This is a genomic window from Pseudomonas sp. KBN12P06040 (assembly GCF_037574965.1).
Classification (GTDB): domain Bacteria; phylum Pseudomonadota; class Gammaproteobacteria; order Pseudomonadales; family Pseudomonadaceae; genus Pseudomonas; species Pseudomonas aeruginosa.
On sequence record NZ_JBBELS010000002.1, the window covers coordinates 374737 to 431456 of the forward strand.

General features: G+C 59.6%; 55 protein-coding genes (2 of these 55 only partly in view). 26 read left to right on the forward strand and 29 right to left on the reverse strand.

Annotated elements, in window-relative coordinates:
* The 3 genes from merA to merT all read right to left on the reverse strand — a co-directional run.
* On the reverse strand, positions 1–1616 hold the 5' portion of the coding sequence (gene merA, locus VQ067_RS32700) for a mercury(II) reductase (RefSeq protein WP_003156770.1). It extends 70 nt beyond the left edge of the window; only the first 1616 of its 1686 coding nucleotides appear in the window; its start codon is at positions 1614–1616; the stop codon falls past the left edge of the window.
* A 71-nt stretch (positions 1617–1687) separates the two neighbouring features.
* Positions 1688–1963: a mercury resistance system periplasmic binding protein MerP gene (merP, locus tag VQ067_RS32705; protein WP_003131987.1), complete on the reverse strand. Its 276-nt coding sequence runs from the start codon at positions 1961–1963 to the stop codon at positions 1688–1690.
* A 12-nt stretch (positions 1964–1975) separates the two neighbouring features.
* The gene (merT, locus tag VQ067_RS32710; protein WP_003131974.1) at positions 1976–2326 is read right to left on the reverse strand and encodes a mercuric ion transporter MerT; all 351 of its coding nucleotides are present in this window, start codon (positions 2324–2326) and stop codon (positions 1976–1978) included.
* Between the two features lie 71 nt (positions 2327–2397).
* On the opposite strand from merT, the gene VQ067_RS32715 reads away from it, so the two are divergent.
* From VQ067_RS32715 to VQ067_RS32720, 3 genes are all read left to right on the forward strand, one after another.
* Positions 2398–2832, forward strand: a complete 435-nt coding sequence (locus tag VQ067_RS32715; RefSeq protein WP_003131969.1) for a mercury resistance transcriptional regulator MerR — start codon at positions 2398–2400, stop codon at positions 2830–2832.
* Positions 2833–2994: 162 nt separating this feature from the next.
* Positions 2995–3213 (forward strand): MbcA/ParS/Xre antitoxin family protein, encoded by a 219-nt coding sequence (locus tag VQ067_RS33570; RefSeq protein WP_169311285.1) that lies wholly within the window; start codon positions 2995–2997, stop codon positions 3211–3213.
* Between the two features lie 44 nt (positions 3214–3257).
* Complete coding sequence (locus VQ067_RS32720; protein WP_003124104.1) at positions 3258–3578, forward strand: hypothetical protein; 321 nt, start codon at positions 3258–3260, stop codon at positions 3576–3578.
* A 185-nt stretch (positions 3579–3763) separates the two neighbouring features.
* Here the strand turns inward: VQ067_RS32720 and VQ067_RS32725 are convergent, their stop codons facing one another.
* Genes VQ067_RS32725 through VQ067_RS32735 form a run of 3 tightly spaced genes read right to left on the reverse strand, consistent with a single transcriptional unit; the run spans position 3764 to position 5905 of the window.
* Positions 3764–4243 (reverse strand): hypothetical protein, encoded by a 480-nt coding sequence (locus VQ067_RS32725; protein ID WP_003124105.1) that lies wholly within the window; start codon positions 4241–4243, stop codon positions 3764–3766.
* Entirely contained in the window at positions 4224–4868 is a 645-nt protein-coding gene (locus tag VQ067_RS32730; protein WP_003131939.1) for a DUF6036 family nucleotidyltransferase, read from the reverse strand. The genes VQ067_RS32725 and VQ067_RS32730 overlap by 20 nt, the downstream gene beginning before the upstream one ends.
* A 38-nt stretch (positions 4869–4906) precedes the next feature.
* The gene (locus VQ067_RS32735) at positions 4907–5905 is read right to left on the reverse strand and encodes a DNA-binding protein (protein WP_023911060.1); all 999 of its coding nucleotides are present in this window, start codon (positions 5903–5905) and stop codon (positions 4907–4909) included.
* Positions 5906–6084: 179 nt separating this feature from the next.
* On the opposite strand from VQ067_RS32735, the gene VQ067_RS32740 reads away from it, so the two are divergent.
* The 3 genes from VQ067_RS32740 to VQ067_RS32750 are packed head-to-tail and all read left to right on the forward strand — an operon-like array spanning position 6085 to position 9171.
* Positions 6085–7056, forward strand: coding sequence for a site-specific integrase (locus VQ067_RS32740; RefSeq protein ID WP_003131935.1), 972 nt, complete (start codon positions 6085–6087; stop codon positions 7054–7056).
* 29 nt (positions 7057–7085) lie between these two features.
* Positions 7086–7829 (forward strand): phage Gp37/Gp68 family protein, encoded by a 744-nt coding sequence (locus tag VQ067_RS32745; protein WP_003131934.1) that lies wholly within the window; start codon positions 7086–7088, stop codon positions 7827–7829.
* Positions 7830–7851: 22 nt separating this feature from the next.
* A complete protein-coding gene (locus VQ067_RS32750; RefSeq protein WP_003131931.1) occupies positions 7852–9171 on the forward strand; it encodes a three-Cys-motif partner protein TcmP in 1320 nt (439 codons plus the stop codon).
* Positions 9172–9360: 189 nt separating this feature from the next.
* On the opposite strand, the gene VQ067_RS32755 is transcribed toward VQ067_RS32750, so the two are convergent.
* Complete coding sequence (locus tag VQ067_RS32755) at positions 9361–9579, reverse strand: GDCCVxC domain-containing (seleno)protein (protein ID WP_021702875.1); 219 nt, start codon at positions 9577–9579, stop codon at positions 9361–9363.
* Between the two features lie 504 nt (positions 9580–10083).
* Between VQ067_RS32755 and VQ067_RS32760 the strand changes: the two genes are divergently transcribed.
* The 5 genes from VQ067_RS32760 (at position 10084) to VQ067_RS32780 (ending at position 12311) form a co-directional block, all read left to right on the forward strand.
* Positions 10084–10413, forward strand: coding sequence for a hypothetical protein (locus tag VQ067_RS32760; protein ID WP_125896094.1), 330 nt, complete (start codon positions 10084–10086; stop codon positions 10411–10413).
* A gap of 161 nt (positions 10414–10574) precedes the next feature.
* Positions 10575–10904 carry a DUF2790 domain-containing protein gene (locus VQ067_RS32765; RefSeq protein WP_071543060.1) on the forward strand — a complete coding sequence of 110 codons (330 nt, stop codon included), beginning with the start codon at positions 10575–10577 and terminating at the stop codon, positions 10902–10904.
* Between the two features lie 35 nt (positions 10905–10939).
* A complete protein-coding gene (locus tag VQ067_RS32770) occupies positions 10940–11224 on the forward strand; it encodes a hypothetical protein (protein ID WP_003131929.1) in 285 nt (94 codons plus the stop codon).
* The gene (locus VQ067_RS32775) at positions 11217–11492 is read left to right on the forward strand and encodes a hypothetical protein (protein ID WP_021702871.1); all 276 of its coding nucleotides are present in this window, start codon (positions 11217–11219) and stop codon (positions 11490–11492) included. Before VQ067_RS32770 ends, VQ067_RS32775 begins: the two co-directional genes overlap by 8 nt.
* 156 nt (positions 11493–11648) lie before the next feature.
* A complete protein-coding gene (locus tag VQ067_RS32780) occupies positions 11649–12311 on the forward strand; it encodes a methyltransferase family protein (RefSeq protein WP_058198918.1) in 663 nt (220 codons plus the stop codon).
* A gap of 94 nt (positions 12312–12405) precedes the next feature.
* Here VQ067_RS32780 and VQ067_RS32785 read toward each other — a convergent pair whose 3' ends face one another.
* The 13 genes from VQ067_RS32785 to VQ067_RS32845 form a co-directional block, all read right to left on the reverse strand.
* Positions 12406–13311 carry a F510_1955 family glycosylhydrolase gene (locus VQ067_RS32785; RefSeq protein WP_031275450.1) on the reverse strand — a complete coding sequence of 302 codons (906 nt, stop codon included), beginning with the start codon at positions 13309–13311 and terminating at the stop codon, positions 12406–12408.
* 206 nt (positions 13312–13517) lie between these two features.
* Positions 13518–13874 (reverse strand): copper-binding protein, encoded by a 357-nt coding sequence (locus VQ067_RS32790; RefSeq protein ID WP_003131925.1) that lies wholly within the window; start codon positions 13872–13874, stop codon positions 13518–13520.
* Positions 13871–17032 carry an efflux RND transporter permease subunit gene (locus VQ067_RS32795; protein WP_340081034.1) on the reverse strand — a complete coding sequence of 1054 codons (3162 nt, stop codon included), beginning with the start codon at positions 17030–17032 and terminating at the stop codon, positions 13871–13873. Before VQ067_RS32795 ends, VQ067_RS32790 begins: the two co-directional genes overlap by 4 nt.
* Entirely contained in the window at positions 17029–18510 is a 1482-nt protein-coding gene (locus tag VQ067_RS32800) for an efflux RND transporter periplasmic adaptor subunit (RefSeq protein ID WP_058198919.1), read from the reverse strand. Before VQ067_RS32800 ends, VQ067_RS32795 begins: the two co-directional genes overlap by 4 nt.
* Positions 18507–19763 (reverse strand): TolC family protein, encoded by a 1257-nt coding sequence (locus VQ067_RS32805; RefSeq protein WP_023911051.1) that lies wholly within the window; start codon positions 19761–19763, stop codon positions 18507–18509. Before VQ067_RS32805 ends, VQ067_RS32800 begins: the two co-directional genes overlap by 4 nt.
* Before the next feature lie 101 nt (positions 19764–19864).
* Positions 19865–20203 (reverse strand): hypothetical protein, encoded by a 339-nt coding sequence (locus tag VQ067_RS32810; protein ID WP_033869463.1) that lies wholly within the window; start codon positions 20201–20203, stop codon positions 19865–19867.
* Between the two features lie 64 nt (positions 20204–20267).
* Positions 20268–20510, reverse strand: a complete 243-nt coding sequence (locus VQ067_RS32815; RefSeq protein WP_003131921.1) for a DUF2933 domain-containing protein — start codon at positions 20508–20510, stop codon at positions 20268–20270.
* Positions 20511–20526: 16 nt separating this feature from the next.
* Positions 20527–20922, reverse strand: a complete 396-nt coding sequence (locus VQ067_RS32820) for a MerR family DNA-binding protein (RefSeq protein WP_023911048.1) — start codon at positions 20920–20922, stop codon at positions 20527–20529.
* Positions 20919–23375, reverse strand: a complete 2457-nt coding sequence (locus VQ067_RS32825; RefSeq protein WP_003131918.1) for a heavy metal translocating P-type ATPase — start codon at positions 23373–23375, stop codon at positions 20919–20921. Before VQ067_RS32825 ends, VQ067_RS32820 begins: the two co-directional genes overlap by 4 nt.
* Before the next feature lie 326 nt (positions 23376–23701).
* Positions 23702–24064 carry a Tn3 family transposase post-transcriptional regulator TnpC gene (gene tnpC, locus VQ067_RS32830; RefSeq protein ID WP_023911045.1) on the reverse strand — a complete coding sequence of 121 codons (363 nt, stop codon included), beginning with the start codon at positions 24062–24064 and terminating at the stop codon, positions 23702–23704.
* Positions 24061–27075, reverse strand: coding sequence for a Tn3 family transposase (locus VQ067_RS32835; RefSeq protein ID WP_042933573.1), 3015 nt, complete (start codon positions 27073–27075; stop codon positions 24061–24063). The genes tnpC and VQ067_RS32835 overlap by 4 nt, the downstream gene beginning before the upstream one ends.
* A 1016-nt stretch (positions 27076–28091) precedes the next feature.
* A complete protein-coding gene (locus VQ067_RS32840; RefSeq protein ID WP_034000447.1) occupies positions 28092–28451 on the reverse strand; it encodes a DUF805 domain-containing protein in 360 nt (119 codons plus the stop codon).
* A gap of 291 nt (positions 28452–28742) precedes the next feature.
* On the reverse strand, positions 28743–30125 hold the full coding sequence (locus VQ067_RS32845; RefSeq protein WP_058199473.1) for a hypothetical protein: 1383 nt from the start codon (positions 30123–30125) through the stop codon (positions 28743–28745).
* Between the two features lie 141 nt (positions 30126–30266).
* Between VQ067_RS32845 and VQ067_RS32850 the strand changes: the two genes are divergently transcribed.
* On the forward strand, positions 30267–30743 hold the full coding sequence (locus VQ067_RS32850) for a hypothetical protein (RefSeq protein WP_019437242.1): 477 nt from the start codon (positions 30267–30269) through the stop codon (positions 30741–30743).
* A 133-nt stretch (positions 30744–30876) separates the two neighbouring features.
* On the opposite strand, the gene VQ067_RS32855 is transcribed toward VQ067_RS32850, so the two are convergent.
* Positions 30877–31494, reverse strand: a complete 618-nt coding sequence (locus tag VQ067_RS32855) for a hypothetical protein (RefSeq protein WP_058199474.1) — start codon at positions 31492–31494, stop codon at positions 30877–30879.
* A gap of 95 nt (positions 31495–31589) precedes the next feature.
* Between VQ067_RS32855 and VQ067_RS32860 the strand changes: the two genes are divergently transcribed.
* Both VQ067_RS32860 and VQ067_RS32865 read left to right on the forward strand, forming a co-directional pair.
* On the forward strand, positions 31590–31859 hold the full coding sequence (locus VQ067_RS32860) for a hypothetical protein (RefSeq protein ID WP_153549649.1): 270 nt from the start codon (positions 31590–31592) through the stop codon (positions 31857–31859).
* Between the two features lie 181 nt (positions 31860–32040).
* The gene (locus VQ067_RS32865) at positions 32041–33018 is read left to right on the forward strand and encodes a hypothetical protein (RefSeq protein WP_340081042.1); all 978 of its coding nucleotides are present in this window, start codon (positions 32041–32043) and stop codon (positions 33016–33018) included.
* A gap of 27 nt (positions 33019–33045) precedes the next feature.
* On the opposite strand, the gene VQ067_RS32870 is transcribed toward VQ067_RS32865, so the two are convergent.
* A complete protein-coding gene (locus tag VQ067_RS32870) occupies positions 33046–33753 on the reverse strand; it encodes a DUF7673 family protein (protein WP_021263221.1) in 708 nt (235 codons plus the stop codon).
* Positions 33754–33861: 108 nt separating this feature from the next.
* Here VQ067_RS32870 and VQ067_RS32875 point away from each other — a divergent pair, with 108 nt between their 5' ends.
* On the forward strand, positions 33862–34785 hold the full coding sequence (locus VQ067_RS32875) for a prepilin-type N-terminal cleavage/methylation domain-containing protein (protein ID WP_269749738.1): 924 nt from the start codon (positions 33862–33864) through the stop codon (positions 34783–34785).
* Positions 34786–34930: 145 nt separating this feature from the next.
* A complete protein-coding gene (locus VQ067_RS32880) occupies positions 34931–35755 on the forward strand; it encodes an Ig-like domain-containing protein (protein WP_019437248.1) in 825 nt (274 codons plus the stop codon).
* 28 nt (positions 35756–35783) lie between these two features.
* Here VQ067_RS32880 and VQ067_RS32885 read toward each other — a convergent pair whose 3' ends face one another.
* Positions 35784–36347: a hypothetical protein gene (locus tag VQ067_RS32885; RefSeq protein WP_031300153.1), complete on the reverse strand. Its 564-nt coding sequence runs from the start codon at positions 36345–36347 to the stop codon at positions 35784–35786.
* Between the two features lie 404 nt (positions 36348–36751).
* Entirely contained in the window at positions 36752–36874 is a 123-nt protein-coding gene (locus VQ067_RS32890; RefSeq protein WP_021263648.1) for a hypothetical protein, read from the reverse strand.
* Positions 36875–37014: 140 nt separating this feature from the next.
* Between VQ067_RS32890 and umuC the strand changes: the two genes are divergently transcribed.
* Both umuC and VQ067_RS32900 read left to right on the forward strand, forming a co-directional pair.
* Positions 37015–38277, forward strand: a complete 1263-nt coding sequence (gene umuC / locus VQ067_RS32895) for a translesion error-prone DNA polymerase V subunit UmuC (RefSeq protein WP_023111085.1) — start codon at positions 37015–37017, stop codon at positions 38275–38277.
* A gap of 304 nt (positions 38278–38581) precedes the next feature.
* A complete protein-coding gene (locus tag VQ067_RS32900) occupies positions 38582–38983 on the forward strand; it encodes a hypothetical protein (RefSeq protein WP_170831721.1) in 402 nt (133 codons plus the stop codon).
* Between the two features lie 24 nt (positions 38984–39007).
* Here VQ067_RS32900 and VQ067_RS32905 read toward each other — a convergent pair whose 3' ends face one another.
* The 4 genes from VQ067_RS32905 to intI1 form a co-directional block, all read right to left on the reverse strand.
* Positions 39008–41944: a hypothetical protein gene (locus VQ067_RS32905; protein ID WP_058199456.1), complete on the reverse strand. Its 2937-nt coding sequence runs from the start codon at positions 41942–41944 to the stop codon at positions 39008–39010.
* Between the two features lie 357 nt (positions 41945–42301).
* Positions 42302–45268, reverse strand: coding sequence for a Tn3 family transposase (locus VQ067_RS32910; RefSeq protein ID WP_003090772.1), 2967 nt, complete (start codon positions 45266–45268; stop codon positions 42302–42304).
* 3 nt (positions 45269–45271) lie between these two features.
* Positions 45272–45832: a recombinase family protein gene (locus tag VQ067_RS32915; RefSeq protein WP_003090771.1), complete on the reverse strand. Its 561-nt coding sequence runs from the start codon at positions 45830–45832 to the stop codon at positions 45272–45274.
* Positions 45833–46206: 374 nt separating this feature from the next.
* Entirely contained in the window at positions 46207–47220 is a 1014-nt protein-coding gene (intI1, locus tag VQ067_RS32920; protein WP_000845054.1) for a class 1 integron integrase IntI1, read from the reverse strand.
* A gap of 167 nt (positions 47221–47387) precedes the next feature.
* Between intI1 and aac(6')-Ib the strand changes: the two genes are divergently transcribed.
* The 8 genes from aac(6')-Ib (at position 47388) to VQ067_RS32965 (ending at position 55904) form a co-directional block, all read left to right on the forward strand.
* Positions 47388–47942 carry an AAC(6')-Ib family aminoglycoside 6'-N-acetyltransferase gene (aac(6')-Ib, locus tag VQ067_RS32925; protein ID WP_063840280.1) on the forward strand — a complete coding sequence of 185 codons (555 nt, stop codon included), beginning with the start codon at positions 47388–47390 and terminating at the stop codon, positions 47940–47942.
* Between the two features lie 69 nt (positions 47943–48011).
* Complete coding sequence (locus VQ067_RS32930; protein ID WP_088177134.1) at positions 48012–48857, forward strand: AadA family aminoglycoside 3''-O-nucleotidyltransferase; 846 nt, start codon at positions 48012–48014, stop codon at positions 48855–48857.
* Positions 48858–48897: 40 nt separating this feature from the next.
* Positions 48898–49530: a type B-3 chloramphenicol O-acetyltransferase CatB6 gene (locus tag VQ067_RS32935; RefSeq protein WP_063843229.1), complete on the forward strand. Its 633-nt coding sequence runs from the start codon at positions 48898–48900 to the stop codon at positions 49528–49530.
* A gap of 174 nt (positions 49531–49704) precedes the next feature.
* Positions 49705–50052 (forward strand): quaternary ammonium compound efflux SMR transporter QacE delta 1, encoded by a 348-nt coding sequence (locus VQ067_RS32940; protein ID WP_000679427.1) that lies wholly within the window; start codon positions 49705–49707, stop codon positions 50050–50052.
* Positions 50046–50885, forward strand: a complete 840-nt coding sequence (sul1, locus tag VQ067_RS32945) for a sulfonamide-resistant dihydropteroate synthase Sul1 (RefSeq protein ID WP_000259031.1) — start codon at positions 50046–50048, stop codon at positions 50883–50885. The genes VQ067_RS32940 and sul1 overlap by 7 nt, the downstream gene beginning before the upstream one ends.
* A gap of 127 nt (positions 50886–51012) precedes the next feature.
* On the forward strand, positions 51013–51513 hold the full coding sequence (locus VQ067_RS32950) for a GNAT family N-acetyltransferase (RefSeq protein ID WP_000376623.1): 501 nt from the start codon (positions 51013–51015) through the stop codon (positions 51511–51513).
* A gap of 506 nt (positions 51514–52019) precedes the next feature.
* Positions 52020–52784 (forward strand): IS6-like element IS6100 family transposase, encoded by a 765-nt coding sequence (locus VQ067_RS32960; RefSeq protein WP_001389365.1) that lies wholly within the window; start codon positions 52020–52022, stop codon positions 52782–52784.
* A 234-nt stretch (positions 52785–53018) separates the two neighbouring features.
* Positions 53019–55904, forward strand: a complete 2886-nt coding sequence (locus VQ067_RS32965; RefSeq protein WP_010794533.1) for a Tn3 family transposase — start codon at positions 53019–53021, stop codon at positions 55902–55904.
* Between the two features lie 62 nt (positions 55905–55966).
* On the opposite strand, the gene VQ067_RS32970 is transcribed toward VQ067_RS32965, so the two are convergent.
* Positions 55967–56720 carry the 3' portion of a SulP family inorganic anion transporter gene (locus VQ067_RS32970; RefSeq protein WP_340081051.1) on the reverse strand. Its footprint extends 734 nt past the window's final position, so 754 of the gene's 1488 nt are visible here — the last part of the coding sequence; its start codon lies off the right edge, out of view; the stop codon is at positions 55967–55969.

Below are 56720 nucleotides of genomic sequence, written 5' to 3' on the forward strand. Positions count from 1 at the left end.
ACCATCGTCAGGTAGGGGAACAACTGGTCGGCCAGTTCCTGCACCGTCATGCGGTTGCGAATGGCCAGAGCCGCCGTCTGGATCAGTTCACCCGCTTCCGGCGCGACCGCCTGTACGCCGATCAGCCGATGGCTGCCTTCCTCGATAACCAACTTGATGAAGCCGCGTGTGTCGAAGTTGGCGAGCGCACGCGGCACGTTGTCCAAGGTCAAGGTGCGGCTGTCGGTCTCGATCCCGTCGTGGTGGGCTTCCGCCTCGCTGTAGCCCACGGTCGCCACTTGCGGATCGGTGAACACCACGGCCGGCATTGCGGTCAGGTCGAGCGCCGCATCGCCGCCGGTCATGTTGATCGCGGCACGGGTGCCGGCCGCTGCCGCCACATAGACGAACTGCGGCTGGTCGGTGCAGTCGCCGGCCGCGTAGATGTTCGGGTTGCTCGTGCGCATGCCTTGGTCGATGACGATGGCACCTTGCGCATTGACAGTGACCCCCGCTGCGTCCAGCGCGAGGCTGCGCGTGTTCGGTGTCCGACCGGTGGCAACCAGCAGTTTGTCGGCGCGCAATTCACCGTGCGTGGTGGTCAGCACGAATTCACCGTCCATATGGGCGACCTGGCTGGCTTGCGTGTGCTCCAGCACCTCGATGCCCTCGGCACGGAAAGCGGCTGTCACCGCCTCGCCGATGGCCGGGTCTTCACGGAAGAACAAGGTATTGCGCGCCAGGACCGTGACCTTGCTGCCCAGCCGGGCAAAGGCTTGCGCCAGCTCCAGCGCCACCACCGACGAGCCGATTACGGCAAGGCGTTCGGGAATGGTGTCGCTCGCCAGGGCCTCGGTGGAAGTCCAGTAGGGTGACTCTTTCAAGCCCGGAATCGGCGGGACCGCCGGGCTGGCACCCGTGGCGACCAGGCAGCGGTCGAACATCACGACGCGCTCGCCACCCTCGTTCAAACGGACGGTAAGGCTCTGGTCGTCCTTGAAGCGCGCCTCACCGTGCACAACGGTGATGGCCGGATTACCGCCCAGGATGCCTTCGTACTTGGCGTGCCGCAGTTCGTCGACGCGGGCCTGCTGCTGGGCCAGCAGCTTACTGCGGTCAATCGTAGGCACAGTTGCCGCAATACCGCCATCGAACGGGCTTTCCCGGCGCAGATGGGCGATGTGGGCGGCGCGGATCATGATCTTGGACGGCACACAGCCGACATTGACGCAGGTGCCGCCGATGGTGCCGCGCTCGATCAGCGTGACCTGCGCGCCTTGCTCGACGGCCTTCAGCGCCGCCGCCATCGCGGCTCCACCGCTGCCAATGACCGCTACCTGCACCGGGGGCTCGTTGCCACTGTGCTTTTCGGCGGCGGCCATCCATCCCCGCACCTTGTCGAGCAGTCCGACGCGGTTGTCCGCCAGTGGCGCATCGGCTAGCGTTGCCTTGTAGCCCAGTCCGGCCACGGCGGCAGTCAGCGCGTCCGGCGATGTGCCCGGCACGATGGCGAGTTGCGCTGTGCCCTTCGGATAGGACACCAGCGCCGACTGCACGCCTGGCACTTTTTCCAGCGCTTCCTTGACGTGCGCCGCGCACGAGTCGCAAGTCATGCCGGTGATTTTTAGATGGGTCATGCAACAGATCCTTTATCGTTTGTGGCGCCAGACAATGACGTCCGTTGTGCTGCGGTGCCGTTTTCAGTGACTCACTGCTTGACGCTGGACGGATAGCCCGCGTCTGCGGTTGCCTTGGTCAGCTTCTGCACGCTGGTCTTGGCATCGTCGAAGGTGACGACCGCTTGGCGTGTCTCGAAAGTCACGTCAACTTTGCTGACGCCTTCGACCTTGGAAATCGCCTTCTTGACAGTGATCGGGCAGGCGGAGCAGGTCATGCCCGGTACGGACAGCGTGACGGTCTGGGTGGCGGCCCAGACGGGGGCAACAACGGCGGCGAGGGCGAGGGAGGCAAACAGTTTCTTCATGGTGAACTCCGATCAGTAGAAAAATGGCATGACGTAGGGAAATCCGAGCGCGACCAGAACCAGCGCGGCCACGATCCAGAAAATGAGCTTGTAAGTAGCTCGCACTTGGGGAATCGCGCAGACCTCACCCGGTTTGCAGGCCGCTGCCTGCCGGTAGATGCGCCGCCAGGCGAAGAACAACGCCACCAGCGCCACGCCGATAAAGATGGGGCGATAGGGTTCCAACACCGCCAAGTTGCCGATCCAAGCGCCGCTGAACCCCAAGGCGATCAGAACCAACGGCCCGAGGCAGCAAGCCGAGGCGAGGATGGCGGCAAGCCCTCCAGTGAAGAGCGCGCCGCGCCCGGTTTTTGGTTCAGACATGCGCTTGTCCTTTCGAATTGAAATTGGATAGCGTAACCTTACTTCCGTACTCATGTACGGAGTCAAGCGATATGGAAAACAATTTGGAGAACCTGACCATTGGCGTTTTCGCCAAGGCGGCCGGGGTCAATGTGGAGACCATCCGTTTCTATCAGCGCAAGGGCTTGTTGCTGGAGCCTGACAAGCCCTATGGCAGCATCCGCCGCTATGGCGAGGCGGATGTAACGCGGGTGCGCTTCGTGAAATCAGCCCAGCGGCTGGGCTTCAGCCTGGATGAGATCGCCGAGCTGCTGCGGCTGGAGGATGGCACCCATTGCGAGGAAGCCAGCAGTCTGGCCGAGCACAAGCTCAAGGACGTGCGCGAGAAAATGGCTGACCTGGCGCGCATGGAGGCCGTGCTGTCTGAGTTGGTGTGCGCCTGCCATGCGCGAAGGGGGAACGTTTCCTGCCCGCTGATCGCGTCACTACAGGGTGGAGCAAGCTTGGCAGGTTCGGCTATGCCTTAGCGTGCTTTATTTTCCGTTTTCTGAGACGACCCCCACTACCGCTTGCATGTGGCGGTACTGACGGGTCTGCCTGCTTCGTTGGTCTCTGATCTGGCCCAGGCGCTTGGGCGATCGCCCGTCCAGATAGCGGAATGGGTCGGAGTATCCTCCCTCAGTGCGGCAATGTCTTTGCAGGCAAGTGAGGTTTTCTGTCGCCTTGTTGAGACTCTCGATGCGCTACTGGAGCTGTACGAAGGGGACCTAGAAGGTGCACTCCGCTGGCTAACGGCACCGAATGTGGTGTTGGCCAATGAGAGGCCGGTCGAACTGTTGGCAACAGAAGCTGGTACGCGCGCCGTGCAGCAGGCTATTCATGCGATTGAATATGGCCTGCCAGTGTGACCCTTATCGGAGTTCTGGAGCAGTGAAGCGATTCTAAGGTTTGGATGGCCACCGCCCGCCCGCAGCTGGAGGTACTGACCATGGAGCATACCAATACTCCACCGCCTGAAACGGTCATAGACATCACTTGTGATGTCTGCTGCCAGAGCATTCGCGCAGAAGGCTATGGCCAACAGTTTGGAACCCTTCAGGCAAACTGGGGGCATGGTTCCAAGCACGACGGTGAGCGTTATGAGGTTCGGCTGTGCGAAGTCTGCTTCTTCAGAACCCTGAGCCATCTTCGCCGCAAGCGCATGGTCAACACCATGTTTGATGAGGAGCCCGATACCGCTCAGGATGAGTTCGGCCTGCTGCGAATTAAGTAGGCCGATCTGGAGTTGGCAAAGGCACTGGGGTGTCGGTATCAAGGCTCTGGGCCCAGGTCTCGACCAATGCGTGATCGATCACCAAACCCTCGCTCACATCAGCTAATGCCTCGTGTGTTAGATCAGCGAATCTTCGGTCGTCATTCGAGTTGGCCATTCCGCGTCCATTTTGCCGTGCCCGGCTGCTAGCCGATGGGCGCTGGCTCTGAATAGCCCGTCTTCACGCCCTGAGTGGCGGCGTAATGGCGGGTTTGGAAAGCCAGAACATCCTGCATCTGCTTGCTGACGTCTTCTTCCAGCCCCCACTCATAGGCCAGCTTGTCGAGCTTGTAGCGAGAGACCAACTGGGTCGCCCGCGGCGAGCGTTCTGCCGGTTTCAGGTTCGACCAGCTGCTGACAAAGCCTTTTAGGCGCGCGGCTTTGTCCGTTGATACACAGGGAAAGCGACGCAGCAGGTCGACCAGATAGAGGGCACGCAGCTTCTGTTCAGGCTGGCGCAGCTTGCCCGCCACTTCACGCTGCAATACCGGCACGAGGTCGCGCTCTTCGTACCACAACTGCTTGGCGAGCTCCACGAGAGCATCGGACGCAACTTGGCTAAGGCGCTGCTGAGTGACAGTCTCCAGGAGCGCGCCAAAGCTTTGTTTACGATCCAGACGTGGCATCTCGCCGATCCTCCAGGTACTTCGCTGTGACCAGTTTCAGGCAGCCTAGCATTGCGCTTCGGTTGCCCACAGCATAATCGATTGCCTCTGTTGCCAGTGTAACAAACTGGCCGACATCGACACGGCCGCATTCGATGAGCTGTTCGATATCAGATTGATCGTTTTCCGTAAAGCGGCCGAGCTTGGATATTGCCAGATCCACGCCGGCAGCAACGAAAACATGCAGCGGCTGCTCACCCTCGAAACCCTGCATGGGGATGGCACGCTCACGGTAGTCCTCGTGCAATGGCCCGAGGGCATTGGTGTAGTTCTGATCCAAGTACACCTGCAAGTCGCGGCCGTCGCTGTCCTCATAACCCTCTGGCGGTGTATAGACGGCCATGATCTCTTCCTTACGCAGCACACGGGCCGCCTCGATCTCCGCATCGATGTCCGCACTACCACGCGCATGGGTGAGCAGGTGCACCGCGCAGCCGCCGAAGATGAAGACCTTGAGCGAGCCTGGCGGATTGCCATTCAGTAGCGGCAAGGCCCGGGCGAACAGATTACCAATGGCCTGGCCCAGCGGCGTAGTCAAGCGGACAGGTTCCGCAGCCCCCTCACTGGCAGTCTCAAGTAGTGTCATCTTCACCTCCACTCAGCGCATAGGCTCAGTGTGCCGGTTCATGGGCTACGTGCGCCATCGCTGTTCGCAAGCGGCGCCCCGAGTAGCTTCAGCTGTGCAGTGGCTTCGATCAGGCGCTCCTGCAGGCCTTGCGCCTGTTGCGTCTGGATCGCGGAGGCTTCACCCAGCCGGGACACCTCCTCATGCAATGTGCGACAACGCTGTTCCAGGGTTTCATTCAAGCGCTCGGCGCCGGTCAGCGTGTTTTGCAAGGCCTCCAGGGCCTGAGCTTTCTGTGCCAGTAGCTGTTGCTGCGCATGCTGCTCTTTTTGCAACTGCCGCGCTTCTGCGAGCAGGCGCGCATTGTCGCGGTTCAGTTGGGTCAACTCGTCCTGTTTGACGATCAGGGTCTGCTGCAATTGCCGTAGCTCTAGTTGCAGTTGCTGCATCTGCGACTCGTGTCGACGTTGTTCCTGCTCACGCTGCTCCTTGCTGGCTTGGCGGTAGTGCTCCAAGGCGTCACGTGCGTGCTGATGCTTTTCCTCTAGCGAGCGAATCTGCCCATCGCGGTCTTGCAGGCGCTCCTCCAGGTCGCGGTTGGCCTGCAACAGGCGGGCATTCTCGACCTCGCCCTGTTGGCGTCGCTGCTGCTCCTGCTGTAGCGCGTGCTGGACAACCTGGAGCTGTTCTGTGAGCCCGCTGCACTGACTTTCCAATTGCTGGATTCGGCTTTCGGCCAGCCGCGCTTGGTTCTGGAAATCAAGCCGGTCATGTGCCAGTTGTTCGCGCTCCTGGGCCACGGCCGCCTGCGCATCTTCCTTTAACTGATCTGCCAGTTGGCCGACCAGATTGGCCAGCTGTTCGCTGAGCGGGATCGAGGCCGTATCTCGGCCGCGCTCGGCGTCTTCGAGCTCTTTCAGGTAGCGGTGAATGGTGGTTTTCGAGCCGGTATTGCCAAGTTCGACCCTTACCGCGTCGATGCTGGGGTTCTCGCCCCGCGCCAGAATTGCCTGCCGCGCCTTCTGAACCAGTGCCTTGTTGATGCCGCCGCGGGCCATGATCTGCTCCTACGATTTCGTATTAGATTACATACTATGTATTTACATACTATATTTAATTGATGTAAAGCGCGTTTAAAGCAAATAAATCAGATAAAATAATGGAGCATTATTTAATCAGATGGCAAAAACGGTCGCTTGACAACCGTTTTCCAGTACACAAAGGGCAATCTCGGGCGATGAAGGATGTCGGTCGCTATCTGCAAGCCGGTACGCGGGAAAACACTCGCCGCAGCTACCAATCGGCCATCGAGCACTTCGAAGTGACTTGGTGCGGCTTCCTGCCCGCCACCAGCGACAGCATCGTGCGCTACCTGGTGGACTACGCCGACACCCTAAGCCTTAGCACGCTCAAACAGCGCCTGGCCGCCCTGGCCCAGTGGCATATCGCCCAGGGCTTTCCTGATCCGACCAAGACGCCCACGGTGCGACAGGTGCTCAAAGGCATCCGCACATTGCATCCGGCGCAAACGAAGCAGGCTGCACCGTTGCAGTTGCAACACCTGGAGCAGGCGGTTCACTGGCTGAATCAGGAAGCCGAACGGGCTCGGCAGTCCGGAAACTTGACAAGCCTGCTGCGCAGTCGGCGCGATGCGGCGCTGCTGCTGATCGGCTTCTGGCGCGGCTTTCGCAGCGACGAACTCTGTCGACTGCAGGTCGAGCATATCCAGGCCGAGGCCGGTGCTGGCATGAGCCTGTTCCTGCCGCAGAGCAAGGGTGACCGGGAAAACCTCGGCACGACCCATTACGCACCGGCCCTGAAACGCCTCTGCCCGGTACAGGCCTATCTCGACTGGATCAGTGTTGCCGGCATCACCCGCGGCGCAGTGTTCCGCCGGCTGGATCGCTGGGGGCGGCTGAGCGACGAGGCCTTGCATCCTGGCAGCCTGATCAGCTTGTTACGGCACATCCTACAGCGCGCCGGGATACCGGCTGAGCTGTACACCAGCCATTCGCTGCGCCGTGGCTTCGCCACCTGGGCCACGGCCAACGGCTGGGATCTCAAGGCGCTGATGACCTACGTGGGTTGGAAGGACATCAAGTCGGCCATGCGCTACATCGACCCCGCCATCTCCTTTGGCGGCCTGGCGGCGAAACCCGCCCTTGAACTGATTACTGGCACTTTGACGCAACTGCCAGCTTCTCACTAACATCGACGCACGACAGGAGTGAAGGTGCAATGAGTACGCAGACCAGCATCGAATGGACGGAAATGACCTGGAACCCGGTGGTGGGCTGCACCAAGGTATCGCCGGGTTGCAAACACTGCTATGCCGAGAACATGGCCCACCGCCTGCAAGCCATGGGCACGCCGGGTTACGAGAACGGTTTCCGCCTGAGCCTGCGGCCGGAAAAGCTTCAGGAACCGCTGCAGCGCAAGAAACCGACCATCTACTTTGTCAACTCGATGTCCGACCTGTTCCACGAGCAGGTGCCGGACGAGTACATCGACCAGGTGTTCGAGGTGATTCGCCAGGCGTCTCAACACACCTTCCAGATTCTCACCAAGCGTGCCGAGCGCTTGGCCGACTACTTCAGCCAGCGGACTCCGCCCGTGAACGCCTGGCTGGGAGTATCGGTCGAGGACAAAGCCTATGGCGTGCCGCGCATAGACTGCCTGCGCCGCATAGACGCAACAATCCGCTTCCTCTCGGCCGAACCCTTGCTGGAGGATCTGGGCGAGTTGGATTTGACCGACATCCACTGGGTCATCGTTGGCGGTGAGTCGGGTGGCAAGGCGCGTCCCATGAAGGAGGAATGGGTCGACAACATTCATCGCCAGTGCGATGAATTCGGTTCGGCCTTCTTCTTCAAACAATGGGGCGGTTGGGGAGCCGATGGCGTTAAACGCTCGAAGAAAGCCAACGGCCGGCTCCTGAATGGCCAAACCTGGGATGAGATCCCGCTGCTCAACCTCGCCTGATCACCACGACAAGGACTACTCGATGGCCAAGGATGACGAAAAATACCGGTGGGATTGGGCGAGCCAGACTTTTCCAACCATCGACCCGCACAGCAAGATCAAACACCAGATCATCGATGAGTACATTCAGACTTACATTGATGTCCTGATGCGCAATCAGCAGATGCCTGCGCTGGGCCTGTCGGTCGTCGATGGCTTTAGTGGCGGTGGTATCTACAACGATGACGCGGGTGGCAAGCACTTCGGATCGCCGGTGATCGCCCTGGAGGCAATTCAAGAATCCGAAGTTCGCAATAACCTTGGCCGTATTAAACCCCGTCCCATCCGCTCCCAGCATTATTTTGTCGATGTGAAGAAAGACAACATCGACTGTCTGCACGCCGTCCTGGCCAGCCGAGGCCACAGCCAGCGCTTCGGCCGCGATGTACACCTGCATACCGCCGAGTTCACCCAGGCGTTACCGGCGATCGCCCACAACCTCAAATCGTTCGGCATGAGCGAGCGGGTTCTGTTTCTGCTGGATCAGTACGGCTACAGCGACGTGCCGTTCTCCAAGATCAAATGGATCTTTCAGAACATAGCCAATGCCGAGGTGCTGCTGACCTTCAATGTCGACTTCCTGGTGGCCTATCTCTCCGACCGCCAGGCCAATCGAAAGGCCATCTCCAATATCGACTTGGAACGGCATATCCCATGGGACATGCTTAAGCACCTGAAGGCGCATAACCCGCGCGATTGGCAGTACCTGATTCAACGCTGCCTATCCGACGGGATCAAGGAGGAAACCGGCGCACCGTTCATGACCATCTTTTTCATCCGCCCCGTGGGCGCCAACCCCATGGCGTACTGGTTCATCCACTTGGCGAAGAGCTACCGCGCCAATGACGTGATGAAGAAGATCCACTGGAAGTACGGCAACAACTTCTCCCACATGCTGTCTCCCTCATGCTTCTTTGGCTATGACGCCAATCGCGACATCAAGGTGACGGATCAGCAAGAGCTGATATTCGAGGAGGAGCATCAGTTCGATATCGTCACGGATACCCGCATCCGAGGTGAACTGTCGGAGTTGCTGCCCAAGCAGGTTTACGAGGTTGAACAGCAATCGTTTGGAAGCCTAATGAGTGGGCTTGCCAATTACACGATGGCGGACGAGTCACGGGTGAAGCAGGCTCTGGATATTGCAGTCTCCAATGGTGATCTCCTCGCCGTGGACAAGGACGGTAAGAAAAAACGCCGCAAGGGCAGCAGTATCAAGATAACCGATACCCTAGTGGCCCCACCCCAGCGGCCCTTTTTCTTTCTGCCACCGCCTCCGAAAGCGAAGGTGGATGAGTCTTGAGACCGAGCAACGGCATGAAACTTGGGGCTTACCCGGTACTGGAAGAGGATGTGGCCCGGCTGTCGCCGCTGATCTACGAACACATCAACATACTCGGTCGGTATGTCCTTTGCGGTACCGGAAGAGGTCGCCCGCGGCGAGCTGCGTCCGCTGCGCAACCCTGACTACGACCTGTAATCCACCCGAGCTCTACGGGCAACACCCACGCAGCTGCTGCTGGATCGGCGGCCACTTCACCGAGCCGAACGAACAGAACACGCAGCATTCCCCCGGATTGGGGCGCAGCAGCGCCTTGCAGTTGCTGCACTCGTAATAGAACTGGCAGGCGTCCGCGGGCATGGTTTCCGGCTTGGCGAAGCCGCAGAGCGGGCAGGTCGCCGTGAGCTCGTTGTCGCCGGTGAGCAGCACCGTGCGCAGACCATCTTGCGCTGCGCACTGACCGCCTCGACAGCATCCGCCCGCAGTGTGTCGCCGAGAGCAAGCACGCCCGTCGAGGGCTACTGCGATGACCGTTCGGCCTACCTCCTCCAGCGTGCGAATGCGATATATACGCTTCATAAAAATGGGCATATAGGTTCCAAAAGGCCTGATGCTCGAAACCTCGCAGAGGTGCCGGCAACCTTCAGCGTCATATAACGTGCCTCTGAGCCGGGTCCACCTCATCCACCATCTCCCGGAATGTCTGATCAGCGCTTGACCTTGCCACCATGGTAAGGATTACGCTACTACTGAAGTCTAGTGATCGGCACACAAGCCTCGCATTTGAATGTGGCCCATCAGCTCCTTCGCATCATTCGTCACAGGACGGATTTTGAACTAACGTAAGAACCAGTAACTAAGCTGCTCCTCTGAATTGAGGAAATGATAATTGTGATGACTCGAAGACGGGATAGAACGCTAATCAAGCTGCTCATGGCGCTGCTTCTGTTTATGGGGGCAGCCCATGGCAGCACCCAGGAATTCAACCCTGGGTCGGCGAGTTCATCCCTCAATTGCTTGGTCATGCAAGGAATGCAGACTGAGACCGACACGCAAGTAGGCGGTTTGTGTCCTTACATGGATGATCAAATGTCCTGCTCGATCAGTTGCGCTGCCTCTTATACTGGAGCAGTAACAAGCATTGTCGACTCATCGCCCGTCAACACTTCGCCGCAACACGATTATTACACCTCCCTCCTTGGCCGCATGGCCGTCGCTCCCGATCCTTTTCCTCCTAAGCAGACTGTTCTGATCAATCTCTGAAGCTGTATCTGAAGCTATTCGTTGACGTCCGCTGGGCGTCTGTTTAGACGAAAAAATTTGGATATGGTCGCCGACATTTTGATTGTTGTTCATGCCGACAAGCATGCGGAAGCAATTCCCTGAATCGCCAGGGACCGCTATCCGCTTGAGGAGAGTGCCCAATGAAAAAACTGAAACTTTTGCTTGTGCCTGTATCGATACGCACAAGACGAGCCACAGCTCTACTCGCTGCAGTGGCGCTGCTCGTGGCTGGAGGTATGGCTCATGCCGCTCAGGAACAAGCCATACAAGGGGTACAGGGCGATATTCAGCAGATCCCGGTCGAGACCTACCACTACGGGATGAAGCTGGATATTGCCCGGGTCTTGTCCATCAGCGATACGAGCCAGGAGTGCGGCGTTGTGCCTTCGATCATGCGGTACGAAGACAGCAGCGGAGCCCCACGGGCCTTGGAGTATCAGATTTATGGCGGCGGTTGTTCTGATAATTGAGCGGATGCGCCTGAACCAACCTTGAGGACTACACCATGATCAAGAACACGACGCTTTACCTAAAAGGCTTGTTGCAGCACCACCCACTGATTGCGGGACTTGCGGTTGCCGTAGCGTTCACTCTGCTGTTTAACCTGGGCGGCCTGTTTGCTGTAGCCACCCTGCCTGTTCTGCTTTCTGTTCTGCCGTGCCTGGTGATGGTCTGGCTCTGCATGAAGAGCATGGGTGGCGAGACCTGCAAACAAGAAGTTCCAGAGCAATCATCGCTAACCCGAATGAACGAAACCACTGTTGTCGATCAGGAGAACCGCCATGCGTAACGCCCTTATCTATACCGCCGCACTTGCCTCCGCAATAACGTTTGGTACGGCTTCCGTTGCTATTGCCGAGGCGTCCAAGGATACCGCCAAGAGCGGTTCCGAGATGATGATGGGAGAAGGCATGCACATGATGGACGGCAATAAAATGCCAATGATGGGAATGATGCAGGAGATGAATTCAATGATGAAGAACTGCAACGAAATGATGGAAAACATGAACAAGCAGATGAGTAAGGAGGCGGGTCAAGGCGACAGCAAGGCGCAGTAAAGAGCTCGTTGCTTGCCACCCCCTCTAAAAGCCTCCGGCGTAGAGGGGAATAAGTGAATGGCGCCGGGTACGGCACCGTCAGCGGTGTCGATACCCGGACGCTTCGAGATTTTCGCTACACAGTTCCACTGCCGATCGATAGGAAGGAGCCTGACCATGAATGACTTCGCCATGCACTACGGGCACTGGGGCTGGGTGCTGGTGATGGTATTGATTGCCTCCTGGCTTCTCTACCGCTTTGCCGCCCCACGCAGCTGGCGTGAGTGGACGGGCGCCGGCCTGGTGCAAGCGTTCATCATCGCGTTATACGCCGAGATGTATGGCTTCCCGTTGACCATCTATCTGCTGACGGGGTTTCTGGGCATCGATCTTCCTCTGACGGGCTATTCCGGGCATCTCTGGGCCACCTTGCTGGGCTACGGCAGCCTCGGCGCCACGCTGGAAATGCTGCTGGGCGGAGTATTCATCGTCATTGGTCTGATGCTGTTGATCCGCGGCTGGGTTCAGGTCTACTACGCCAGCCTGGAGGGCCAGTTGGCCACCCAAGGCGTCTACAGTCTGGTCCGTCACCCGCAGTACACAGGGATCATGCTGGCCGTTTTCGGTCAGATCATCCATTGGCCAACGATCATCACCTTGCTGTTGTTTCCGGTGATCGTCTTTGCCTATGTTCACCTGGCCAGGCGGGAAGAATCAGTGTTGACGGCGCGGTTCGGCGAGGCCTATCAAGCCTATCGCCGGCACCTACCGATGTTCTTTCCACGCCAGCAGGAGTGGGGGCGGTTTCTCCACGCACTGTTCTTTCCCCATCCCAAATAGCCGGATGCTGCGGAAAACTTCGTCCCACCTCTGCGCGGGACAACCATGCCGCGTCGCCCCGGCCTTCCTTGCTTGCCTTTGAGCCGCGGCTGCATCACTCCAGAGTCTGACCGGCTTTGGCGATCGCGCTCCAGGTCGTGCCGGCGTCCTTTGATAGATAGACGTCACGTTTGAAGGTCGCCGTCGCCCATTCCTTTGGCTGGACTGGGTTCTGTGCAAGATAGGCGATAGCGTCCTCATCCAGCTCAGGCACGCCGAGCGGGGTAATCTCGCGCGTCTTCAGATCCAGCCTGGATAGCTTGGCCGCGTCGCCGTAGCTACCGAACCATAGGCTGCTGCCATCAAGACTGAAGGTGACGCTCACTACCTGTTCGCCTTCGACGACCGCCCTGAAGCGTTGACCCGCATCGCGCGACAGGTACAGGCCCGCTCCGGTCGCCACCGCGACCAGCCGGTGGTCGCTCGGATGCACCGCCAGTGCGGTCGGCGCCTCGCCAATTCCCTGCGCGGATGCGCGCTGCCAATTGGCTCCATCGTTGCGGCTGTAATACAAGCCCGGGACGCTCATCCGCGAATTCGGACGGGTGTTGTAGACATATAGGGTTGCGCTATCGTAACCGCTGGCCAGCAGGTGGAAGTCCGACTCGCCTTGTAGGCCCAGTTGCTGCCACGTGCGCCCTCCATCGCTGCTCTTGATCACTCCGAACGGATTGACCAGACCGCTGCCGCGGGCTGGGTGGCCGCTGCTGTAGATCGCCTGGCGCGTCACCGAATAGCCCATATAGTCGTGTGCAGGTCCGGGTGCCTTGCTCCAGCGCCCTTGGCTATAGACGGCCAGGCCGTGGTGACTGGGAATGGACAGCTGTTGACCATCCGGGCTGAACGCCAGTCCGTGTACATGTTCTAGGGTGACCGCTGCATCGCCGCAGGCGGCGACAATGGTGACGGCGGCTAGCAGCCCGAGTCTAGCTGCGCCGCGTAGTAGGAATATCAGAGCCATCATCGCGTCTCCAAGTGAGGGCCATCTGTGCCAAGGCCTCTTTCGAAAAAAGAGGCGCCTGATCCAGGCGCCTAGGGCCAACCTCCAAACCAAAGGAGCAACGGGAGGATGGCAGCACAGTTACCCATGGTTGAGTCAAATCACTGATCCGAAAGACTGGCCCGGCGAAAGGATATAGCTCACCGGACCGGCCATTCTTGGCGCTATTACTGCATCGGCTTGATCGACAGAAGCGTCGCCGTCATACCTTCGCTCTTGAACTCGAACATCACCTGTTGGCCGACCTGCACTTGAGCCAGTTGCTCGGGCGTCGCCTTGAAACCCATGGTCATCGCCGGCCACTTCACGGCAGGCACGGGGCCATGGGCGATGGTGACACTGCCTTTCTGACTGTCGATGGCCTTGACGGTGCCGGAAGCCTGGGCGGTTGCCATAGCCCCCGATTGCTCCATCTGCATTTCTTTCATGGGCATCTTGTCCATGGGCATGGCAGGCATTTCGGCGGCAAAGACCGGTTGGCCGAGGACCAGAGTCAGAGCACCTAGGAGGGTGTAGTTCTTCATGCGAGTTTTCCTTCTGCTTGGTTGGGGATGAATTCAGAGGTCTGGCGGCGACGCATCAGTCGATAGGCCGCCGGCAGGACGAACAACGACAACAGCGGCGCGGTGACCATGCCGCCGACCATGGGCGCGGCGATGCGGCTCATCACCTCGCTGCTGGTGCCGCTGTCCAGCAGGATCGGCAGCAGGCCGGCGATGATCACCGCCACGGTCATCGCCTTGGGCCGCACACGCTGCACGGCGCCTTCGCGGATCGCCTCGATAAGCGCACTTTCGTCGGTGCGGCCGGCGTCTTGCCGTTCGTTCCAGGCGTTCTTCAGGTACAGCAGCATGATCACGCCGAACTCGGCGGCGACCCCGGCCAGGGCGATAAAGCCCACCCCGGTGGCCACCGACTGGTTGTAGCCGAGCAGGTAGAGGAACCAGATGCCGCCGACCAGTGCGAAGGGAAGTGTGGCCATGATCAGCAGGGCTTCACTGAAGCGAGCGAACGTCAGGTAGAGCAAGACGAAAATGATCACCAGGGTCGCCGGCACCACCAGTTTGAGCCGGGCATTGGCGCGTTCGAGAAACTCGAACTGCCCGGAGTAGCTCAGGCTCATGCCCGGCTCTAGTTTGACCTGATCATCGATGGCCTGGCGCAGGTCACCCACCACTGAAGCCAGATCACGGCCACGCACGTCGATGTAGACCCAGCCAGACAGACGCGCATTCTCGCTTTTCAACATGGGTGGACCGTCACTGATCCTGATCTGCGCCACAGTGCCAAGGGTGATCTGGCTGCCCTGGGGGGTATAAATCGGCAGCTCACGCAGCCCTGCCAGTGAATCGCGCCACTCGCGCGGATAGCGCAGGCTGATCGGGAAGCGCGCCAGGCCCTCGATGGTCTCGCCGATGTTCGCCCCGCCGATGGCGCCGGCGACGATCGCCTGCACATCGGCGATATTCAGGCCATAGCGCGCCGCCGCTTCGCGGTCGATATCCACATCGACGTAACGCCCGCCGGTCAGGCGCTCGGCCAGGGCGGAACTGACTCCGGGCACGAGTTTGGCGACCCGTTCGACCGCCTGGGTCATCTCGTCGATTTGCGCCAGGTTGCTGCCGGCGACCTTGACGCCGATCGGGCTCTTGATGCCGGTGGCGAGCATGTCGATGCGGTTACGGATCGGCGGAATCCATAGGTTGGCCAATCCTGGCACCTGTACGGTACGGTCCAGTTCCTCCACCAGCTTCTCCGGGGTCATCCCCGGTCGCCACTGCTCGCGCGGCTTGAACTGGATGGTGGTTTCGAACATCTCCAGCGGTGCGGGGTCGGTGGCGGTTTCGGCACGGCCGGCCTTGCCGAACACATGGGCGACTTCCGGCACCGTCTTGATCAGGCGGTCGGTCTGCTGCAGCAGTTGCGCCGCCTTCTGCGCGGACAGCCCCGGTAGCGCGGTGGGCATATAGAGCAGGTCGCCCTCGTCCAGCGGCGGGAGGAACTCGCCACCGAGACGGCTCATCGGCCAGAGCGCGCTGAGCAGAATCAGCACCGCAACCAGCAGGGTGATTTTCGGCCGCCGTAGTACCGCGTCCAAGGCCGGCTGGTAGATGCGAATCAGCCAGCGGTTCAGCGGGTTCTGTTCCTCGTTGGGAATCCGCCCGCGAATCCAATAGCCCATCAGCACCGGCACCAGGGTCACCGACAGGCCGGCGGCGGCCGCCATGGCGTAGGTCTTGGTGAAGGCCAGCGGACCGAACAGGCGGCCTTCCTGGGCCTCCAGGGTGAAAACCGGGATGAACGACAGGGTGATGATCAGCAGGCAGAAGAATAGTGCCGGGCCGACCTCCACCGCCGCCTCGGTGATCACGTGCCAGTGATGTTCGCCCTTGAGGTCCTCGCCCGGGTGTTCCTCGCGCCAGGCCTCGATCTTCTTGTGCGCGTTCTCGATCATCACCACCGCGGCGTCGACCATGGCGCCGATGGCGATGGCGATGCCGCCGAGGGACATGATGTTGGCGTTGATCCCCTGCTGCTGCATGACGATAAAGGCGATCAGCACCCCGACCGGCAGCGAGACGATAGCCACCAGGGATGAGCGCAGGTGCCAGAGAAACAGCGCACAAACCAGGGCGACTACGATGAACTCCTCGATCAGCTTGTGACTGAGGTTTTCTACGGCACGATCGATCAGCTTGCTGCGATCATAGGTGGTAACGATCTCCACCCCCGAGGGCAGGCTCTTGCCCAGTTCGTCAAGCTTGGTCTTGACCGCGGCGATGGCCTCGCGAGCATTCTTGCCGCTGCGCAGGATCACAACGCCGCCGACTACCTCGCCCTCGCCGTCGAGTTCGGCGATGCCGCGACGCATTTCCGGGCCGAGCTGGATATGCGCAACCTCGCCAAGCGTCACCGGCACGCCGCCACTGTCCAGGCGCAGGGGGATGGCGCGAAAGTCATTCAGCGTCTGCAGGTAACCCGAAGCGCGCACCATGAACTCGGTCTCGGCCAGTTCCAGCACCGCACCGCCGGTTTCCTGGTTGGCCCTGGAAATTGCCTCAGCGACCTGCTGCTGGGTGATGCCGCGGCTGGCCAGCTTGATCGGATCGAGCACCACCTGGTACTGCTTGACCATGCCACCGATGGTGGCCACCTCGGCGACATTGGCCAGGGTCTTCAGTTCGAACTTGAGGAACCAGTCCTGTAGCGCCCGCAACTGCGCCAGGTCATGCGTGCCGGTGCGGTCGACCAGGGCGTACTGATAGATCCAGCCCACCCCGGTGGCATCAGGGCCCAGGGCGGGCGCGGCGCCCGCAGGCAGACGGGCCTGCACCTGGCTGAGGTATTCCAGTACCCGCGAACGCGCCCAGTACAGGTCGGTGCCGTTCTCGAACAGCACGTAGACGAAGCTGTCGCCGAAGAAGGAATAACCGCGCACCGTTTTCGCGCCCGGCACCGAGAGCATGGTGGTGGCCAGTGGATAGGTCACCTGATTCTCGACGATCTGCGGCGCCTGCCCCGGGAAGGGCGTGCGGATGATCACCTGCACATCGGAGAGGTCCGGCAGCGCGTCGATGGCGGTGTTCTGCACCGACCAGACACCCCAGCCGACGGCGAACAGGGTGGCCAGCAGCACCAAGAAGCGGTTGGCCACCGACCAGCGGATCAGCTTGGCGATCATGGTTGCACCTCCAGCTTATCCAGCCGCTCGATCAACAGGCCGTCGTCCGTTTCACGCACGCCAACGTGTACCGAGTCCCCTGCCTGTACGCCCTCCAGCAGAGTCGGATCTGCCAACGGAAAGGTCATGGTCATTCCAGGCATGCCGAGGGTCTTGAACGGACCATGGGCCAGGGTGACCGAGTCGTTGTCGATCTCGACCACCTTGCCTTCCGCCTCATGCAGGGCCTGCATCGGCTGAGCGTCGGGTGATGCGAGGTCCTGGGCGAGTACCCCGCGCAGGCTGGCCTCGGAATCGAGCAGGAACTGTCCGGAGGCGACTACCTGCTGACCTTCCTCCAGGCCCTCGACAATTTCCGCCTTGTCAGTCCTTTCCCGTCCAAGACGGACCTCAACCGGTCGATAACGACCCTCGCCTTCGACCAGCATCACCAGGGCACGCCGGCCGGTACGGATTACCGCTTCATTCGGCACGTACAATGCTCTCTGTTCGCTCGGGCGACTCAGCCGAACCTTGGCGGTCATGCCTGGCCGCAGACGGCCCGTCGGGTTATCCAGTTCGACCCGCACGCGCAGCGTGCGGCTATCCAGGTTGGCCTGCGGCAGGAAGGCGCTCACCGTGCCCGCCAGCACTTCACCGGGGAAGGCGGGCAGGTATGCCTCCACCGGCTGGCCGAGCTGTACGCCGCCGGCTTCGGCCTCAGGCACAGCCACGTCGAGCCAGACACTGCTCAGGCCGTTGACTGTGGCCAAGGGTTGGCCAGCGGCCAGGGTCATGCCTTCGCGGACATTGAGTTCCTGCAGCACGCCGGCAATCGGGCTGGTCACCGTCCAGAGGGCCTGGACCTTGCCACTACGCTCGACCCGCTCGATCAATGACTGCGGCATCCCAGCCAGGCGCAGGCGCTGCCGGGCTGCGTCCAACAATGCTCTTTCACCGACCTCGCGCAAGGCCAGGAACTCTTCTTGAACAGCCGCCCATTCGGGTACCAGTAGGTCGGCCAGCGGCGCCCCGGCGGCCAGCAGGTCCTCGGGCGCGCGCCGATACACGCGCTCGACGAAGCCCCCGCTGCGTGCCTGCACCACGGCGACATCGCGGTTATTGAAGGCTAGGTTGCCGACCACTTCCAACTCAGTGACCGAGTGTTCACGGGTGACAGTCGCTAGGCGCATGCCCAGGTTCTGGACGACGCTTGGGTCGATGCTGACCGCGGCACTGTCACTCGCCTCGCCGGCGTAGCGCGGCACCAATTCCATGTCCATGAAGGGAGACTTGCCGGGTTGGTCAAATTTCTGCTGCGGGTACATGGGGTCGTACCAATAGAGCACTTCGCGCTCGTCCGGTGCGGAGGACTCCTGGGCATTGGCCATGCTGGCCCCGGCCTCCACCAGGGGCTGAGCGAACCAGTAGCCGCCCGCTGCACCAATGGCGAGCGCCAAGCCCGTCAGCAACGCGCCTTTCCAGATTCGAGTCTTCATTGGCTACTTTCTCCATAGGCGAAATACAGGCGGGCACTGGTCTGTGCACGTTGCTGTTCAAGGTCGATGTGTTTCAGGCGGGCCTCGATGAGTTCGCGCCGCGCGGCCACTAGCGCCATTAACTCGCCACGGCCGGCGCGGTAGTCCGCCATGGCCAGGCGTACCTTCTCCTCGGCCAGCGGTACCAGGGTTTGTCGGCTGCGCTCCACGGCGCGCTCCAGGCGGCGGTGTTCGGCCAGATCGTCGGCCAGCGCTTGCGCGTGCTCCCGTGTCATGGCTTCGCGCTCGGCTTCCAGGCGCAGCACTTCGGCGCGCTTGGCGGCGATCTTCGGGTCCTGCCGGCTGGCGGTGAACAGGGGTAGGTCGAAGGTGAACTGCACGGAGACCATGTCGCCAAAGGCCTCGCCACGTTTTTGGTAGGCCAGCTCCCAGCTCCAGTCGGGTTTCTTGTCCGCTTCGGCTAGACGCACCTGGGCCTCTGCCTCCTGTGTCATCGGCGTGAAGGCCTGCAGCTCAGGGTGACGATCCAAACTGTGGCGGAAATGCAGGTCATCGACTCGCCAGCTCGGCCAAGAGCCGGACAGCGGCTCGACCGCCACCGGCCCGACCCAGCGGCGCAGGGCCGCGCGGGCCTGCGTGCGGTTGCGTTCTAGTTCATCTTCCTGCTCGGCGAGCAGTGCTGCTTCCTGCTTGGGCGCCAAACTGTCAGCCGCCTGGCCACGGCCGCCGGCCAAGCTGGCCTGTACGGCCTTGGCCAGCAGGCGATTCTCGTCGTACAGAGTCTGGAACAGTTGCAGTTTCTGCTCGACCGCGAAGCCGCCGATCCAGGCAAGCGCAGTTTCACGGCGCACCTTGAGGCGTTCGACCCGCTCCAGTGCATCGGCGCTGTCGATGCCCGCCTGGGCAGCCTCGACACGGGCACGGCGCTTGGCTCGGTTGGGAACTTCTTGCATGACCCCGACCATCTGCATGGTCATGAAGTCGCGCGTGAGGCTGCCACGGGCATCGCCCTCGATGGGAAAGTTCTGGATACCTAGGGCAAGCTTGGGGTCCGGTAATTCACCGGCGGGAATGGCGGCCTGCATGGCGGCATCTTGGTTGGCAGCCTGGGCAGCCAGTGACGGTGCCTCGCGCTCCGCCAGGCGCAGGGCTTCGTCCAGGGTAAGGGCGGCGGCCAGGCCGGGCACGGCCAGGGCGCACAGCGTGAGGGCGGCCAGCGAAAGGCGTCCTCCGCAGTAGCGTCGGAGATTCATATTCACGATTCCTGTGGATGATCCGGCGCGTACCCACACGGGCACACGCACACCGTCTCGCCGCCTAAGAGGGGGAAACGGGACTCAAGTCGGCACGGGAATCAGGCGCGGGGGGGACGCCACACCCCAGAGGGGGACGCGGTTGGAAGGAAATCGTGGGTAGGAGTGATTACTACGGAGCGAGAAAACAGAAGAGGCGTCTTGATGACCGAAACCTGCAGCATGCTGCTGCTCTTGCACTCTTGTCCGGTCTTGCAGACTTTGCCGCTGGACATTTGCTGCTGATGGTCTTCGCAGCAAGAAGCCTGCATATCCTCCATCGAGATGCCGTGCTGTTCCATGGGGCAAGGTTCGGAAAACGCGAGCACACCTGCGACCCCATTCAGGGGAAGGGTCAGGCTGAGCAGCAGGAGCAACAGCAGGTGCAGGCGTCGTTTCATGCGGCGGAGTCTAGCCCAGGTCGATAGGGGGAGCAATTCGTCAGTGTTCCGTTTTGCGGAAAGATCACGGCGCGTCAGTCGGATCACGCTCGATCGGCTTTACCTTCTGCGTGTCATCGCTAGCGGGTGGTCCTTTGTGCATGCCGCGCATGCAGAACAGCATTGACAGCGGACAGAGCAGTAGCAGGAAGATCAGCGCGTTCGCCGCAATCCAGGTTTGAAAAGCCGGAAACAGGACATAGGCAGCCAGCAGAAAGATGCCGGCTCCTATGCCAACCCGAATCATGGTGGATTTATCGCAGGTCATGATGTTCTCCTTTCATTCAGCTAGTGGGGGGGGGCAGATCATCCAGAATCGGCCCCGGTGGTTGCTCAAGGTCGTCGCAATGCTCGGCCAGGTAGCTCAGACTGTCGCGCAGTGCCTGGAGCAAGACAATGCGTGCGTTCAGCGCGTCGATGTAGTGGTGGGCTATGACTTGAACTTCGCTGCTAGGGCGTTGGCGATCCCGCCATAACGCCAGCAAGGCGCGCACCTGCGTCAATGAGAAGCCCAGTTCTCGGGCGTGGTGGATAAAGCGCAAAACCTGTACATCCCTTTCCAGGTAGTCGCGATAGCCAGACCGGGTGCGCCGAGAAGCTGGGACCAGCTCGATGCGTTCGTAATAGCGGATCATTTTGGCGGTCAAGCCGCTGACGTTCGCCGCTGCGCCAATGTTCATGGATGCCTCCTTCTTGCTGAGCCAGCGCCTCCGTCCAGCTCTACCGGTGCCGGCCGCCATCGCTTGAGCAGCAGCGCGTAAGTGACCACCGAGACGCTGGACAATGCCATCGCCGCACCGGCCACCACCGGGCTCAACAGGCCGAAGGCGGCCAGTGGAATGCCGACCAGGTTGTAGACGAAGGCCCAAAACAGGCTCTTCAGAATCCGTCCGTAGGTATGGCGGGAGAGAGCCAAGGCATCCGCCACCAGCGCCGGATCACCGCGCATCAGGGTGATGCCGGCGGTGTGCATGGCTACATCGGTACCGGTCGACATGGCAATGCCAACATCCGCCGCCGCCAGCGCCGGAGCGTCGTTGATGCCGTCGCCGACCATGGCTACCACTGCGCCACCGGTCTTCAGCGCCTGCACCTCCGCGGCCTTGTCGCCGGGCAACACCTCGGCGCGCACCTCGTCGAGGCCGAGCATAGCCGCCACGCTCTCAGCCGCACCGCGGTTGTCGCCGCTGATCATCACGGTCCGTATGCCCAGTCCGCGCAGCCGCGCCACGGCCTGGCGGGCACTCGGCTTCAGCACATCACCGAAGGCGATCAGGCCCAACAGCAGTGGCTGTCCAGTCACGTCGGCGAGCCAGGACACGCTGTTGCCGGCCCGGGCCAGCGTTGCTGCGGACGCCGCCAGCGGTGACAGGTCAACGCCGAGCTCCTGCATCAGTCGTGTGCTGCCCAGGCGCAGCTCTCGCCCTGCGACCAAGGCCGCCAGACCGCGCCCCGGCAACGCCGTGACCTTGGATGCGGGCAATAAATCCGTGCCGTCCTGCTTGGCCTTGTCCAGCAGCGCCTGCGCCAGCGGGTGTTCGCTGCCGGCCTGCGCCGAGGCGGCCTGCAGCAGCAGGCGCGCGCTATCGCCATTCGCCACTTCCAGCGCGGTCACCCTTGGCTTGCCCTGGGTCAGCGTGCCGGTCTTGTCGAAAGCCACCACGCTGACCCGGTGGGCGATCTCCAAGGCTTCCGCGTCCTTGATTAGGATGCCGTGGCGCGCACCGACGCCGGTGCCGACCATGATCACCGTCGGCGTGGCCAGGCCCAGCGCGCAAGGGCAAGCGATGACCAGCACCGCCACCGCGTTGATCAGTGGGCCGGCCACCTCGCCGGTGAGCCACCAGCCGATCAGCAGGGTCATGGCAGCGATCACCAACACCACGGGGACGAAGACGGCGCTAATCCGATCCACCAGGCGCTGGATCGGCGCCTTGGCCGCTTGAGCGTTTTCGACCATGCGGATGATTCGGGCCAGCGTACTTTCCGCGCCGACCGCTGTGGTCTCGACCAGCAACAGTCCTTCGCCGTTGATTGCGCCGCCGGTCACCACATCGCCTTCAGTTTTCGCCACCGGCAGGCTCTCACCGGTCAGCAGCGACTCGTCGAGATGGCTGCGCCCGTCGCGTACCAGACCATCGGCGGGAACTCGCTCGCCCGGCCGTACCACCAGCAAATCACCGACGGCCAAGGTACTCACCGATACCTGATAGTCCACACCCTCACGGCGCACCCGGGCGGTGTCCGGCCGTAGTGCCTGCAGTGCTCGAATGGCGTCTCCAGTGTGGCGCTTGGCACGCGCTTCCAGCCACTTGCCGAGCAGGACCAGGGTGATCACCACCGCGGAAGCCTCGAAATAGAGGTGCGGGACGCCGGGGCCGGCATGCGTCGCCATCAGATAGACCGACAGCCCGTAGCCGGCACTGGTACCGAGCGCCACCAGCAGGTCCATATTGCCGCTGCCGGCGCGCAATGCTCGCCAACCGGCCCGATAGAAACGTGCCCCCAGCCAGAACTGCACCGGCGTGGCCAACAGCAGTTGTATCCAGCCCGGCAGGCTCCAGCGCGCGCCCAGCAACACGGCGAGCATCTGCACCACCAGCGGCAGGGACAGCACGGCGGCCAGTGCCACCGGCCACCAGTCGCGAGACGGCGGCGCGGCGGCGGCCTCTTTGGCTGCCGGCACACCGGCCTCGTACCCGGCGGCCGCAACCGCCTGGATCAGCGCCGCCGGCGCTACCGCACCGGACACCACCCGGACCCGGGCCGCCTCGCTGGCCAGATTCACCGTGGCCGCCAGCACGCCCGGCACCTTCAGCAGGGCCTTCTCGACCCGGCCGACGCAGGAAGCGCAGGTCATACCGCCGATGACCAGGTCCAGTTGCTCTTCCTTCACGCGGTAACCCGCGCCTTCGACCGCCTCTAGCAGGGGAGCCAAATCGGCATCGGCTTCTACCATAACCGCTTCGCTGGCCAGATTGACCCTGGCGGCGGAAACCCTGGGTACTTGAGTCAATGCCTTCTCGATCCGTGCCACGCAGGAGGCACAGGTCATGCCTTCTACGCCAAACGTCCATTGCCGAACAAGGCCGGCGTGCGCAGCAGCAGTGGTTTCGGGGAATGCGCGGGTCATTGCCAACCTCCACGATTATCTCGTTATTGAGAGGTTGGACCTTACCGTTGGGGCAAGGTCAAGCAGTAAGGTGGCGACCATCCGAGAGTTTGGGATGATCACAAATCTGGGAGCACTACGCGGAGCTCCACGAGCAGAAGCGCTAATTCTGTGAGATCAGCTGCGCTCAAGAAGGCAAAGGCCATTGAATAACGGAGGCTGTGATGGAATGAATACCCAACTAAGCCCTTAATCTATCGTGAGGGGCGTTCCGACCGACTGACCTTCAGCTTACGGGGGCCGTAGAGCTAAGGTGGATCGGCGGTCTACCGGGGCTGCCAGGCCACCTACAATACATGATCAGGTGCAAGACCGAGCAAGGGGACGATCCCTGCTTGGGCTGATTGCACCCACTCAGAGAGGGCCTCAAGATCCTGTTGTAGCGACTCGGCTTCCGACCAGATGCAGGCATTCTCAGTCGGCACTGTCAGTGCCGAGCCCTCTACGAGAGTAAGAGCCATTGCGTGAAGCTTCAGCAACTCATCACGGACGGCCACAATTTCACCCAGATTGGCCAGACAGGCATCCAGTCGGTCAACCAATCGCAGAAGTTGGGAGGTGTCGAAGTCCTCTCGCAGCTTTTCCAGGGCCACAGCATCCACTTCGCCGTAGGGGGTAATGTGAAAAGACGCCGGTGGAATCTCGATCATGTTGCCTCCTCGGCATCGGCCCTGCTGGCCGTGTTGACTCGCAGCGAGCCGGCGGCTTGTTGAAACACCGAATCCTTGATCCAGGGTTCTGGTGGCCGGTTGAGCTTGAGGTTGAATTCGCCGAAGCGTTTGACGTTGCTGGTCAGGTAGGGACTGAGGAAAGACACGTCTTCATCGGTGAACTGCCAGCCCTCGCGGGCCAGCTTCTGCAGGATGCGCATCATATCCACAGTGTTCTGCAAGATCACCGACGAGGCCACCATGTCGTTGTAGCGCAGCCGCTTCTGCTGCTCGTCCGGATCGTTCTCAGCAATCACATCGCCGCCGAAGGACAACCACTTGGAGAATCCGTTGTAAGACTCGATCTTGTTGGTGTTCGCGGTGACCTCCTGGCGCAACTCGCGACTGCCGATCCAGTTGAGCAGGAAGATTGTACGGATCACGCTGCCCAGTGCCTGTGCCGCATGGTAGAGCTTGTTGCGCCGGCTGTAGGAGCCGAGTTTGCGCAGCAGCATAGGTGAGGATATTTTGCCGGCCTGGATCGATAGCGCGACCTGCATCAGATCCTGCCAATGGGTTTCGATCAGGTTCCAGTCAGCAGTGTCAGTGAACAGGCGGTTGATATGCTTGTACGAAGCACCGCGATCCGGCCGGCACATCACTAGGTCGCGCCAGTTGCGAATACGTGGCATCAGGTTGATGCCCAACAGATGGGTGAAGGCAAACACCGTGGCCGACTGCCCTTGGGTATCGGAGTACACCGTGTCAGCCTCGACGCTAAGATCAGCCTTGAGCAGCCCCTCAATCACGTAGATCGCCTCCCAGATGCCCGGCGGGATGAAGTGCTGGAACACTGCGATGTAGTTGTTGGCCACGTGCCGATAGGCCACGGCTCCCATCTTGCGGTAGCGGAAGTGATAGCCGGCCAGCAGGTTGTCGTCATAGAAGTCAAACTGCGTACCGTCCGCGGCCACCGCTTTGCCGTCGCCCCAGAGCTTGGGCAGGTCGAGCTGCAGGTAGAGTTCCACCAGCTCGCGGTTAGCTTTGTCCAACTTCTCCAGCGAGAGGTGACGGCGATTGGTATAGGAGAGCATGTGCGGCGTGACATTACCGGCCAGATGCCGCGCGGCCTGGTTAGGGCCTAGGTTGCAGCCCATGGCGAAGATCGTCATCAGGTAGCGCTCGGCAGGCTCTTTGAGCTTCGGCTCGTTACCGGACATCGGCCCGAAATGCCGTGTGAACTGAATCCAATGCTCGATGTTAGCCATGATGTCGAGCACATGCCTGGCCGGCATGCGCTGCATGAGCGCTGTCTGCAGCGAGATAGCCGAAGGCGGGATGTCCCGCGCGATTACTCGGCGCAGCACCGGCTCGCCGGCTTCATTGATCGATACGTCACCTCGGCAGGAGGGGAATTTTTCATCCAGCTGCTGCGCGGTTTCCTCCAACTGGGTTTTGAGGGAGGCAACAAACTCCTTCGCCGTACCAGGAAGCCCCACCTTTTCGCAGTAAGCTGGTAGTTGCTGGAGACATTCTTCCCAGGGCAGCAACTGTTTGCGGTAGTCAGCGAAAGATTCCGACCCCAGCACGCACATGTCGCCGGAGCGCAGCTCGCTGGCCAGGTAGGAGAATACGCAGACTTCCAGATAGCGCCGGTTGGTCGGTGGTCCCTCACTGGTAGGACGACGAACGACCTTGATCCAGCGCTCCGAGGCAAACGACAAGTCGACGTGCTCGCCGATCCATTCGCGGTGTAGATTTTCGCAGTCCTGGATGAGCAGAAGCGCCTGGATCAGTGATCGATCCTGAGTCGTGGGTTCCAGTTGGAGAAGGTGGCTGAGACGGAACAGCAGCGAACGATGGGACTTGAAGTGCTTCCAGATCAGCGGCAGGTAGTTATTGCCGCCGGTAGCTTGGACTTCGGCGCAAGTCTCACGCAACCGATCCAGATTGCCATCGGGGGAGAGGTATTCCCGAATCAGGCTGCCAGCTTCCTGGTCATCCGGTTCTTGAACCAGAATCTGCACCACGCCGTCCAGGGTAGCCGCCAGTTGCTCCAGCTTCTGGCGTTGCCGCGCATGGATTTGCTCCAACTCTTCCTTGGCGCGTTTGTGGATCGTCGATATTCGTCGGATGAACATCTCGGCCAGGTGATCCCGAGTTCGCACTCGCATTCGATAGATCAGGGCCAGCATCAGTGTGTAGCGTTTCGGCAGCGAACAGTCCTTCAGCTCGGAGACGTCCGACGCAGCAGCTTGGGCAGCAAAGTGGCGGATCTTGGCATCGACGATCCCGTCAAAAATGGCTTCCAGGTCCCCAAAGCTCTCTAGCCAGGCCAAGTGATCGATCAGCACTTCCAGGTGCTTGCGAGATGGCTTCTTGGGCGCCTGTTTCAGTGCATTGAAGTCGCTTTGGCGTCGACCGAAGTCAGTGTCGAGCAGCTCCTTTAGCTTATGGATCACCTCGATTGGCGTTCTGGTTACCACAAGGTTGAATATTGCCTCTTGGGATTCGGTATGAATCCGCTCAGCGAGATCATTCAGGGTCGAATACGCAGGTAGCTCATAATCCTGGCGGATCAGTTCTTCAATCACCGAGTTAATGATGTCGGCACGCTGATCAAGCACGAACGACATTTCTTTGGCATGGCGCTCAGCAACCTCGATAGCATCTGAGCCATAAAATGCAGTCACGCCGAGACGAGCTCGGATGGCGTTCATATGGCGATATTGCTGAAACCACTTGTACTCAGCGAATTTCACCTTGCTACGCTGGCCCAACTCTCCACGAATGAACGCCACCAGTTGATCAGGCACGTCGGTGATATCAGGGAAATATCGAAGTACCTGAAAGGTCTTGAGGAGAACGGCGAGATTGAGGTGAAAGGGGGCCTTGGACTTGCTTCGTACCCACTTAATCTCATCATCGGAAAAGGAGAAATCACGCTGCAGCTCAGCTTTTGAATACGTCTTTGACAGAGTGGGGTACGCCGTGCGCTCTAATGAAGCCATAGAACCTCCTTTTCTGAGGAGTCAGAAAAGATAGTCCACGATCAGAGACTGTGCGCGCGATTTGAAAAACCATTCAGGATCAACCGCTTAAAAGCGAAGTGAGTGAATTTTCCCTTTATCTCGGCATGACCCGGATCACCCATAAGCTTTGTTGTAGTTGACCACAGTAGTGGACCGAGATAAGGGGGAAATTCATTCATTTGGTCTGTAAGGTACTGATTTACCATCGCTACCCGTAGTCAACGGGCTTACCGGTGCGATGCGGCAACCTGCAAACCTGTCGCAACACCCTACAGTGGCTGGTCGCCCAAGCATGAACTAATAAAAGTGTCGCACTCGGCGCGGGTACTCGCAGGCGCATGGCTCATTTCCCAGGCCACTGTGCGCTGGCTTAGGCAACGCCCTAACTCTTGCGACAGTCTTTATTGTTCAGCGACAGATTTATTGTTTGAAAACGAAGTGGTTCCGAGACAGGGCTTCTAACTATAACAACATAGCGCGCAACGCTACGACCATCATCCTGAACCTCCTCCTTGCCCTTTAAGGCGACTTCCTTCTTCCCTCGATCGAAGGGCGCTTCCTGGCCAGCTCCTATAACAACATAACCTAGGAGGTTTAGACCATTTATGCGTTCCTCCTGCACCATTTTCACCCGCCTGGACCATCGCACCAGATACCTCCCGTACCTGTCCAACCCTTTCCTTTTTCTTTCCTTTCTTTTCTTTCCTTTTCCCCATTTCTTTCTACGCGCGGCGCAGGCAACCCGGCACCGACAGATGGGCCCTTAAAAGGGTTGGACAGGGTAGGGGGATCAGGAGGAGCGCCGCCACCAGGGCTACCACATGTTATGTTGTTATAGGCCACTCCGGATTCGGGCGAGCTGCCGAGGACCAAGGGGTAGATGAGGTTTGGTTTTGCGGAGGTGGCGCCGGCGCGGAAAGGGAAGGGAGCACCACCGGTCCGAAGGGTATCAGCTATGTTGTTATAGCCCGGCCGCATTGCGGCCAGATCAGCGCTCACTTCCCGCCAACATAAGGCGAGGAGGGCGGTGCGGCCGGCAGGTCGACCGGCTTACGGCCGGGGAGTAGGAGCAGGATGGCCAGGATTGCCTGGCCAACGAAGGGGATGAACCACAGCAGAAGCACCCAAGGGGTGACACCGGCATCTTTCAGCCGCTGAATGGCATTGCCGGCGATGACCAGAAGCGCGAGGAGGATCAGAAGTCTCCCGAGCAGCCCGAAGGGGTTCAAAGCGAGTAGAACGGATACGAGGAACACATCGGCAAGCAGACAGAGCCAGAAGAAGGTACGACCCTGTCGGTTCTTGAACTTGAAGGCACCGGTGAAATGCCGGCAGTAGTGAGATAGGAAATTCACGCGGGCTCCTTTGGACGTGTCGAGCCGCTGCTCTGCAGCTCGGACACTCATCCTATCTCAGAGTCCGCATGCTCCCCCGGCAAAACAAAGGATGTAACGCCAGGCACCCTCTACCAGGGTTTCTGCCACCTCCTTTGGGATGAACAGATGCCCTAGCATGATGAGGCTGAAGAACAGGGTGAATTTCAAGAACAGTTGGCGTAGGTACACCTGGTCGACCTCGATCTGCTGAGACGTGGGAGTATACCTTCCCGATCGCGCTCACCCAGTAAGTCGACCTCGATCTTTGAGCTACCTGTGATCTGCCGGCCGATCAGCTTCGCGCCATGCGGCGATAGTCGCCAGCATGCTCTCAACCATACCCAGAAGGAGCAGGCTCTGGTTCCATGAGTGCCCCTGGATGAGGTTCTCTAACCAGAAGTTGATGGCGGCCAGGCCCGGGGCTCCAACATCGATTTCGCCCAGCGTCTGATGCAGGCACTCAGCCAGGCCTGGCGTGTCTGCCGGCGATCCCCGGGGTATGGCCAAGAGGTTCAGCCACACATCGTCGTCCAGGGCAAAGACGCGAAACGATCCGCGGTATGGTCCACCGACCAGCTCAGCACAGCAGCGCTCATCACCACCCCCACCGAGCAGGTTCAGCGAATCACAGAACGCATCCTCGCTTTCCGGAAAAAGCACCAAACCCTTTCGCTCCATGCTGCGCTCCAGCAAGGATTCCAGTTGATCCGCGGTCGCGCCATTGATGGCCAGGCTTCCGTTCAGAAAAAGCGGCCATTTCCCTGGCTCCAGAACAGAACCGAACAGTTCTTGAGGCGGGAAGGGCAGGCCCCGGACCACCGACCTAAACCAGAGCAGGTCTTCTATGTCGTAGAGCCCTGCAGGTTCACGGTCACCGGTCATCATCACGGTGCGAAATGCCTCACGGAGCATCTCAGTCGCAACGGGTTTCTTGGTTACGGAAACGATCCATCCCGTTTGGTACTTGATTCTGAGCTCCTCATGAGGGGCCATCGGTGGTACCGATCGCGCCTGGCGCTTCATCCAATCGGCAATATCCAGCCCCACCAGGTTTTGCGGCCAGTGCGGAAGGTGCACCGGTCTCAGGCGGTGGTTCTGGAAATCATCCTCTGCATGTCCAGGCCTCGGCGAGTTTTCCCATACCCGGTGATAACCCTCCAAGCCCTGGTTCAGGCGAGCCAATACCGCCTCTTGGCTCTCCAGCCGGTGCTCCGTCAACTCCTCCAGGGAAACCATGCTGTGCTTGACCAGGTTCTGTGATTGCCTCCTGGTTGATCCAAATGGGTGCCCATGGCCGATGGTCACCTTCTTGATGACTTTCTCCTTATCCATCTGCCCCAGGACCCGCCGCAACGGGTAATCGTCCAGCAATTCCGGTTCCACAAGAAGGTGGCCAGGCATGCCCCCGAGGGTATGGAACTCTGTCCATGCCAAGTACAAAAAAGACTCGAGTGGGATGGGTTCATCACCGAAGTACAAGCGCTGCCAGTAGATCCCAAGCCCCTCAACGCTGAGCGTTGCGACCACAAGTGGACGTAGTTCGTGCCGCTCCAGATCTTGCGGATTCAATCCATCGGTGCACCGGTACGCCATGCAATCCTTGCCGATGAATAAATACTTGCTCTGCGCAACTGTTAAGTGTTGGGTAAGCATCGCGGTGCTTCCGGCAGTTTTTCCAAAGTGTAGGCCTGTTCCTGGCATCAACATGGAATCCGCGCCATCAACTTGACTGGGATTTGCCGTTTTCACTCGATACCGTTGGCCTCGATTGCTCCCCATAGACCCGAGGTAACAATGGTCAAACGCTCATTTGCCACTCTCACTGCCCTGGCGGCTGCACTGACGCTGGCCGGCTGCTCTTCCACCTGCTTCAAAGAAACGCCCGCCCAACAGGTGGCCACGTTCGAGTTCGTGATCAAGGAAATCGATGCCAACAAGCATGAGCGCGTGCTGCAGCGGCCCCGAATTGCCGCGCAGATCAATACTCAAGCGGAATGGCGTCAGCTGCATATCGTGAAAGAGGGCGCGCTCGAAAAATCACGCTCGGGATACATCGTGGCCATCCACCCCTATGCCGTCCCAGGGAAGCGGCAGTCCGAAAAGGCGGTGACCTTCGACCTCGTCGTCGACCAGTTCATTCCTGAAATCGGCGCAACTCAACTAGCCACTTCGGGTACTGGGGCGGCCGTAAACGGCGGCGAGTCGACGATCTTCTGGACTGCGGCCGGGAAGAAATACACCCTCGAAACGCGGCTGGTCAGCCTGGACTAGCAGGCGAACCGCCGGCCCGGTCACAGAGTCGTCAAAATGCAAAAAACCGGGCTTCAAGCCCGGTTTCTGCATTTCTTTTGGTTCAAAGTCCGACAGCGTTTGAAAGTCGCAGGCCTCGCCGCTACCACCTGGGTCAATCGCGAAGCTTGATCCCGTCGCTCCGATGCAGACTATGGCGCCTACGGCGCTCACCCTGCATCTTTTTGGCCATCTTCGGATCGGCCTGGCCGCCCGGCTTAGCACCGGCGTTGACCATCCTGTCGCGCTCCTTGTTGAAGCGGTAACGGTCGATCAGCCGCTGTATCACTGCGCTCTGCTGACGCATGCCGGCGACGGCGCCGTCCAGACTCACAAGGCTCATTGCCGCACCTTGGGGCCAGAGGTTGTCGATGAAGTCGTCAACCGATCGGCACTTATAGGCGACATGATAGGAGTTATAACCCAAGGCGCGCGCCACCATGCCTTGTACCTCAGTCAGCCTGATCTCAGCCCCATTCCTTCGTGCGAGCTTCAGCAAGCGGGTACTGTACCGCTTGAACTGCCCGAGATAGAGGCCGGTTACCTGGGTTAACAGCAAAAGCTGATCGGCCAGGCGGTCGTCCCGAAGTACATACTCCTCCTCGGCTTTCCACCCCTGCAGGTTGTTCGAAGCTAGGAATGCTTCCAGATGCTGCCCAAGACTACGGGTAACATGCCTGGCGGTGATCTGCTTCGGGATCTCCTCAGGAGGGAGTTCCTGGATTTCTGGCATGCTTGTCTCTCTGAACTTAGTCAATGGTTTGAACCATGATACCGCCCGCGCGACACTTGACCAGTGTCGGCCTCGGCACGACCAGCGAGAGGGCAGTGGCAATCGCCACCAGGCGGGGCCCGGGTTATCTCCAGAGGTTAAAACGCAAACCCGGCCTGCTGGGGTGTGCTGAGGAAGCGCTCAAGGTCGCCGTTGAATATTTCACTGGCCTGGCGGCCGCGGGCCACGATTTGGCCGCGCACCTTCAGGTGCTCGATGTGGACTCGGCCACAGGGATCACACTCCTGGTACGACAACTCGGCTTCCAGCTTATTTACGACAGAGCTTCGGCCTTTGGTGGCGGCCCCGCATCGGCACTGCATTGAGGACTCCTTCAGGATGGTTGCTACTGGCCTGATGGTAACGGTTGCACTCCCATTTTCATGGCCGAGAGCCCTTGCCGGCTCCAAACCTACGGTCCAGGGATTTTCCAAGGCCGGTTCCGCTGGTACTCGGGCGACCGGGAAGTAGCATCCAGATTTCAATCCTTGGTATGCGTGCACTCCGATGTCTGAAAACCTCTTCAAGACCTTTCTGAAACCCTCCCCAGACTCATCGCCTTACAGCCTGACGGAGCTGCAGTCCGGCACGCTCCAAGAGTGGTTTTCTCGCCATGCTTTCGACTTGGTCATCGATTATTCGCAGTTCCTGCTCTACCTGTCCTTCTCGCTCTCGATGATCCTGTTTTTCCGTCGCAGGCTTTCGCCCAAACTTATCGCTGGCGCCTTCGCTCTTGCTCTTGTGATCTTCCGCTACGGGGAAAACCAAACTCTTGGCCACCTGCTCCTTCCGGAAGGGGCGAATCCGCAGCTCGTTCCAACATTCCTCGCCGGCATTGCTGCCAGCGGGCTCACCTTGCTGGTCGTCGTGAGACGGTGGCGGACGCTTGATCGCATCATCATGTTGGGAGCCCAGGCCACCGTGATCGGCACCACCCTGATTTTACACGTCGCCCTAGTCCAAACTGCCCTCCCGGGGTGGAACTGGAACATCGCCTGGCAGCACCGCAACCTGCTCGATCTTCCCAGCGCGGAATTCCAGGACGGGTGCAAGGCAGAGGGGGTGGCGTGTTGGTCAGGCACGTCGTTACGTGCTGAAGACTTTCCGGCGCCGCTCCGGGGCCAGATCTTCGGCACCTATGTCGACCTGTCCACTCGACCATTTACCGAAATGGGGACCACTGTCGGCATCGACAATGATGAAAAGACAGGAAGCATTGCGGCCGTTCTTCTGTACAGGAAGGCAGGCCTCTACAAGGTAATCGTCGACTACGCCGATGCGGTGGGCGCGCACCGGGTGATCCTGCGACTGTTCTACGTGCTCTGCTCGGTCGCCCACTCGATCTGGATCTACCTGGCCCTTTTCCTGATCGCTTTCCATCACAGACGATTCAGCCGCCGGGGCCATGCGATGCCGTCCGCTGGGAAAATCAGTTCAGCGCAGGTTCCTCCGTTTGAAACAGGCCCTTCCGGCATCCCTAACTGAAGCTGCACCGCGTGGCTTGGCCTACCCTCAGCGCACAGCTTCCGAGTCTGCGCTATAGGGCTCGATCGACCAATCCTGAATCAGCCTGTTGAACACGCTCGCCCCCTCGAGGATGTTCTTGTCGATCCCATGGCGGGTTTCATACAGCAGGCGGATTACCGCGATGCACTCCAGGAAGAGGTCATGGTCGATACAACGGAACCTGGTGAGGTCGAAGGGGTATCGGCATCCGTCGTAACACCCCACCAAGAACCGCGCGATATGGCGGCACTGTCCAGAAAAGCCTTGAGCCACAGCGATTAAATGCTGCAGGGACTTCTTCCCGAGGGTCCGAAGGTCCTCTGATGTTTCGTCCTCCGAGGTCGGTATCTGCATTTGGATGCGGCTCGGTGGCTGCCAACGCTCAGCCATTCCATTGAAAACCGAACTCCCGTTCTCTATGTACTGGTGGACCTCCATCGCGGGGGCGGAGTCCATCAGCAGCAGAGCTATGCAGTCTTCCATCACGCTGCGTTTAAGTACCCGCAACGAGGCAGGATCGATCGGGTAATCCTGCCCGTTGTAACAGCCCAGCAGCAGCGACCTGACCACTTGGTCCTGGATGCCGTCGCCTTGGGCAATGGGCAAGAGTCGATGAAGGGCTTTCTCTCCTGCATAGCGTATCCGTGTGTACGGACTTTCAAGCTGTTCACGAATATTGGCGGAAGCTTGCTCCGGACCAGGGTCAGTCATCATGAGTCCCTCCTTTTTTGCTGACCGGCACAGCCTAATGCAGAACTGAGGTTTGCTCCACGATTTACCGAAACAGCCTAAATCGTGGGAATTTCAGCGTGTCGTTTTGACATGGAGTCCAACAAATGTGCTCGTAGCATTGGCGCCTACAACTTCTGCTTAGGAGCAATGAAGATGGGGCGGGAATGCCAGCAGGGCTTCACCTTAATGGAGCTGGCAATAGTGCTTGCGATCACGGCGATGCTTGCCGCCGCAGCAGTGCCAAACTACATGACCAGGGTGAACCAGAAACGGGCGGACACTACAGTCCAAGACACCCAGGCGATCATCGACGCCGCACGGGCCTATCGAAGCGAGAAGGGCTCCTGGCCCGGTGACGCTACATGCTCGAATGCCATCCAGGCGCTTGGAGCGACAACCCCGCCAATGCTCGCAGGGGTGTCAAATATCAACCGTTACAACTACCCGATCACAACCTCCTGTACCCAGTACACCTTCAGTGTTGATCAGAACACCACCCAAGACTGGGACGGTGTTGTGGTGAATGGGTTACCGGGTTCTCAAATCATCAACTCATCCACCTACCAGATCCGCACAACTGTTGGGGTTCCAGGGACTGAACCAGCCTTGGACGGGAAGCTCTCGCGCCTCGCCTCGGCGAACGCGGAAATGAACCGCATGCGTACCAACCTGCTGATGGGTAACAACGACATCAACGAGGTCAATGCGGTCAACGCCCAAACCCTCAACGCTGCGGGCGCAGTGAACGCTCAAACGGTCGCTGCTACCGGAAATATCAGCACCGCCGGCTACGTCGAGTTCACCGGCACGGCTGCAGAGGGAGGGGGCTGCGCGAAAGCGGGGCTCGTCGCTACGACATCCACCGGTGCGCAACTCACCTGCCAAGGGGGCAAGTGGGTGAAGTCGGTTATCTGGAGCCCGGCGATCGTAAGCACAGGTCAATCGTGTGCCAGCTTCCCAAAAGGCTCTTTGGCGTTCGACAGTGCGGGGAATCTCTATGTTTGCAAACCTTAAGGCCGTAGCCGCGGCTTTCATTCTCGCAGCGGTAACAACGACAGTCTCGGCGGACTCTTGGAAGCCCATCCGTAGTGGGGCAAGTTCTAGTGGGTGGCAAAAGGTCGTTTGTGACCGATCGGGGAATGGTTGGCGGTCTTGCAACATGGGACTGACGATCGTCATCCAGGCAACCCCAGGCTCCCTCGCTGCCCTCGGGGAGAAGGCGACGTTGGTGGCAACAGTCCAGGACTACGACGGGAACAACGCCGGCAGGGGCGTAGTGATCAACTGGACCACCAGCGACGGCGGTCTCAGTGCTGCGACCACGACAACGGATGCGAACGGCCAGACATCGGTCGTTCTCACTTCGTCGAAGACAATTGGCGGGGCCACCGTGAGCGCGACGTCGCCGGCGGAAGGAGGTACAGGGCAGATCAATGTACCGTTCACCGATAAGTGGGTATCTACCAGTGCGATGTACTCAGCCTGGCAGGACTCTGGAGCCCCGTACAGTTGCAGCGCCTGGTCACCCGACGCGAGCACGATCAATCAGGGAACAGCATTCACTCAGTCTGCCGTTTGCTACCAAAACCAGATCGCGTACCAACAAAACCGGGAAGTGAGCCTGGTGACTGGCCAGCTCCGAAATGTTGGAGGGGTGATCCCGCTATATCAAACTATCCAGGCAGCACGTTCCCAGCAGGCCGTCGGTACCAAACAGAGCACCCCGAGTTGTGCTTGGTCCTCATTCACAAAGAACGGGGTCTACGCCACTGGCTGGGATCATGGCGTGTCGAACACCGGCGGGCCGAAACAGGGGTACCGGCTTTTCCTAGGGCAGTACATCGGTGAGGTTACCAACGCGACTGATAGCTTCGCCTACAACGGCCGAATCTACACTATAGGAAAATTCCGGCAGTCCACCTGCCTTGGCAAGAACTGCGCATCGAGTCGTGAGGAATACGAGGCCTGTTCTGTTCCGCAGTAAAGAGTCGAACTCGTGAGTCGGGCAGGATTCAGTTGCAGTCCTGCCGACTCACCCGAATTGACATGATCAGTTGGCCATCCCTTCCAACATAGTTGTACCGATAGGTTCCTCCCATCTCCATGAATGGGGACACCATGTTCGGCGTCCCGCAGACTTTCGAAATGATCTCTGGCCCGAGTGCCTTTTTCACCGCTGCAGGGTCCAGGTCTCGAGATGCATACCGACGGAATCGATACCAGTATCCCCATTCCCTACCGCTACCAGTCACGTCATAAAATTCTGTTTCTGCGTCGACCATCTTGGGGAGATCTTGCTTTGCGCGAGGGATGCCTCGAGCGAACAGCATTTGGAAGAAGTCATCCTCCGTCATGCCCTTGGCAGCAAGAGCTTGTCGGGTTGCTTCTGCAGATACACCTCCAACCGCAGTCCCTCCGACGCTGCCAGCAGCAGAGCCCAGTGCCTGTCCTATCTTCCCAGCGTTTGCGGCTTCAGGCGCAAGTAGCGCCACCCCTGCCAGCAGGATGAGCCCCGACCAGCCTTCTCTAAAGACCACATTTCTTCTGCCCATCCTGCCCCGCTCCATGCCCAGCATATATTGAGGTTTGCTCCACGTTTCGCGGCAACAAATGCACGCCGCCCCAACTGACCGGCGGTAACCCGTAGCCGTACCTGAGCCATTTACCGCCGTATACTCCACGGTAGAGGCCATGGATGGCCCCCCTTACAAGAAATTCCCCTCCATCGGCAGTGACATGCCCACTGCGCGCAGCTTGACGCGAACCCGGGGCTGATCTCTATACTGTACACATATACAGTTTTGAGACGACCGCCCAGATGGACTGCTTTACGTCTCCCGGCCGGCGGCTGTCCAGTCTCGCCCTGGCGCAACAGCGCCTGAAGATTACTGGTTTCCAGAGCCCGGCTGAGGATCACTTGCTTTTTCCTCCCTCCCTTGACGCCGCGGTGGGATGGGGGGCACCCAACATTTGGCTTTGGCTAGTCGACACCGACGATCTTGTTGGGGTCGGAGTGCACCGGAACGATGTACTCGTGGTCGACCGCGCCCTCGAGCCTAGCCCCGGCAATGTAGTAATCGTGGTGGCGAACCATGAGCATCATTTGGCGCTCGTGGAGCGGGTAGCACTGGAACGACTACATCTTGCACGGGTAGGAGCCGACGGCCGCCATCGCGAAATCCTGGCCGACGAAGAGCAGGTGGAACTATGGGGAGTAATCAGCATGCTGCTCAGGAGCATGCTGTGAGCGTCTTTGCCCTGGTCGATTGCAACAGCTTTTACTGCTCATGTGAGCGGATCTTCCGTCCGGACTTGGCACAGAAGCCAGTCGTGGTCCTTTCGAACAACGACGGCTGCATCATCGCTCGAAGTCGGGAGGCTAAAGCGTTGGGCCTAAAGATGGGCGACCCGTACTTCAAAGTGAAGCGGTTTCTCGACCAGAGGGGAGTGACAGCCTTTTCGAGCAACTATGCGCTATACGCCGACGTGTCGAATCGTGTGATGCGAACCATTAGCACTCTGGTCGCCAGCATCGAGGTCTACTCCGTTGACGAATGTTGGTGTGACCTTACTGGAATGCCCGGCGACCTGGAGCAGTTGGGCCGGGATATTCAGGCACGAGTTCGACAGTGGGTGAATATCCCAGTTGGGGTGGGCATCGGGCCGACAAAGACGTTGGCCAAACTCGCACAGTGGGCAGGGAAGAATTGGCCAGCAACCGGCGGCGTGGTGAACCTGATGGACCCTCAGCGCCAGCAGAAACTCTTGAAACTCGCGCCGGTGGGGGAGGTGTGGGGTGTAGGCCGTAAGCTCTCCAGTCAACTCGAGACTCTAGGGATCAAGACCGCTTTCGACCTGGCCAGCGCGGACCCGAGGCACATCGGAAGGATGTTCTCGAAGGTTCTGGAGCGAACCGCCCGGGAACTACGCGGGGAGCAGTGGCTGAAAATGCACGATGATCCTGATCCGAAGAAAGAGATCGTGTCGTCCAAGATGTTCGGCCGGCGTGTCTATCTGCTTGAGGAATTGCGCCAGGCGGCGGCCGCGTACACCACTCGCGCAGCGGAAAAGCTTCGGGAGCAGGGCTCCGTCTGCAGCGAGCTCGTTGTCTCGGTTCAAACCAGCCAGTTTGCCGATCCTGCAGACCGTTACTGGAACGGGGCCAGAATGCTCCTACCAACACCAACTGCAGACACCCGCGACCTAATCCAGGCCGCGAACCAGGGCCTTCACGGGATCTACCGGGCCGGATTCGCATATTCGAAATGCACCATACAGCTGTGCCGGCTCAGCCAGCTGGAAGGTCTGACTCACGATATGTTCGCCCCGCAACCGCGGCGAAACGTCGACCGCCTCATGGCAACCATGGACCTGGTGAATGAACGTTTCGGACGCGGGGCCTTGCGGGTAGCGTCAATCCCAGTGGAAGCCGGCTGGGCGATGAGGCGCGAGATGCTTTCTCCCTCATACACGACCAGTTGGCGGGAGCTTCCTCGGGCACGATGAAACACCGATCGTCAACGGCGTTCCTGCAATTACCCATGAATTGACAATTATCAGCCTATCTGACGGAGATCCGTAGAATTCTTTACTACGACGCCGGTCAAAACCGCGCCAAACATTCTACTCGAGGCGCGACACCAAATAGGAGTGCTCTGATGTTTTTCCCTTCTAGCGCATGACAGAGGGGGAAAATCAGATGGCAATCCGATAGTATCCGGTATGAAAAATGCTCAGGAGCCGCCCCCGGTAATGTGGCGCGGCTCTATGCTGCCTGATGAAAACCAACAGTGAGGGCACAAGGATGTGTATGCCCCAACAGACACCAACGCCAATGATTGATCGCTCCCAAGTCGAGCAAAATCGCTACCTCGATTACTGCCTGAAGCACAAGGTAGAGATTTCCATCATTCTGATTTCAGGAACCCACTTCATCGGCTTTGTGCTTGATCATGATCGCAAGGGCCTTCTGCTTGGAGGAAAGCGGGAGGACAAGCCTGCTCGCTACATTTCCAAGGGTTACATCGCATTGATACGGCCCAACAAGGATGAAGAACTTGAGCTGTTCCTGGAATATCGCGGAATGGGAACCTTCCTGCAACGGAAACGGCAAAACCAGGCGCTGAAGAAACTCAAGGCCCGGGGTAGTCAGGGGGGGAAGGCGGGGGTACCAACGCCGAAAAAACTCTCGCTCCGGCCGGCCATCGATTGATGGCCCGCCGGGCGACGTCACCGCTCAATTCGTGCTGGCAATCTCCAGGTGCTCTCCGGCGTACGCAATGACGATCTTCGAATCGATGATCTGAAAGTAAATGCGCATGCACACCTGGTTGCCAATGCCAGATCCAACCCGCAGATGACGCTCGAAGTACATCCGCTGGCCTTGGTAGCTGAACTCACGCTGAGCGCGCATCTTGCCGCAATTGCTGGTCGCATCCGACTCCTTGGCGACATAGGCGCCGCCAAGGAGTTCGCGTGACACAGAGTCCGGGTTGCCCGCAGCCAGGGAGTCGAAGTAGGGGTTCACCAGCGTGTCCAGCAGATCCAGCATGCGCTCGGAGTAGGCAAACTTCTCCGACGCCTTCGCCGACTTCCACGCTGACTCCAGAATCTCAACGCGATCACCGGAAGTCACCTGCAGGTACGCAAGGACGTCGACCGGAGTGATGCCCTTGCGAGTTGCAATACGGCGCAGTAGAGATGGCTCGACTTCAGGCGCGAACTGTTGAGTGGGAAGTGGCCGGGCATCCACAGCCTGGCGAAGGCGATGAGCCTCACTCTTCGCTACCTTCAGCTCCTGCTCGAGATGCTGGTTACGGTCCTCTGCATCAGCGAGCTCACTTCGCAACTCCTTCACCACGTCAGATTCGGGAACAGGCTCCACTACCTGAACGGGCTGCTCTTTGTCTTTAGACTTGGCCTTCTCCTTGAGTTGCTCCGCAGGAGCCGCCAGGCGTTGCCAATCTGCGAAGAACTCTCGCCAGTGCTGAACCTCGGCCGCGTAGGTCTTTATTTCCGATTCGAACCACTCACGACTCGCCAGTATTTGAGTCCGGCCTTGCTCTGCAAGATCAGCCAGCTTGAGCATGTTCGCCGCGGTCAGGTTGTCACCCAGATCCTTGATTTGCGACTGAACCTTCTGGACTGCGTCCATCTGCCTCTCTGCACGCTGTTGGAACGCCAGAGGCTCCTCCTGCAGAAGACTGGTACAGATGGCTTTTCGCAAGATTTGTACTGCCTCCAGGGTTGGAGTCGGCAGTTTCTGAATAGGCTTGTTGAACAGATCACGGGTGAAGACTTTGGCGTCCAACGGAATCTCGGTCGTGGCCGAGTAGGACTCCAGAGAGTCAAGCAAGCTGTTCCAGTTGGGCGAGCCGGTATTACTGACAAAGTCGGAGTAGATTTCGTGTAGCACCTGGGAGTCGGGGCGCGCCGCCAAAAGCGTTCGTTCCAGTTCGAAAACCTTCAGCTCTGAAGACGAAACGCGAGTGAGGCCCGACTCAATTTTGGGAGCCCGCCGTTTGACCTCATTGACACAGGCAATAAAGGTTTCAGTCCCTACCGCCTGCCAAAACTCTCCAGCACCAGCTTCATCAGCCACCTCGACTCCCGCTAGGCCCGCATATCCAATCTGCCGAACCCGTGTCGACGACGTGGCGATCAGACGATCCAGCGGGTCAGGAAGCAGCGACAGAAGTGTCGTGATGGCCATGTCGATGCGGAACCCATCCGTCGACGCGAGATTGGGCCGGTGGAATGCCTTCAGCAGAGCACCAATCGTTAGCAGGGTTACGCAGTTGTGCCGAGAAAAGCCGCCATGGTCATGGAGACGCGATGTCCAAGGCCAGACCGACTCTACGGCCCGGGCAACCTCCGCTGCGCTACCTTCATTACTGAGTGATCGTATCTCTCCCACTTCAGCACCGAGCAAATGCTTGAGGTTGGCCTCCAAGCGGCTAGCGGGGAAAAGATTGGCTGCTTCATCGGCCGGAAATGCGTCCACGATCGCGGTGAAGCACTGCGGAGAAATGAACAACGAGGTCAGCGCGGCGTGGGGCGGTACACGCATCAGCATCCGCGTATCGCCGAGGGCGGAGATCTTCGCTTTGCATATCTGTTCAAATACGCTGGCCACCGCTTTTGCTGAACCATACCAGGCCGTCCAGGCTGCGCCCTGGCTCCTCTGATTCACAAATGTCGCTGGCAGTGGAAGGTTGCCCAGTAAACGCTCACCGTTGATGCCTGGAGAGGCTCCGGCGGCGGTTAGTTGGTCAACGGAAGCTGATGTCGATATTGTCTCATCAGCCCGATTGTGGGGGAGGGTAAGGATGTTCAAGTCGGTATCACTCCGGAGTGCAGGAGCTTTCGGACTATAACGATCGAACTCTGAATTCCCACCCACACTCTGGTCCTGAACGACCTCCACCTGAGCTTCAGTGGCTGTTGTGCACTCGCTCGATTCGGGGGCGGTGACGGCCTCTACAATCGCGAGGCTGTCGACCAGCTCGGTGTACGGGACTTCTTCGCTCTCGGTGATCTCGTCCTCGTAGATGTCGGTTGCCCGAGGCATGGGGCGGGACAGGAACTGGATCAGTTTGGGGCAAGGCGGCTCTTCAGCGATGAAGACAGGGGACAGCGCCTCATTAACCGGCCGGGCTTTGGAACCCACGAACTCAATGTCGTGTTCGTAGGAGAAGTTCTTGAGGAAACGAAGGCTGACACCAACCAGTTTGCTGACCTCTTTCATGGTCATGGTCTTGGCCAGCTCCTGGACTCGCTCCAAAAACTTGTTTTGGCGTTCCCAGTGCGCTTTCTTGGAAAGCAGGTCGAGTTGCGGCGGTAACTGGAGTTCGTCGGGCTTGAGCAACGGCTTACGCGGCTCAACGCGCTTGGGTTCCCTGGACAAGCGGATCTCCTCGTACTGCCTGAAGATCGACTTGCTCTCCTCTTTGGTCCGGAGATCAGGATCTGAGAACTCGATGTTGTTCCGGGCGGCATAATTTCGTAGGAACCCGGCACTAACCCCTAACAGGCGGCTGGCCTCTTTCAGTGCGAACCTGTAGTCGTTCGCATAAGAGAGAACCTTATTTCGAAACTCCTGCTTTGCAGCCTCATCCGCGGCCAACGCCCTGGCCTGAAGATCATCGACAGAAATCGTCGCACTCGACAGCATGGTACCCCCCTCCAATGGATCAGGGGGGAACACCCAAAAAGGTGCGCTCTACTAAAGCAGAAACCGTCCCTTCGCTCTCGGCGAATGGAGGCGAAGGAACCGAGCCACAGGCTGGTACCGGCTTTAGTAGAGAGCACTGCTCCCCCCTCATTTCAACGGACCCCACGGTTGCGTAATCGCATACGCGCGGAGCTTTATGTGTCTGCTATGAGACATCGGGCAGTGATATTACTAGGCCATGCCATCTGTGAAAAGCTTCACATCCAAATATCGGGCGCCAATTTTCCGCCAAAAATCTGTCTTTTAATGCCGGGTTCTTTGATAGGGGCGAATAGAGAAAACGGAAAAAATCGTACGCTAAGGTTTTCCGGGCAGCCTTAGCGGCCGAAACTTCCCGTCCTCCAGCCTGCGGCTCTGCCGCCAGACATAATCGCCGGTCAGATTGATGTGCTCCCACCCCAGCGGCGACAGGTATTGCAGCAGCTCACCATCCACCGACTTCCCCGCATCGCCCATCGCCTGGGTGGCGCGCTCCAAGTACACCGTGTTCCACAACACGATGGCGGCCGTCACCAGGTTGAGGCCACTGGCCCGGTAGCGCTGCTGCTCGAAGCTCCGATCCCTGATCTCGCCGAGGCGGTTGAAGAACACCGCCCTGGCCAGGGAGTTGCGGGCTTCGCCCTTGTTCAGTCCAGCATGCACGCGCCGGCGCAGCTCGACGCTTTGCAACCAATCGAGGATGAAAAGCGTGCGCTCGATCCGGCCCAGCTCGCGCAGGGCCACGGCCAGGCCGTTCTGGCGCGGATAGCTGCCGAGCTTGCGCAGCATCAGCGAGGCGGTGACCGTGCCCTGCTTGATCGAGCTGGCCAGGCGCAGGATGTCGTCCCAATGGGCGCGGACGTGCTTGATGTTCAGGGTGCCGCCAACCATTGGGCGCAATGTCGGGTAGTCCTGGACGCTATTCGGAACATACAGCTTGGTTTCTCCGAGGTCGCGGATGCGCGGTGCGAAGCGGAAGCCCAGCAGGTGCATCAGGGCGAAGACATGATCGGTGAAGCCAGCCGTGTCAGTGTAGTGCTCCTCGATCCGCAAGTCGGACTCGTGGTACAGCAGACCGTCGAGCACATAGGTAGAGTCGCGCACGCCGACATTCACCACGCGGGTGCTGAACGGTGCGTACTGGTCGGAGATGTGGGTGTAGAACAGCCGCCCCGGCTCGCTGCCGTACTTCGGGTTGACGTGGCCGGTGCTTTCGCCTCGACCACCCGCCCGGAAGCGCTGGCCATCGGAAGAAGAGGTCGTGCCGTCGCCCCAGTGAGCGGCGAAGGTATGACGGTACTGGTGGTTGACCAGCTCGGCCAGGGCCGCCGAGTAGGTTTCGTCTCGGATGTGCCAGGCTTGCAGCCAGGACAGCTTGGCGTAGGTCAGGCCGGGGCTCGACTCGGCCATCTTGGTCAGCCCGAGGTTGATTGCATCGCCCAGGATCGCTGACAGCAGCAATGTCCGGTCTTTGGCCTCGGCACCGTCCTTCAGGTGTGTGAAGTGGCGGCTGAAGCCCGTCCAGTCGTCCACGTCCATCAGCAGTTCGGTGATCTTGATGCGCGGCAGCAAATGGCTGGTCTGGTCGATCAGCGCCTGCGCGGTATTGGGCACCGCGGAATCCAGCGGGGTGATCTTCAGCCCGGACTCGGTGAGGATGGCATCGGGCAGCTCGTTGTCCTTGGCCAGGCGGGTGACGGTGGCCAGCTGCTCGTCCAGCAGCTGCAAGCGCTCTTCCAGGTACTGGTTGCTGTTCGGGTTGATCGCCAGGGGCAGAGCCTGCGCATGCTTGAGCGCGGCGAACCTCTCTGCCGGCAGCAGGTAGTCGTCGAAGTCGCGGAACTGCCGCGAGCCCTTGACCCAGATGTCACCGGAGCGCAGCGCGTTCTTCAGCTCGGACAGGGCGCAGATTTCGTAGAAGCGCCGGTCGAGGCCTTCCGGGGTTATCACTAGCGGCTTCCAGCGCGGCTTGATGAAGGCGGTGGGCGCATCGGCCGGCACCTTGCGCAGGTTGTAGGCGTTCATCTCGCTCAGGGTCTGCACGGCTGCCAGCACGCCTTGCGCAGCCGGGGCAGCGCGCAGTTCCAGCACCTCCAGCAAGGCCGGCGTGTAACGGCGCAGAGTGGCGAAGTTCTCGCCGACCAGGTGCAGATGGTCGAAGCCTTCCGGCCGGGCCAGCAGCTCGGCCTCGCTGACGCTCTCGGTGAACTCGTCCCAGGGAATCACCGCCTCAATGGCGGCATAGGGATCGCTACCGCTTTCCTTGGCTTCCAGCAGAGCCTGGCCGATCTTCGAGTACAGGCGCACCTTGTCGTTGATCGCCTTGCCCTGCTTCTGGAACTGCTGCTGATGCTTGTGCTTCGCGCTGCTGAACAGCTTGACCAGGATACGGTCGTGCAGATCGACCAACTCATCAATCACCGTCGCGGTGCTCTCCAGCACCACGGCGGCCAGGGTCGCGTAGCGTCGCTGCGGCTCGAACTTGCCGAGGTCTTTGGGCGTCATCTGCCCACCCTCGCGGGCCAGCTTGAGCAGGCGGTTCTGGTGGATGTGTCGGCCCAGGCCTTCGGGCAAGTCCACCAGCTGAAATGTCTTCAGCCGCTCGATGTGTTCGAGCATGTGGCGGGAGTTCGGTTTCAGCGGTGCCTGTCGCAGCCAGGTCAACCAGGTGATGCTGCTGCCGGCCTTGAGCTTCAACAGCTCGTCCAGCTTGGCCCGATGCGAGTCCGTGAGTGGTTCGACCAGGGCGCGGTAGACTCGGCGATTGGCCCGCGCAATGGCCTCCGAACAAGCTCGATCAATTACGCTCAACGCCGGCAGAATGCGCCGCTTCTGTCGCAGGCTCTCCAGGGCCTGACCGGCCAGCAGTAAGCCCTTGTCGGTCTGCTGGGCCAACTCGGTCAGCTCGCGCACCAGGGCGCGGAAGTCGGACAGGCCGAACGGGGCCAGTTGTAGGTAGGTGCGCAGTTCCTGGGCGTGCTCGCGGCGAGTCACGTCGCGTTCGCCGTACTTCAACCAACTCGCCGGGTCGGCCTGAACTTGCTTGGCCACCCACTGGATGACCGGCTCGGGCGGCTCGCTGTCGGTGCCCAACGCATAGCCGGGGTAGCGCAGCAGGCTGAGCTGCACCGCGAAGCCCAGGCGGTTGGCGTCGCCGCGCCGCTGGCGGATCAGCGACAGGTCGGAGTCGTTGAAGGTGTAGTAGCGGATCAGGTCATCCTGGCTTTCCGGCAACGCAAGCAAGGTGTCGCGCTCCGTAGCCGAGAGAATCGAGCGACGCGGCATGGTTCAGTCGTCCTTGCGAAGGTACTGATAGAGGGTTTCTCGGCTGATGCCGAACTCGCGGGCGAGCTGCGCCTTCGGCTCGCCCGCAGCGGCCCGCTGCCGCAGCGTGATGGCTTGCTCGTCGGAGAGGGCTTTCTTGCGGCCCCGGTAGGCACCGCGCTGCTTGGCCAGGGCGATGCCCTCGCGCTGCCGCTCGCGAATCAGGGCGCGCTCAAACTCGGCAAAGGCCCCCATGACCGACAGCATCAGGTTGGCCATCGGCGAGTCCTCGCCGGTGAACACCAGGCCTTCCTTCAAGAACTCGATGCGCACACCGCGCTGGGTCAGCTTCTGCACCAGGCGGCGCAAATCATCGAGGTTTCGTGCCAGGCGATCCATGCTGTGCACCACCACGGTGTCGCCTTCGCGAACGAAACCGAGCATGGCCTCCAGCTGGGGACGCTGGGTGTCCTTGCCCGAGGCTTTGTCGGTGAACAGCTTGCCGACCTCGACCTGTTCAAGTTGGCGTTCCGGGTTCTGGTCGAAGCTGCTGACCCGGACGTAACCGATGCGTTGTCCCTGCAAGATGCCTCCATGGGCTGGATGGGCGGCAGGGCTTGCGTTGGTTTTTGGTTCCATTGCGCCCGAAGCCTTGAATTTGTCAGGCTGAAATCTATGACCTTGGCAAGCATGTGTCAAAGAATGTGAAAGCGGACTCTATTCTGACGGCGTGATGCGCCTTGCCTGACATCCAGTTTGTCGTTTTCAGAAGACGGCTGCACTGAACGTCAGAAGCCGACTGCACTATAGCAGCGGAGGGGTTGGATCCATCAGGCAACGACGGGCTGCTGCCGGCCATCAGCGGACGCAGGGAGGACTTTCCGCAACCGGCCGTTCGATGCGGCACCGATGGCCTTCGCGCAGGGGTAGTGAATCCGCCAGGATTGACTTGCGCTGCCCTACCTCTCACTAGTGAGGGGCGGCAGCGCATCAAGCGGTGAGCGCACTCCGGCACCGCCAACTTTCAGCACATGCGTGTAAATCATCGTCGTAGAGACGTCGGAATGGCCGAGCAGATCCTGCACGGTTCGAATGTCGTAACCGCTGCGGAGCAAGGCCGTCGCGAACGAGTGGCGGAGGGTGTGCGGTGTGGCGGGCTTCGTGATGCCTGCTTGTTCTACGGCACGTTTGAAGGCGCGCTGAAAGGTCTGGTCATACATGTGATGGCGACGCACGACACCGCTCCGTGGATCGGTCGAATGCGTGTGCTGCGCAAAAACCCAGAACCACGGCCAGGAATGCCCGGCGCGCGGATACTTCCGCTCAAGGGCGTCGGGAAGCGCAACGCCGCTGCGGCCCTCGGCCTGGTCCTTCAGCCACCATGCCCGTGCACGCGACAGCTGCTCGCGCAGGCTGGGTGCCAAGCTCTCGGGTAACATCAAGGCCCGATCCTTGGAGCCCTTGCCCTCCCGCACGATGATCGTGCCGTGATCGAAATCCAGATCCTTGACCCGCAGTTGCAAACCCTCACTGATCCGCATGCCCGTTCCATACAGAAGCTGGGCGAACAAACGATGCTCGCCTTCCAGAAAACCGAGGATGCGAACCACTTCATCCGGGGTCAGCACCACCGGCAAGCGCCGCGACGGCCGAGGTCTTCCGATCTCCTGAAGCCAGGGCAGATCCGTGCACAGCACCTTGCCGTAGAAGAACAGCAAGGCCGCCAATGCCTGACGATGCGTGGAGACCGAAACCTTGCGCTCGTTCGCCAGCCAGGACAGAAATGCCTCGACTTCGCTGCTGCCCAAGGTTGCCGGGTGACGCACACCGTGGAAACGGATGAAGGCACGAACCCAGTTGACATAAGCCTGTTCGGTTCGTAAACTGTAATGCAAGTAGCGTATGCGCTCACGCAACTGGTCCAGAACCTTGACCGAACGCAGCGGTGGTAACGGCGCAGTGGCGGTTTTCATGGCTTGTTATGACTGTTTTTTTGTACAGTCTATGCCTCGGGCATCCAAGCAGCAAGCGCGTTACGCCGTGGGTCGATGTTTGATGTTATGGAGCAGCAACGATGTTACATGTTACGCAGCAGGGCAGTCGCCCTAAAACAAAGTTAGGCATCACAAAGTACAGCATCGTGACCAACAGCAACGATTCCGTCACACTGCGCCTCATGACTGAGCATGACCTTGCGATGCTCTATGAGTGGCTAAATCGATCTCATATCGTCGAGTGGTGGGGCGGAGAAGAAGCACGCCCGACACTTGCTGACGTACAGGAACAGTACTTGCCAAGCGTTTTAGCGCAAGAGTCCGTCACTCCATACATTGCAATGCTGAATGGAGAGCCGATTGGGTATGCCCAGTCGTACGTTGCTCTTGGAAGCGGGGACGGATGGTGGGAAGAAGAAACCGATCCAGGAGTACGCGGAATAGACCAGTTACTGGCGAATGCATCACAACTGGGCAAAGGCTTGGGAACCAAGCTGGTTCGAGCTCTGGTTGAGTTGCTGTTCAATGATCCCGAGGTCACCAAGATCCAAACGGACCCGTCGCCGAGCAACTTGCGAGCGATCCGATGCTACGAGAAAGCGGGGTTTGAGAGGCAAGGTACCGTAACCACCCCAGATGGTCCAGCCGTGTACATGGTTCAAACACGCCAGGCATTCGAGCGAACACGCAGTGTTGCCTAACCCTTCCATCGAGGGGGACGTCCAAGGGCTGGCGCCCTTGGCCGCCCCTCATGTCAAACGTTAGACATCATGAGAAACACAGTGCCCGCCGAGATTTCGGTACAGTTATCACAGGCACTCAACGTCATCGAGCATCATCTGGGATCGACGTTGCTGGCCATGCATTTGTATGGCTCTGCACTCGACGGTGGCCTGAAGCCATACAGTGACATTGATTTGCTGGTTACTGTGACCGCACGGCTCGATGAGAGTGTGCGGCAAGCTCTGTTCGTCGATCTCTTGGGGGTTTCCGTTTTCCCTGGTCAAAGCAGAGTTCTCCGCGCCTTGGAAGTTACCATTGTCGTGCACAGTGACATCGTTCCTTGGCGCTATCCGGCCAGACGGGAACTGCAATTCGGGGAGTGGCAGCGCAAAGACATTCTTGCGGGCATCTTCGAGCCTGCGACAACCGATGTTGATCTAGCCATTCTGCTAACAAAAGCAAGGCAACATAGCCTTGCCTTGGCCGGTTCGGCTGCGGAAGATTTCTTCAACCCAGTCCCGGAAAGCGATCTGTTCAAGGCACTGGCCGACACCCTGAAACTATGGAACTCACAGCCGGATTGGATAGGTGATGAGCGGAATGTAGTGCTTACTTTGTCTCGTATTTGGTACAGCGCAGCAACCGGCAAGATCGCGCCGAAGGATGTTGCCGCCAACTGGGTAATGGAGCGTTTGCCAGTTCAACATCAGCCCGTGCTGCTTGAAGCCCGGCAGGCTTATCTTGGACAAGGAGAAGATTGCTTGGCTTCGCTCACGGATCAGTTAGAGGCGTTTGTTCACTTCGTGAAGCATGAAGCCACTAAACTGCTTGGTGCCACGCCAATGATGTCTAACAATTCATTCAAGCCGACGCCGCTTCGCGGCGCGGCTTAATTCAGGCGTTAGACGGCAGAATAAATTTTTGCGATCTCTTATGGAAAATTACTTTGACAGTCCCTTCAAAGGGAAACTACTTTCAGAGCAAGTGACTAACCGCAACATCAAAGTTGGTCGGTACAGCTACTACTCTGGTTACTATCACGGGCATTCATTTGATGACTGCGCACGATACTTGCTCCCAGACCGTGATGACGTTGACAAACTAATCATCGGCAGCTTTTGCTCCATCGGAAGCGGGGCTTCTTTCATCATGGCGGGCAATCAGGGTCACCGGCATGACTGGGTAACATCTTTCCCTTTCTTCTACATGCAAGAAGAGCCAGCTTTTTCAAGTTCAACGGACGCCTTTCAAAAGGCCGGTGACACCATCGTCGGCAATGATGTCTGGATAGGATCAGAGGCAATGATTATGCCCGGCATCAAGATTGGAGATGGCGCGGTAATAGGCAGCCGATCGTTGGTGACGAGAGATGTAGAACCCTATACCATCATTGGCGGAAACCCTGCAAAGCAAATTAAAAAGCGATTCTCTGACGAGGAGATTTCATTACTCATGGAAATGGAGTGGTGGAACTGGCCGTTAGATAAAATCAAAACAGCTATGCCCCTTCTCTGCTCTTCAGACATTTTTGGTCTGCACAGGCATTGGCGTGGGATTGCCGTCTAACAAGCGCCAGCACATCGCGCCTGCGGCGCTGGACTCGCAACAAGTTGCTCGCCCGTGTGGCGGGCGTTAGATGCACTAAGCACATAATTGCTCACAGCCAAACTATCAGGTCAAGTCTGCTTTTATTATTTTTAAGCGTGCATAATAAGCCCTACACAAATTGGGAGATATATCATGAAAGGCTGGCTTTTTCTTGTTATCGCAATAGTTGGCGAAGTAATCGCAACATCCGCATTAAAATCTAGCGAGGGCTTTACTAAGCTTGCCCCTTCCGCCGTTGTCATAATCGGTTATGGCATCGCATTTTATTTTCTTTCTCTGGTTCTGAAATCCATCCCTGTCGGTGTTGCTTATGCAGTCTGGTCGGGACTCGGCGTCGTCATAATTACAGCCATTGCCTGGTTGCTTCATGGGCAAAAGCTTGATGCGTGGGGCTTTGTAGGTATGGGGCTCATAATTGCTGCCTTTTTGCTCGCCCGATCCCCATCGTGGAAGTCGCTGCGGAGGCCGACGCCATGGTGACGGTGTTCGGCATTCTGAATCTCACCGAGGACTCCTTCTTCGATGAGAGCCGGCGGCTAGACCCCGCCGGCGCTGTCACCGCGGCGATCGAAATGCTGCGAGTCGGATCAGACGTCGTGGATGTCGGACCGGCCGCCAGCCATCCGGACGCGAGGCCTGTATCGCCGGCCGATGAGATCAGACGTATTGCGCCGCTCTTAGACGCCCTGTCCGATCAGATGCACCGTGTTTCAATCGACAGCTTCCAACCGGAAACCCAGCGCTATGCGCTCAAGCGCGGCGTGGGCTACCTGAACGATATCCAAGGATTTCCTGACCCTGCGCTCTATCCCGATATTGCTGAGGCGGACTGCAGGCTGGTGGTTATGCACTCAGCGCAGCGGGATGGCATCGCCACCCGCACCGGTCACCTTCGACCCGAAGACGCGCTCGACGAGATTGTGCGGTTCTTCGAGGCGCGGGTTTCCGCCTTGCGACGGAGCGGGGTCGCTGCCGACCGGCTCATCCTCGATCCGGGGATGGGATTTTTCTTGAGCCCCGCACCGGAAACATCGCTGCACGTGCTGTCGAACCTTCAAAAGCTGAAGTCGGCGTTGGGGCTTCCGCTATTGGTCTCGGTGTCGCGGAAATCCTTCTTGGGCGCCACCGTTGGCCTTCCTGTAAAGGATCTGGGTCCAGCGAGCCTTGCGGCGGAACTTCACGCGATCGGCAATGGCGCTGACTACGTCCGCACCCACGCGCCTGGAGATCTGCGAAGCGCAATCACCTTCTCGGAAACCCTCGCGAAATTTCGCAGTCGCGACGCCAGAGACCGAGGGTTAGATCATGCCTAGCATTCACCTTCCGGCCGCCCGCTAGCGGACCCTGGTCAGGTTCCGCGAAGGTGGGCGCAGACATGCTGGGCTCGTCAGGATCAAACTGCACTATGAGGCGGCGGTTCATACCGCGCCAGGGGAGCGAATGGACAGCGAGGAGCCTCCGAACGTTCGGGTCGCCTGCTCGGGTGATATCGACGAGGTTGTGCGGCTGATGCACGACGCTGCGGCGTGGATGTCCGCCAAGGGAACGCCCGCCTGGGACGTCGCGCGGATCGACCGGACATTCGCGGAGACCTTCGTCCTGAGATCCGAGCTCCTAGTCGCGAGTTGCAGCGACGGCATCGTCGGCTGTTGCACCTTGTCGGCCGAGGATCCCGAGTTCTGGCCCGACGCCCTCAAGGGGGAGGCCGCATATCTGCACAAGCTCGCGGTGCGACGGACACATGCGGGCCGGGGTGTCAGCTCCGCGCTGATCGAGGCTTGCCGCCATGCCGCGCGAACGCAGGGGTGCGCCAAGCTGCGGCTCGACTGCCACCCGAACCTGCGTGGCCTATACGAGCGGCTCGGATTCACCCACGTCGACACTTTCAATCCCGGCTGGGATCCAACCTTCATCGCAGAACGCCTAGAACTCGAAATCTAACGTCCGTTCGGGCATCGAGGTCCATGTCGGGGTGGGACGGGCCCGTGGCTTCAAGATCACTTGCAGTCCGACCGCGATGTCTTGGTTGCGCGAGAGGTTGTCGATATCCTCCACTTCCATCATCAACCCTGGATAATGCCGCCGCCGTCATCGCCGCCGACGCCCGTGCCGGGCTTTTCGGGCCTGTCAGGCTTGCTCGGCCTTCAGCCTGCCTGGGCGAGATCTCCGGCGGACGGATTAACGGCGGAGCTTCGCCGCCTTTCGTGCGTGTGAAGGCCGAAGATAGTTCTCTCAAAAACATCCGTTTATGAGAGATACCAAATGTCATTTTCAGAAGACGACTGCACCAGTTGATTGGGCGTAATGGCTGTTGTGCAGCCAGCTCCTGACAGTTCAATATCAGAAGTGATCTGCACCAATCTCGACTATGCTCAATACTCGTGTGGGCTCTGTTGCAAAAATCGTGAAGCTTGAGCATGCTTGGCGGAGATTGGACGGACGGAACGATGACGGATTTCAAGTGGCGCCATTTCCAGGGTGATGTGATCCTGTGGGCGGTGCGCTGGTATTGTCGCTATCCGATCAGCTATCGCGACCTTGAGGAAATGCTGGCGGAACGCGGCATTTCGGTCGACCATACGACGATCTATCGCTGGGTCCAGTGCTACGCCCCGGAGATGGAGAAGCGGCTGCGCTGGTTCTGGCGGCGTGGCTTTGATCCGAGCTGGCGCCTGGATGAAACCTACGTCAAGGTGCGGGGCAAGTGGACCTACCTGTACCGGGCAGTCGACAAGCGGGGCGACACGATCGATTTCTACCTGTCGCCGACCCGCAGCGCCAAGGCAGCGAAGCGGTTCCTGGGCAAGGCCCTGCGAGGCCTGAAGCACTGGGAAAAGCCTGCCACGCTCAATACCGACAAAGCGCCGAGCTATGGTGCAGCGATCACCGAATTGAAGCGCGAAGGAAAGCTGGACCGGGAGACGGCCCACCGGCAGGTGAAGTATCTCAATAACGTGATCGAGGCCGATCACGGAAAGCTCAAGATACTGATCAAGCCGGTGCGCGGTTTCAAATCGATCCCCACGGCCTATGCCACGATCAAGGGATTCGAAGTCATGCGAGCCCTGCGCAAAGGACAGGCTCGCCCCTGGTGCCTGCAGCCCGGCATCAGGGGCGAGGTGCGCCTTGTGGAGAGAGCTTTTGGCATTGGGCCCTCGGCGCTGACGGAGGCCATGGGCATGCTCAACCACCATTTCGCAGCAGCCGCCTGATCGGCGCAGAGCGACAGCCTACCTCTGACTGCCGCCAATCTTTGCAACAGAGCCGGTCGAGAGACTGCGAGCCATCGGCTTTGGAGACGCGGGCATATCCGATCAGCATGTATCACAAACGTTGGTTTGAGGCGGCGCTTCGGCCACGATTGCATTGACCTCTGGAAATGTATCTCAACCAGCTTCATAAATAAAGCGTCTTGAACGCTATCAGATTTTGAAAAAGGAACATGTATGCCGCGTCGCGTCACTCTAACCGATCGGCAGAAAGACGCGCTGTTGCGCTTGCCGACTTCACAGACGGATTTGCTCAAGCACTATACGCTGAGTGATGAAGACCTTGGGCATATCAGGCTGCGTCGGCGCGCTCACAACAGGTTCGGCTTCGCCCTGCAATTGTGTGTCCTGCGCTATCCCGGCCGGGTGCTGGCTCCAGGCGAACTGATCCCTGCAGAGGTCATCGAATTTATCGGAGCGCAGCTTGGCCTGGGTGCCGACGATCTCGTAGACTATGCTGCCCGCGAGGAAACACGGCACGAGCATCTTGCCGAGTTACGGGGGCTCTACGGCTTCCGCACCTTCTCCGGACGTGGTGCGAGGGAGCTGAAGGAATGGTTGTTCCGAGAAGCCGAGATGGCGGTGTCGAACGAGGATATCGCCCGTCGCTTCGTAGCCGAGTGCCGACGCACCCGCACTGTCCTTCCCGCGACATCCACGATCGAGCGGCTTTGTGCCGCGGCTCTCGTCGATGCCGAGCGACGCATCGAGACGAGGATCGCCAGTCGGCTGCCTATGCCGATCCGAGAACAGTTGCTGGCATTGCTCGAGGAGACGGCTGATGATCGGGTGACCCGTTTTGTGTGGCTGCGCCAGTTCGAGCCTGGCTCGAACTCTTCGTCGGCCAACCGGCTGCTCGACCGGCTCGAATATCTGCAACGCGTCGATCTCCCCGAGGATCTGCTTGCCGGCGTTCCTGCCCATCGGGTGACTCGTCTGCGCAGGCAGGGTGAACGGTATTATGCCGACGGCATGCGCGATCTCCCGGAGGACAGGCGGCTTGCGATCTTGGCTGTTTGCGTCTCGGAATGGCAGGCGATGTTGGCCGACGCAGTGGTCGAAACCCACGACCGGATCGTCGGCCGTCTCTACCGTGCTTCGGAGCGTATTTGCCATGCAAAGGTCGCAGACGAAGCGGGGGTGGTGCGTGACACCCTGAAATCCTTCGCCGAGATCGGGGGCGCCCTGGTCGATGCACAGGATGATGGCCAGCCGCTGGGCGATGTCATCGCGAGTGGGTCAGGGTGGGACGGCTTAAAAACCCTTGTTGCAATGGCAATCAGGCTGACCGCCACCATGGCCGACGATCCGCTCAATCATGTGCTCGACGGTTATCACCGCTTCCGCCGATTCACTCCACGCATGTTGCGCCTGCTCGATCTGCGAGCTGCGCCCGTTGCACTGCCGCTTCTGGAAGCGGTGACGGTCCTTCGTACCGGTTTGAACGATGCCGCGATGACCAGCTTCTTGCGGCCCAGCTCGAAATGGCATCGCCACCTTCGGGCCCAGAGGGCTGGCGACGCTCGCCTATGGGAGATCGCGGTGCTGTTCCATCTGCGCGATGCGTTCCGCTCCGGAGATGTCTGGCTTACTAGGTCCCGGCGCTATGGCGATCTGAAACACGCACTCGTTCCGGCACAAGCCATCGCGGAAGGCGGTCGTCTCGCTGTGCCATTGCGGCCGGAGGAATGGCTGGCAGACCGGCAAGCTCGCCTCGACATGCGGTTGCGCGAGCTTGGCCGTGCCGCTCGCGCAGGCACGATCCCGGGCGGGTCGATTGAGAACGGCGTTCTGCATATCGAGAAACTCGAAGCCGCCGCGCCGACAGGCGCCGAAGATCTGGTGCTCGATCTCTACAAGCAGATCCCGCCCACGCGCATCACCGATCTCCTGCTGGAGGTGGATGCGGCGACCGGCTTCACCGAAGCGTTCACCCATCTGCGCACAGGAGCACCCTGCGCTGACCGGATCGGGCTAATGAACGTTATCTTGGCGGAAGGGATCAACCTCGGCTTGCGCAAAATGGCGGATGCGACAAACACCCACACCTTCTGGGAATTGATCCGCATTGGACGGTGGCATGTCGAGGGCGAAGCCTATGACCGGGCGCTGGCCATGGTGGTCGAGGCACAGGCAGCGTTACCCATGGCCCGGTTCTGGGGCATGGGCACGTCGGCTTCGAGCGACGGACAGTTCTTCGTCGCTACAGAGCAAGGTGAGGCCATGAACCTGGTCAACGCGAAATATGGCAATACCCCGGGCCTGAAAGCCTATAGCCACGTCTCCGACCAATATGCGCCGTTCGCAACCCAGGTGATTCCTGCAACGGCAAGCGAAGCGGCTTACATCCTCGATGGCCTGCTGATGAACGATGCTGGACGCCATATCCGCGAGCAGTTCACCGACACGGGCGGCTTCACCGATCACGTCTTTGCCGCATGTGCCATTCTCGGCTACCGGTTCGCTCCGCGCATCCGCGACCTGCCATCCAAACGGCTCTACGCGTTCAATCCGTCGGCCGCCCCGGCGCACCTGCGAGCGTTGATCGGCGGAAAGGTCAACCAAGCCATGATCGAGCGCAATTGGCCCGACATCCTGCGCATCGCCGCCACCATTGCTGCCGGGACCGTCGCGCCAAGCCAGATTCTGCGGAAACTCGCCTCCTATCCGCGGCAGAACGAGCTCGCGACAGCCCTGCGGGAAGTCGGTCGCGTCGAGCGCACCCTGTTCATGATCGACTGGATTCTGGATGCCGAACTCCAACGGCGTGCCCAGATCGGGCTCAACAAAGGCGAAGCTCATCATGCGCTGAAGCGGGCAATCAGCTTCCACCGCCGCGGTGAAATCCGCGACCGTTCCGCCGAAGGCCAGCATTACCGCATCGCCGGCATGAATCTGCTCGCCGCCATCATCATCTTCTGGAACACCATGAAGCTCGGCGAGGTCGTTGCAAACCAGAAACGCGATGGAAAGCTGCTATCGCCCGATCTCTTGGCCCATGTTTCGCCGCTCGGATGGGAACACATCAATCTCACCGGAGAATATCGCTGGCCAAAGCCTTAGCGTAGGATTCCGCCCCCTCCCGCAAACGACCCCAATTACGTGGGTCATTGTTGTTCTCCTTCTCAGTGGCCCATGAGTTGATCAATGGCGTCAGGTTTATCGTGAACACCAAAGCGATCCACGATAGTGGCGCTGGCCTCGTTTAAGCCCAGCACTTCGACTTCAGTACCTTCACGGCGGAACTTAATGACTACCTTGTCCAGGGCTGCAACAGCGGTGATATCCCAGAAGTGTGCACGATTCAGGTCGATGGTTACCTTGTTCAGGGCTTCCTTGAAGTCGAAGGCTGCGACGAACTTGTCAGCCGAGCTGAAGAACACCTGACCGGTGACGTTATAGCTACGATGCTCGCCGGCTTCGTCCAGCGAAGAACTGATCGCCATGTAATGGCCAACCTTGTTGGCGAAGAACATCGCAGCCAGTAGCACGCCGGCTAACACGCCGAAGGCCAGGTTGTGGGTGGCCACCACGACCACCACGGTGACGACCATGACAATGTTGGTCGACAACGGATGCTTCTTCAGGTTGCGCAGCGAATCCCAACTGAAGGTGCCGATGGACACCATGATCATCACTGCCACCAGCGCAGCCATTGGGATCTGCTTCAGCCAGTCGCCGAGGAAAACCACCATCAGCAGCAGAAATACGCCTGCGGCAAGAGACGACAGGCGAGAACGACCGCCGGATTTCACGTTAATGATCGACTGACCAATCATCGCGCAGCCAGCCATACCGCCGATCAGACCCGAAGCAATGTTGGCCACGCCCTGGCCCTTGCACTCGCGGTTCTTGTCACTCGGGGTGTCGGTCAGGTCG

Bases quoted from the DNA above. Each gene is read 5' to 3' on its own strand.
- VQ067_RS32890 (WP_021263648.1), bottom strand. From the start codon at position 36,874: ATGATGCTCATGGTTCGCCACCACGATTACTACATTGCCGGGGCTAGG.
- VQ067_RS32715 (WP_003131969.1), top strand. From the start codon at position 2,398: ATGGAAAACAATTTGGAGAACCTGACCATTGGCGTTTTCGCCAAGGCG.
- VQ067_RS32735 (WP_023911060.1), bottom strand. From the start codon at position 5,905: ATGGCCCGCGGCGGCATCAACAAGGCACTGGTTCAGAAGGCGCGGCAG.
- VQ067_RS32720 (WP_003124104.1), top strand. From the start codon at position 3,258: ATGGCCACCGCCCGCCCGCAGCTGGAGGTACTGACCATGGAGCATACC.
- VQ067_RS32790 (WP_003131925.1), bottom strand. From the start codon at position 13,874: ATGAAGAACTACACCCTCCTAGGTGCTCTGACTCTGGTCCTCGGCCAA.
- VQ067_RS32885 (WP_031300153.1), bottom strand. From the start codon at position 36,347: ATGCTGGGCATGGAGCGGGGCAGGATGGGCAGAAGAAATGTGGTCTTT.
- VQ067_RS32855 (WP_058199474.1), bottom strand. From the start codon at position 31,494: ATGCCAGAAATCCAGGAACTCCCTCCTGAGGAGATCCCGAAGCAGATC.
- tnpC (WP_023911045.1), bottom strand. From the start codon at position 24,064: ATGATCGAGATTCCACCGGCGTCTTTTCACATTACCCCCTACGGCGAA.
- VQ067_RS32905 (WP_058199456.1), bottom strand. From the start codon at position 41,944: ATGCTGTCGAGTGCGACGATTTCTGTCGATGATCTTCAGGCCAGGGCG.
- VQ067_RS32880 (WP_019437248.1), top strand. From the start codon at position 34,931: ATGGGACTGACGATCGTCATCCAGGCAACCCCAGGCTCCCTCGCTGCC.
- VQ067_RS32730 (WP_003131939.1), bottom strand. From the start codon at position 4,868: ATGACACTACTTGAGACTGCCAGTGAGGGGGCTGCGGAACCTGTCCGC.
- VQ067_RS32845 (WP_058199473.1), bottom strand. From the start codon at position 30,125: ATGCTTACCCAACACTTAACAGTTGCGCAGAGCAAGTATTTATTCATC.
- VQ067_RS32930 (WP_088177134.1), top strand. From the start codon at position 48,012: ATGAGAAACACAGTGCCCGCCGAGATTTCGGTACAGTTATCACAGGCA.
- VQ067_RS32865 (WP_340081042.1), top strand. From the start codon at position 32,041: ATGTCTGAAAACCTCTTCAAGACCTTTCTGAAACCCTCCCCAGACTCA.
- VQ067_RS32745 (WP_003131934.1), top strand. From the start codon at position 7,086: ATGAGTACGCAGACCAGCATCGAATGGACGGAAATGACCTGGAACCCG.
- VQ067_RS32770 (WP_003131929.1), top strand. From the start codon at position 10,940: ATGATCAAGAACACGACGCTTTACCTAAAAGGCTTGTTGCAGCACCAC.
- VQ067_RS32760 (WP_125896094.1), top strand. From the start codon at position 10,084: ATGGCGCTGCTTCTGTTTATGGGGGCAGCCCATGGCAGCACCCAGGAA.
- VQ067_RS32870 (WP_021263221.1), bottom strand. From the start codon at position 33,753: ATGATGACTGACCCTGGTCCGGAGCAAGCTTCCGCCAATATTCGTGAA.
- VQ067_RS32780 (WP_058198918.1), top strand. From the start codon at position 11,649: ATGAATGACTTCGCCATGCACTACGGGCACTGGGGCTGGGTGCTGGTG.
- VQ067_RS32785 (WP_031275450.1), bottom strand. From the start codon at position 13,311: ATGGCTCTGATATTCCTACTACGCGGCGCAGCTAGACTCGGGCTGCTA.
- VQ067_RS32965 (WP_010794533.1), top strand. From the start codon at position 53,019: ATGCCGCGTCGCGTCACTCTAACCGATCGGCAGAAAGACGCGCTGTTG.
- VQ067_RS32765 (WP_071543060.1), top strand. From the start codon at position 10,575: ATGAAAAAACTGAAACTTTTGCTTGTGCCTGTATCGATACGCACAAGA.
- intI1 (WP_000845054.1), bottom strand. From the start codon at position 47,220: ATGAAAACCGCCACTGCGCCGTTACCACCGCTGCGTTCGGTCAAGGTT.
- VQ067_RS33570 (WP_169311285.1), top strand. From the start codon at position 2,995: ATGTCTTTGCAGGCAAGTGAGGTTTTCTGTCGCCTTGTTGAGACTCTC.
- VQ067_RS32825 (WP_003131918.1), bottom strand. From the start codon at position 23,375: ATGACCCGCGCATTCCCCGAAACCACTGCTGCTGCGCACGCCGGCCTT.
- VQ067_RS32950 (WP_000376623.1), top strand. From the start codon at position 51,013: ATGGACAGCGAGGAGCCTCCGAACGTTCGGGTCGCCTGCTCGGGTGAT.
- VQ067_RS32800 (WP_058198919.1), bottom strand. From the start codon at position 18,510: ATGAAGACTCGAATCTGGAAAGGCGCGTTGCTGACGGGCTTGGCGCTC.
- VQ067_RS32835 (WP_042933573.1), bottom strand. From the start codon at position 27,075: ATGGCTTCATTAGAGCGCACGGCGTACCCCACTCTGTCAAAGACGTAT.
- VQ067_RS32750 (WP_003131931.1), top strand. From the start codon at position 7,852: ATGGCCAAGGATGACGAAAAATACCGGTGGGATTGGGCGAGCCAGACT.
- merP (WP_003131987.1), bottom strand. From the start codon at position 1,963: ATGAAGAAACTGTTTGCCTCCCTCGCCCTCGCCGCCGTTGTTGCCCCC.
- sul1 (WP_000259031.1), top strand. From the start codon at position 50,046: ATGGTGACGGTGTTCGGCATTCTGAATCTCACCGAGGACTCCTTCTTC.
- VQ067_RS32740 (WP_003131935.1), top strand. From the start codon at position 6,085: ATGAAGGATGTCGGTCGCTATCTGCAAGCCGGTACGCGGGAAAACACT.
- merT (WP_003131974.1), bottom strand. From the start codon at position 2,326: ATGTCTGAACCAAAAACCGGGCGCGGCGCGCTCTTCACTGGAGGGCTT.
- VQ067_RS32775 (WP_021702871.1), top strand. From the start codon at position 11,217: ATGCGTAACGCCCTTATCTATACCGCCGCACTTGCCTCCGCAATAACG.
- VQ067_RS32850 (WP_019437242.1), top strand. From the start codon at position 30,267: ATGGTCAAACGCTCATTTGCCACTCTCACTGCCCTGGCGGCTGCACTG.
- VQ067_RS32795 (WP_340081034.1), bottom strand. From the start codon at position 17,032: ATGATCGCCAAGCTGATCCGCTGGTCGGTGGCCAACCGCTTCTTGGTG.
- VQ067_RS32810 (WP_033869463.1), bottom strand. From the start codon at position 20,203: ATGAAACGACGCCTGCACCTGCTGTTGCTCCTGCTGCTCAGCCTGACC.
- VQ067_RS32875 (WP_269749738.1), top strand. From the start codon at position 33,862: ATGGAGTCCAACAAATGTGCTCGTAGCATTGGCGCCTACAACTTCTGC.
- VQ067_RS32815 (WP_003131921.1), bottom strand. From the start codon at position 20,510: ATGACCTGCGATAAATCCACCATGATTCGGGTTGGCATAGGAGCCGGC.
- VQ067_RS32940 (WP_000679427.1), top strand. From the start codon at position 49,705: ATGAAAGGCTGGCTTTTTCTTGTTATCGCAATAGTTGGCGAAGTAATC.
- VQ067_RS32935 (WP_063843229.1), top strand. From the start codon at position 48,898: ATGGAAAATTACTTTGACAGTCCCTTCAAAGGGAAACTACTTTCAGAG.
- VQ067_RS32805 (WP_023911051.1), bottom strand. From the start codon at position 19,763: ATGAATCTCCGACGCTACTGCGGAGGACGCCTTTCGCTGGCCGCCCTC.
- VQ067_RS32725 (WP_003124105.1), bottom strand. From the start codon at position 4,243: ATGCCACGTCTGGATCGTAAACAAAGCTTTGGCGCGCTCCTGGAGACT.
- VQ067_RS32960 (WP_001389365.1), top strand. From the start codon at position 52,020: ATGACGGATTTCAAGTGGCGCCATTTCCAGGGTGATGTGATCCTGTGG.
- VQ067_RS32820 (WP_023911048.1), bottom strand. From the start codon at position 20,922: ATGAACATTGGCGCAGCGGCGAACGTCAGCGGCTTGACCGCCAAAATG.
- VQ067_RS32900 (WP_170831721.1), top strand. From the start codon at position 38,582: ATGCCCCAACAGACACCAACGCCAATGATTGATCGCTCCCAAGTCGAG.
- VQ067_RS32910 (WP_003090772.1), bottom strand. From the start codon at position 45,268: ATGCCGCGTCGCTCGATTCTCTCGGCTACGGAGCGCGACACCTTGCTT.